Raw genomic sequence first — 57,671 nt, 5'->3', positions numbered from 1 at the left:
CGGAGGGAGAGGGGACTGACGGTGGTGCTTGGTAGAGCTACGCCGACGTGCGATATCGAGTCGAACTCAGATTCTGAAAGACCCACAAACCGGTTCCCTCTCCTCGGGGAGAGGGCTGGGGTGAGGGGTGAATCCAACACCGAACAAAAGCCGACCGCATGCTCCTCACCACTCAACAGGATGAGCGTTAGCTCGGCTGCGGCTTTTGATCTGTAGGGCGACGTCGGAAGGCTGAGTGGAGGGATTGATCCGGGCGTGGGAGCGCAGCGACCGTTTGGCGCAGCCAAATACAGCGAGAGGAGGTGCAGCGAAGCAAACCGTAGGCGCTGCGCCTGGATCGATCCCGCAGCGAAGGAACCCCGAGCCCCAGCGAGCGGGCCGCACGTAGGAGCAAGCGTTTTTTGCTTACTTTTTTTGGCGTTTGAAAAAAAGTGAGTCGCCGTAAGGGCGAAACCGTAATAAGCCATCACCGCAGCAACGGATATTCACCCAAAAACCCCAAACGACAAATAACAAAAAGGCGCCCGAAGGCGCCCTCTTGATCCAAGGCCGTCAGGCCATTTCTGCGGTAGTCTCGAAGTCAAACGTCAACTCACCATCCTTGATGTCGATGTGCACCACACCGCCATGCTCGGCCAGCTCGCCAAACAGAATCTCCTCCGCCAACGGACGCTTGATCTTGTCCTGAATCAGACGCGCCATCGGACGCGCGCCCATCGCCGAGTCATAACCACCCGCCGCCAGCCAACTACGCGCGGCATCAGTAACCTCAAGCAGCACACGCTTGTCTTCCAGCTGCGCCTGGAGCTCGGTAAGGAACTTGTCCACCACACTTTTGATAACCTCATGACTGAGGCGACCAAACTGGATAATGGTGTCCAGACGGTTACGGAACTCCGGCGTGAAGCTCTTCTTGATCACTTCCATCGCATCAGACGAGTGGTCCTGATGGGTGAAACCGATCGAAGCCCGCGCGGCCGTTTCGGCACCGGCGTTGGTAGTCATGATCACGATAACATTGCGGAAGTCCGCTTTGCGCCCGTTGTTGTCGGTCAGCGTACCGTGGTCCATCACCTGCAACAGCAGGTTGAAGACTTCCGGATGCGCCTTCTCGATTTCATCGAGCAGCAATACGCAGTGCGGCTGCTTGGTGATCGCCTCTGTCAACAGACCGCCCTGGTCGAAACCGACATATCCAGGAGGCGCACCGATCAGACGCGATACGGTGTGACGCTCCATGTACTCGGACATGTCGAATCGCACCAGCTCGATCCCCAACGCCTTGGCCAGTTGCCGCGCAGCCTCGGTTTTACCAACACCGGTCGGGCCTGCGAACAGGAACGAACCGACTGGCTTGTCAGGCGACTTGAGGCCGGCACGCGACAGCTTGATCGCAGTCGACAGCGAATCGATCGCTGCGTCCTGACCAAACACCGTCAGCTTCAGGTCACGCTCAAGGTTACGCAGCAGTTCCTTGTCGGAACTGGTGACGTGCTTAGGCGGAATCCGTGCGATTTTCGCGACGATGTCTTCAACCTGCGGCACCTCAATGCGCTTTACACGTTTTTCGACCGGTTGCAGACGCTGGTAGGCACCCGCCTCGTCGATCACGTCGATGGCCTTGTCCGGCATGTGCCGGTCATTGATGTAGCGCGATGCCAGTTCGGCAGCGGCGCGCAACGACTCATCGCTGTATTCGATGTTGTGGTGCTGCTCGAAACGCCCTTTCAGGCCGCGCAGGATGCCGATGGTGTCTTCCACCGACGGCTCGACGACATCGACCTTCTGGAAGCGACGTGCCAAGGCACGATCCTTCTCGAAGATGCCGCGGAATTCCTGGAACGTGGTCGAACCGATGCAGCGAATGTCGCCAGACGACAGCAGCGGCTTGAGCAGATTCGAAGCGTCCATCACGCCACCGGACGCAGCGCCGGCACCAATGATGGTGTGGATTTCGTCGATGAACAGGATCGCCTGCGGACGTTTTTTCAGTTCATTGAGCAGCGCCTTGAAGCGCTTCTCGAAATCACCGCGATACTTGGTGCCCGCGAGCAGAGCACCGAGGTCGAGGGAGTAAACAACGCTGTTGGCCAGCAGATCCGGCACTTGGTTGTCGACAATGCGCTTGGCCAGACCTTCGGCAATTGCGGTTTTACCCACGCCTGCTTCACCGACCAGCAGCGGATTGTTTTTGCGCCGACGCGCGAGAATCTGCGCGACACGCTCGACTTCCGATTCGCGGCCGACCAGCGGGTCGATGCGACCCTGGCGCGCGAGTTCGTTGAGGTTGCTGGCATAAGCATCCAGAGGATTGCCTGAAGAAGAAGACTCACCGCCCTCGTCGTCCTGCATATCTTGTTCACCTTCAGAGTGATCGCCATGCCCCGGCACTTTGGAAATGCCGTGAGCGATGTAGTTGACGACATCGATGCGCGCCACGCTCTGCTGTTTCAGCAGGAACACGGCCTGACTCTCTTGCTCACTGAAGATGGCAACCAGCACGTTGGCGCCGGTTACTTCGCGTTTGCCCGAGCTCTGTACGTGGAAAACAGCACGTTGCAGTACACGCTGGAAGCCCAGGGTTGGCTGGGTTTCGCGATCTTCGTCATGAACGGGGATCAATGGCGTGGTGGAGTCGATGAACTCCTGCAGGTCGTGCTTGAGTTTGTCGAGGTTTGCGCCGCAGGCACGCAAAACGGTGGCGGCAGCCTCATTGTCCAATAGGGCCAGCAAAAGGTGTTCGACGGTCATGAATTCATGACGTTTCGAACGAGCCTCCTTGAAGGCAAGATTGAGGGTGACTTCGAGCTCGCGGTTTAACATAGCTTCACCTCATACCCAAGTGGTCGGCGATTAACCGTCCTTCTCGATTTCACAGAGTAGCGGATGCTGGCTTTCCCTGGCGTACTGGTTGACCTGCATGGCCTTTGTCTCGGCGATGTCGCGGGTAAACACTCCACATACTGCCCGTCCTTCTGTGTGGACGGCCAGCATGACCTTGGTCGCCAGCTCGCGATTCAGGTTAAAAAACACCTCGAGCACTTCGACGACGAAATCCATCGGTGTGTAGTCATCATTAAACAAAACCACCTTGTACATCGGCGGCGCCTGTAACGCAGGCTTTGCTTCCTGAACAGCAACGCCTGCCGAATCGTCGTCGTGCTCCTGTGGAAGATCCTTTTGGAGAAGCGGGCGATCCTGATTGAATGTTAGTCGAATCTGGCTGATTGCATGCATGGAAAGAAAGGTTCGTCAGTTGTGCAAATACAGTGGTGGGGGCGGTTGTCCACGTTTTCAACTCCGACTGCCCGGTCACCTTGACTATCGGGAAAACGGTGTTACAACCAATAGAGCCCACAGTGGGTAAAAAAGATCCGCGGAGTCAATCCTTTTAACGGATTAGATTGCGGATGAATTGGATGATACTCCAGCGATGGAGTCTGTTGCAGAGGGATTTGAGCATGGCTGTCGGCAAGGTGAAATGGTTCAACAATGCCAAGGGTTTTGGATTCATTATCGAGAACGGCCAGACAGAAGACCTGTTTGCCCACTACTCGGCTATCCAGATGGAAGGCTATAAAACCCTGAAGGCAGGCCAAGAGGTGTACTTCGAACTCCTTCAAGGCCCCAAAGGCCTGCACGCAATCGCGATTCAGGACAAAAACACAGTGGATGAAGCTGTGGGCGCAGCAGGAGCCGCTGCCGCCGCAACCAGTGGCATCAACCACGTTGCAGTCGTGAGCTGAGCAACCTCGTCCAAGACACCCGGCCATAAAAAAACCGCCTGACTCAATTCATCGAGTCAGGCGGTTTTTATGTGCCCGCGTTTTACATATGCGAAATCAACGCATCCCCGAAGCCCGAAGACGAAACCAGCTTGGCCCCCTCCATCAGACGTTCGAAGTCATAAGTCACCGTCTTGGCCGAAATAGCGCCGTTGGTGCCCTTGATGATCAGATCCGCCGCTTCGGTCCAGCCCATGTGCCGCAGCATCATCTCGGCCGAGAGAATCAGCGAGCCAGGGTTGACCTGATCCTTGCCGGCATACTTCGGCGCAGTACCGTGGGTCGCTTCGAACATCGCCACGGTGTCGGACAGGTTCGCACCCGGCGCGATACCGATACCGCCCACTTCCGCCGCCAGGGCATCGGAGAGGTAGTCGCCGTTCAGGTTCAGGGTCGCAATCACATCGTATTCGGCCGGGCGCAGGAGGATCTGCTGGAGCATGGCGTCGGCGATGGCATCTTTGACCACTACGTTCTTGCCGGTTTTCGGGTTTTTGAACTGCATCCACGGACCGCCATCGAGCAGGGTCGCGCCGAATTCTTCAGCGGCCACTTCGTAGGCCCACTCTTTGAAGGCACCTTCGGTGAACTTCATGATGTTGCCTTTGTGCACGATGGTCAGCGAATCGCGGTCGTTATCGACCACATATTGCAGAGCCTTGCGCGCCAGACGCTTGGTGCCTTCCAGCGAAACCGGCTTGACGCCAATGCCGCAGTTTTCATCGAAACGGATCTTGGTGACGCCCATTTCTTCTTTAAGGAATTTGATGACCTTGGTGGCTTCCGGCGAACCGGCCTTCCACTCAATGCCGGCATAGATGTCTTCGGAGTTCTCACGGAAGATGGTCATGTCGACGTCGCCAGGCTTTTTCACCGGGCTTGGCACGCCTTCAAACCAGCGCACCGGGCGCAGGCAGACATACAGGTCGAGTTGCTGACGCAGGGCCACGTTCAGCGAACGGATGCCGCCACCGACCGGCGTGGTCAGCGGGCCTTTGATGGAAACCACGTAATCCTTGACTGCATCGAGGGTTTCCTGAGGCAGCCAGGTGTCCTGATCGTAAACCTGAGTGGCTTTTTCCCCGGCGTAGACTTCCATCCAGGAAATCTTGCGCTTACCGCCGTATGCCTTTTGAACTGCAGCATCGACAACCTTGATCATCACCGGACTGATGTCGACACCAATGCCGTCACCTTCGATGAAGGGGATGATCGGGTTATCAGGAACATTGAGAGAATGGTCTGCATTGACGGAGATTTTGTCGCCGACGGCTGGAACCTGAATCTTCTTGTAACCCATGCTGAACTCCATTGTTTGGATTGAACATCTGGCTTGGTTCGAGCGTAACCCAGTTAAATCAACACGCAAACCCTCTGTTCGTGGCGCGGCCACATCTCGTTTCGTACAAGCCTGAAAGCAAAGGGAAAAGCGCCAAACTCAAGCATTCGCGACGACTCTACGCCCCACCCCGCCCTGCGACCTTTAGACCAATGGACGAGAATCGTTGCATATGAACCATCGGCAGATTGCCAGCTACCTATGTATAATGCCGCCCGCTGACCACAGGGTCACGACGGCTGGCCTCTCTAGCACGAGACTTTCCGCCTGATTGGTCGGGTTGTTACCGCAGTCCGACTGCTTGACGCTCTACTGATGCACCCAACATCACCGCGAAGAATCTCGACATTCGGTTCATGGATGACTTTGAACGAACGCGCTTACCCGGCGCCCCTCGAGTTTCTGCGCACGCTTTAGCAAAGAAGAGAGAGTTAATCCGAATATGCCCACCCGCTCGAAGATCATCTATACCTTCACCGACGAAGCCCCAGCCCTCGCCACCTATTCCCTGCTGCCGATCATCGAGGCTTACACCGCCTCGGCCGATATCGCCGTGGAAACCCGCGATATCTCTCTTGCAGCGCGCATTCTGGCCAGCTTCCCCGAGCAACTGGGCGACAAAGCCGTAGCCGACCACCTCGCCGAACTGGGCGACCTGGCCGTTACGCCTGAAGCCAACATCATCAAGCTGCCGAACATCAGCGCTTCGGTGCCACAGCTGCAAGCCGCGATCAAAGAGCTGCAAGCTCAGGGTTACAACCTGCCGGACTACCCGGAAACCGTGACCAGCGACGCCGACAAAGACGCCAAGGCGCGTTACGACAAGGTCAAGGGCAGCGCCGTGAACCCGGTTCTGCGTGAAGGCAACTCTGACCGTCGCGCACCGCTGTCGGTTAAAAACTACGCGCGCAAGCACCCGCACAAAATGGGCGCCTGGGCCAAAGACTCCAAGTCCCACGTCGCTCACATGAGCACCGGCGATTTCTACGGCAGCGAAAAAGCTGCTCTGATCGACGCCGCTGACGCCGTGAAGATCGAGCTGATTGCCAAGGACGGTACCGCTACCGTTCTGAAAGAAAAAACCACCGTTCAGGCCGGCGAGATCCTCGACTGCGCCGTGATGAGCAAAAACGCCCTGCGCGCGTTCATCGCTGCTGAAATCGAAAGCGCCAAGGCCCAGGGCGTGCTGCTCTCGGTTCACCTGAAAGCGACCATGATGAAGGTCTCCGACCCGATCATGTTCGGCCAGATCGTTGCCGAGTTCTATAAAGACGCGCTGACCAAGCACGCTGACGTGCTGGCCGAGATCGGCTTCAACCTGAACAACGGCATCGGCGATCTGTACGCGCGCATCAAGGCCCTGCCGGCCGAGCAGCAAGCGCAGATCGAAGCCGACATGGCCGCCGTCTACGCCGCTCGTCCATCGCTGGCGATGGTCAACTCCGACAAAGGCATCACCAACCTGCACGTGCCGAGCGACGTGATCGTCGACGCCTCGATGCCAGCGATGATCCGTGACTCCGGCAAAATGTGGGGCACCGACGGTCAGCTGCACGACACCAAGGCAGTGATCCCGGATCGTTGCTACGCGACCATCTACCAGGCCGTGATCGAAGATTGCAAAGCCAATGGCGCTTTCGATCCGACCACCATGGGCAGCGTGCCAAACGTTGGTCTGATGGCGAAGAAAGCCGAAGAGTACGGCTCGCACGACAAGACTTTCCAGATCAAGGCTGACGGCGTGGTTCGCGTCACCGACAGCAAGGGCAACCTGCTGATGGAACAGGCTGTTGAAGCCGGCGACATCTTCCGCATGTGCCAGACCAAAGACGCGCCGATCCAGGACTGGGTCAAACTGGCCGTCAACCGCGCTCGCGCGAGCAACACTCCGGCGATCTTCTGGCTCGACCCGATGCGCGCTCACGATGGCGTAGTGATCGAGAAGGTTCAGGCTTACCTGAAGGATCACGACACCACCGGTCTGGACATCCAGATCATGGCGCCGGTCGACGCCATGAAGTACACCCTGCAGCGCACCCGCGAAGGCAAGGACACCATTTCGGTGACTGGCAACGTACTGCGCGACTACCTGACCGACCTGTTCCCGATCATGGAACTGGGCACCAGCGCCAAGATGCTGTCGATCGTGCCGCTGATGAACGGCGGTGGCCTGTTCGAAACCGGCGCCGGCGGTTCGGCTCCGAAGCACGTGCAGCAACTGGTTGAAGAGAACTTCCTGCGCTGGGATTCGCTGGGCGAGTTCCTCGCACTGGCAGCCTCCCTTGAGCATCTGGGCGTGAACTACAACAACCCGAAAGCGCTGGTGCTGTCGAAGACTCTGGATCAGGCCACTGGCCAGTTCCTCGACAACAACAAGTCGCCATCGCGCAAAGTCGGCAACATCGACAACCGCGGCAGCCACTTCTACCTGGCGATGTACTGGGCTCAGGCCCTGGCCACCCAGACTGAAGACGCGGCACTGCAAGCGCAGTTCGCGACGCTGGCAAAAACCCTGACCGAGAACGAAGCAACCATCGTTGCCGAGCTCAACGCCGTTCAGGGCAAGCCAGTCGACATCGGCGGTTACTACCACGCCAATGCCGAGCTGATCAGCAAGGCCATGCGCCCAAGCGCAACCCTCAACGCGGCGATTGCTGCGCTGGTTTAAGGTTGTAGCGCTGTAAACGAACCCCGGCCCTGTGCCGGGGTTTGTGTTTCTGAATACAACACAAATCCCCTGTAGGAGTGAGCCTGCTCGCGATAGCGGTATACCATTCAACATTAATGGCGGCTGATGCACCGCTATCGCGAGCAGGCTCACTCCTACATTGGATTGCATTTCAACCCCAGACTTGAGGAAGGTTTTATGGAATGGCTCCCCCACATCACCGTCGCCACCATCGTCGAGGACAACGGTCGTTTCCTGATGGTCGAGGAACACAAGGCCGGGCGTAACGTGCTCAACCAGCCCGCCGGCCATCTCGACCCGGACGAAACCCTGGTCGAAGCCGCCGTGCGCGAAACCCTCGAAGAAACCGGCTGGGACGTCGAACCCACCGGCGTCATCGGCATTTACCTGTACACCGCACCAAGCAACGGCGTGACCTATCAGCGCGTGTGTTTCAGCGCCAAAGCCGTCAAACACCACCCGGATTACCAACTCGACGATGGCATCGTCGGCGCCAAGTGGCTGACCCGTGACGAATTAATGACTCAACGCGACAACTGGCGCAGCGAGCTGATCATCCGTTGCATCGACGATTATCTGGCCGGTCATCACTTCAGCCTCGAACTGATCCGCCCTTCTCTTTAGCCTTGAGGCCGCGAGCCTGCTAGAATCGCGTCCTTTTTCAAGACACTCATTGAATCCCTATGCGTGATCCAGCCCCTTCTGACACATCCAAGAAGCGCGTCATTGTCGGCATGTCCGGCGGCGTGGACTCTTCCGTTTCCGCTCTCCTGCTGATCGAGCAGGGTTATGAAGTGGAAGGCCTGTTCATGAAGAACTGGGAAGAAGACGACGGAACGGAATACTGCACCGCCATGGACGATCTGGCGGATGCCCAGGCTGTCTGCGACAAGATTGGCATCAAGCTGCACACCGCCAACTTCGCCGCCGAGTACTGGGACAACGTGTTCGAGCACTTCCTCGCCGAATACAAGGCCGGTCGTACACCGAACCCGGACATCCTGTGTAACCGCGAGATCAAGTTCAAGGCGTTCCTTGATTACGCCATGATGCTCGGCGCCGACCTGATCGCCACCGGCCACTATGTGCGCCGCCGTGACATCGATGGTCGCACCGAACTGCTCAAGGGCCTCGATCCGAACAAGGATCAGAGCTACTTCCTGCACGCCGTTGGCGGCGAACAGATCGCCAAGACCCTGTTCCCGGTCGGCGAACTGGAAAAGCCGGAAGTGCGCGCAATTGCCGAGAAATACGAGCTGGCCACCGCGAAGAAGAAGGATTCCACCGGGATCTGCTTCATCGGCGAGCGTCGCTTCAGCGATTTCCTCAAGCAATACCTGCCGGCGCAACCGGGCGAGATCAAGACCACTGAAGGCGAAGTGATCGGCCGTCACCATGGTTTGATGTACCACACCATCGGTCAGCGCCAGGGCCTCGGTATCGGCGGTTTGAAAGACGCCGGCGACGAGCCTTGGTACGTGCTGCGCAAGGATCTCGACACCAACGAGCTGATTGTCGGCCAGGGCAACAACCATCCGTGGCTGTTCTCCAGCGCCCTGCTCGCCTCGGAAATCTATTGGGTCAACCCGATCGACCTGAGCCAGCCGCTGCGCCTGACCGCGAAAGTGCGTTATCGCCAGAGCGACCAGGCCTGCACCCTGGAAAAAACCGCCAGCGGCTATCGCGCGGTGTTCGACGAACCGCAACGCGCGGTGACGCCGGGACAGTCCGTGGTGTTCTATGACGGTGAAATCTGCCTCGGTGGCGGCGTGATCGAAGTGGCCGAGCCGTGGAGCGGCCAGGCATGAGCCCGACTCAGGAACAACTGACGGCGCTCGGCGGGGTGTTTCTCGCCGCTGTGCTGGTCGACCGGATCGCCAAGACCGGGCAGACCAGCGAGGCCGGCCTGAGCTGCATGCTCGGCAGCCTGTTGGTGCGCGATCCGAAAGACACGCTGGACGTGTACGGCGGCGACGACATCAATTTGCGCGAAGGTTACCGTGCACTGATCGGCGCCCTCGAGCGCGACCCGAGCACTTTGCAGCGCGAGCCGTTGCGTTATGCCCTGTCGATGCTGGGTCTGGAGCGTCAACTGGCCAAGCGCAACGATATGCTCGACACCATCGGCAAGCGTTTGCCGCAGATCCAGTCGCAGGTCGAACATTTCGGCCCGGCTCACGAAAACGTGGTGGCTGCCTGCGGTGCGCTGTATCAGGACACCCTGAGTACCCTGCGCCAACGTATTCAGGTGCATGGCGACATGCGCAATCTACAGCAGCCGAGCAACGCCTCGAAGATCCGCGCCCTGCTCCTCGCCGGTATCCGCTCGGCACGCCTTTGGCGGCAGCTCGGCGGCCATCGCTGGCAACTGGTGATCAGCCGGCGCAAGCTGCTCAAAGAGCTGTATCCGTTGATGCGCAGCGAGTAAAACGCCGCGCAATAAAAGCTTTGTAGTCTGTAACGCGTAATACGCCGGTCAGTTGGCAACGGACCGGCGGATTTTTTCATGTATGATACGCGCCCCATTTCGTTGCCCGACTGTCCGAGAACACCCCATGCAGCTTTCTTCGCTCACTGCGGTTTCCCCTGTTGACGGCCGCTACGCCGGCAAAACCCAGGCCCTGCGCCCGATTTTCAGCGAGTACGGTCTGATCCGTGCCCGTGTTCTGGTTGAAGTACGCTGGCTCCAGCGTCTGGCCGCCCACGCTGGTATCCCTGAAGTGCCAGCCTTCTCCGCCGAGGCCAACGCCGTTCTCAATGAACTGGCTGAAAACTTCTCGCTGGAGCACGCCGAGCGCGTCAAAGAGATCGAGCGCACCACCAACCACGACGTCAAAGCGATCGAATACCTGCTCAAAGAGCAGGCGGCCAAGCTGCCGGAGCTGGCCAAGGTCAGCGAGTTCATCCACTTTGCCTGCACCAGCGAAGACATCAACAACCTGTCCCACGCCCTGATGCTGCGCGAAGGCCGTGACGACGTGATGCTGCCGCTGATGCGTCAGACCGCCAACGCCATCCGCGAACTGGCCATCCGTTTCGCTGACGTGCCGATGCTGTCGCGCACCCACGGTCAACCGGCCTCCCCGACCACTCTGGGTAAAGAGCTGGCGAACGTGGTTTACCGTCTCGAGCGCCAGATCGCTCAAGTCGCTGCCGTGCCGCTGCTGGGCAAGATCAACGGCGCCGTCGGCAACTACAACGCGCACCTGTCGGCCTACCCGCAGATCGACTGGGAAGCCAACGCCCGCGCCTTCATCGAAGACGAGCTGGGCCTGGGTTTCAACCCGTACACCACGCAGATCGAACCGCACGACTACATCGCCGAGCTGTTCGACGCGATCGCACGCTTCAACACCATTCTGATCGACTTCGACCGCGACATCTGGGGCTACATCTCCCTGGGTTATTTCAAGCAGCGCACCATCGCTGGCGAAATCGGTTCGTCGACCATGCCGCACAAGGTCAACCCGATCGACTTCGAAAACTCCGAAGGCAACCTGGGCATCGCCAACGCATTGTTCCAGCACTTGGCGAGCAAACTGCCGATCTCCCGCTGGCAGCGCGACCTGACCGACTCCACCGTACTGCGCAACCTCGGTGTCGGCTTCGCCCACAGCGTGATCGCCTACGAAGCCAGCCTCAAAGGCATCAGCAAACTGGAGCTCAACGAGCAGAAGATTGCCGCTGACCTCGACGCTTGCTGGGAAGTGCTGGCTGAGCCGATCCAGACCGTGATGCGCCGCTACAACATCGAAAACCCGTACGAGAAGCTGAAAGAACTGACCCGCGGCAAGGGCATCAGCCCTGAAGCGCTGCAGACTTTCATCGATGGTCTGGACATGCCTGCGCAAGCGAAAGCCGAGCTCAAGCAACTGACCCCGGCCAACTACATCGGCAACGCTGTAGCGCAAGCCAAACGCATCTGATCGACCGCTTGATCCGTTTGAGACGCCCGGCCGCGCCGGGCGTTTTTATTCCCGTCTGAAAAGTGCTTTTTTTCAATAGGTTACATATGAATTCCGATATTCCTCTTCAACTTCTGGGCGGCCTCACTGCACGCGAATTCCTGCGCGACTACTGGCAGAAAAAGCCACTACTGATCCGTCAGGCAATTCCTGACTTCGAAAGCCCGATCGACGCCGACGAACTGGCCGGCCTGGCCCTGGAAGAAGAAGTCGAATCGCGCCTGGTGATCGAGCACGGCGAGCGCCCATGGGAACTGCGTCGCGGCCCGTTCGCTGAAGACGAATTCAGCAAATTGCCGGAAAAAGAGTGGACCCTGCTGGTTCAGGCCGTCGACCAGTTCGTCCCGGAAGTCAGCGAGCTGCTGGAAAACTTCCGCTTCCTGCCGAGCTGGCGCGTCGACGACGTGATGATCAGCTTCGCCGCTCCGGGTGGCAGCGTCGGTCCGCACTTCGATAACTACGACGTGTTCCTGCTGCAAGGCCACGGTAAGCGCAACTGGAAAATCGGCCAGATGTGCGATTCCGAGAGCCCGCTGCTGCAACACGCGGATCTGCGCATCCTCGCTGAATTCCACGAGACCGAAGAGTGGGTGCTGGAACCGGGCGACATGCTCTACCTGCCGCCACGTCTGGCTCACTGCGGTGTCGCGGTCGACAACTGCATGACCTACTCGGTCGGTTTCCGCGCACCAAGCGCCTCTGAAGTGCTGACTCACTTCACCGACTTCCTCAGCCAGTTCCTGACTGACGAAGAGCGCTACACCGATGCCGACGCACAGCCAGCAGCCGATCCGCATCAGATTCAACACGATGCACTGGATCGCCTGAAAGCGCTGCTCGCCGAACACATGAGCGACGAGCGCCTGCTGCTGACCTGGTTCGGCCAGTACATGACCGAGCCGCGCTACCCGGAACTGGTGGCCGGCCCGGAAGAAATCGAAGAAGAAGACTTCCTCGCCGCCCTGCAGGATGGCGCCATTCTGATCCGCAACCCGAGCGCGCGTCTGGCCTGGTCGGAAGTCGATGACGACCTGCTGCTGTTCGCCAGCGGCCAGAGCCGTTACCTGCCGGGCAAACTGCGCGAACTGCTGAAGCTGATCTGCGCCGCTGACGCCCTGCACACCGACAACCTCGGTGAGTGGCTGAACGACGAAGACGCTTGCGGCCTGCTGTGCCAACTGGTCAAGCAAGGGAGCCTGGGGTTCGCCGATGAATAAGATTCGCGTACGTGTCGCAGACTGGCAAAAGGACATCGCCGAGATCCGGCGCATTCGTGAAACGGTGTTCATCGCCGAACAATCGGTGCCACCCGAGCTGGAATGGGACGCGGATGACGCGACCGCCGTGCATTTTCTGGCGTTTGAAGGCGACTTTCCGATTGGTACTGCGCGGCTGTTGCCTGATGGGCACATCGGCCGGGTTTCGGTGCTGAAAGACTGGCGCGGGATGAAGGTCGGTGATGCGTTGATGCAAGCGGTCATTGCTGAAGCTGAAGAACGTGGGTTGAAGCAGCAAATGCTCAGCGCACAGGTGCAGGCCACGGCGTTCTATGAGCGTTTGGGCTTCAGCCTGGTCAGCGAGGAATTCCTCGAAGCCGGGATTCCGCATGTCGACATGGTTCGCCATTCGGCCTGAGACCGCGGTGCGACCTTCGCGAGCAGGCTCGCTCCCACAGGGGATCTCCAGCGGACACGATATATGTGTCAGACAGAGATTTAATGTGGGAGCGAGCCTGCTCGCGAAGAGGCCCTCGAGAACACCACAAAACGCCCCGACATCAACCGATGCCGGGGCGTTTTGCTGTCTACGATTCAACTTGCCCCACCCCGGGCCGACAAACTGGCAATATCAAGCCTTTCGAAAGCGGAGATAACGGACATGTCCCTACGCACCCTGCTCACCACCCTGCTGCTCGGTTGCAGTTTTTCGGTGATGGCAGCCACAGAAATCGTGCCTCTCAATTACCGCACCAGCGCCGACATGCTGCCGATGGCGCAAGACTTCCTCGGCAAGGACGGTCAGGTCAGCGCCTATGGCAACCAGCTGATCATCAAGGCCGAGCCGGACAAGATTCAGGAACTCAAAGCCCTGATCACGCAATTGGACACCGCACCCAAGCGCCTGCTGATCACCGTCGACACTAACGAAAACAATGGCCGTGGCGACGAAGGCTATTCGGTCAACGGCGCGCAGCCAAACCAGACCCGCATCATCAGCCGCAGCACCGCCAGCCGTGAAGGCGGCGTCCAGCAAGTGCAGGCCACCGATGGCATGCCGGCGCTGATTCAGGTCGGTCAAAGTGTGCCGATCACCAGCAGCCAGACCAACTCCTATGGCGATTACAGCAGCCAGACCCAATACCGCAACGTCACCCAGGGTTTCTACGTTACCGCCAGCGTCACCGGCGACATCGTTCACCTGGCGATCAGCACCAACCGTGACCGCATGAGCCAGGAACGTCCCGATGTAGTGAACGTGCAAAGCACCGACACAACTGTCAGCGGGCGCCTCGGTGAGTGGATCACCCTCGCCGGCGTCAATCGCCAGACTCAGGCCGACAAACAGGGCCTGACCCGCAACTACTCGACTCAAGGCCGGGATGACATGACCTTGCGGGTCAAAGTCGACGCCTTGGACTAAAGCACCAAAAACTGACTGATTAGTCGTATTAGACGAAAGATGTAGTGCTTGAAAAAAAGCACTACAAAACGTTTGACGGGGTAAAAAAGCGAAGGCATGATGGCCTCGCTCCCGCTAATCAGAGGCCCTGGCAAGGGCCTTCGAAGCGATGTTCGCACCTACCCCGCGAACCGCTTCGTGTCTGTACCGCCCACAAGGTGTGTTTGACGAGGTTGCCGACTGGAACGAAGTTGTCCCGAGGGACGGAAGCGTATTTAGGTAACCCGGCATCACACTGTAGACCGTATAAAGGCCCACGACGCCCGCATGCGCCCGCAGTCCGCCACTACCTGCTCACTTCCCCTCGAGCCCATCGTTCATCCCGTCGCCTACCCCGCCGAATCCGCCTTGACCACCTAAGCTTCTGGTCAGCGAGCGCAGGAATTTTCCACCGCAGAACAACTTTTCATAAAAGACGCGACGAGGTTTATCTCCATGGCACTGACACGCGAACAGCAAATTGCAGCCCTCGAAAAAGACTGGGCTGAAAACCCGCGCTGGAAAGGCGTGACACGCACTTACTCCGCTGCTGACGTCGTCCGTCTGCGTGGCTCGGTTCAACCTGAGCACACCTTTGCAAAAATGGGCGCCGACAAGCTGTGGAACCTGGTCACCCAGGGTGCCAAGCCGTCCTTCCGTCCTGAGAAAGATTTCGTCAACTGCATGGGCGCCCTGACCGGCGGCCAGGCTGTTCAGCAGGTTAAAGCCGGTATCCAGGCGATCTACCTGTCGGGCTGGCAAGTGGCTGCGGACAACAACTCCGCAGAATCCATGTACCCGGACCAGTCGCTGTACCCGGTGGACTCGGTGCCAACCGTGGTCAAGCGCATCAACAACTCGTTCCGTCGTGCTGACCAGATCCAGTGGAAAGCCGGCAAGAACCCGGGCGACGATGGCTACATCGACTACTTCGCGCCGATCGTGGCTGACGCTGAAGCCGGTTTCGGCGGCGTTCTGAACGCCTACGAGCTGATGAAGAGCATGATCGAAGCAGGCGCCGCTGGCGTTCACTTCGAAGACCAACTGGCTTCCGTGAAAAAATGCGGTCACATGGGCGGCAAAGTACTGGTTCCTACTCAGGAAGCCGTACAGAAGCTGACCGCTGCGCGTCTGGCGGCTGACGTTGCCGGTACTCCGACCATCATTCTGGCCCGTACCGACGCCAACGCTGCTGACCTGCTGACCTCCGATTGCGACCCGTACGACCAGCCGTTCGTGACTGGCGAGCGCACTCAGGAAGGTTTCTACAAGGTCCGTGCCGGCCTCGATCAAGCGATCGCCCGTGGCCTGGCTTACGCTCCATACGCCGACCTGATCTGGTGCGAAACCGCCAAACCGGATCTGGACGAGGCTCGTCGTTTCGCTGAAGCGATCAAAAAGGAATACCCGGACCAACTGCTGTCGTACAACTGCTCGCCTTCCTTCAACTGGAAGAAAAACCTCGACGACGCGACCATCGCCAAGTTCCAGCGCGAACTGTCCGCCATGGGTTACAAGCACCAGTTCATCACCCTGGCCGGCATTCACAACATGTGGCACAGCATGTTCAACCTGGCGCACGACTACGCCCGCAACGACATGACTGCCTACGTGAAGCTGCAAGAGCAGGAATTCGCCGACGCTGCCAAGGGTTACACCTTCGTGGCTCACCAGCAGGAAGTGGGCACCGGCTACTTCGACGACATGACCACCGTGATTCAAGGTGGCTCGTCTTCGGTCACCGCACTGACCGGTTCGACTGAAGAAGAACAGTTCCACTGATTCGGCTTCGCTGAGCAAACGGCCTCTGCGGATCGTACAGAAAGCTAACTGCAGAGCCGCAAAACTGACGCCCCGACTGGTTCGGGGCGTTTTTTTTTGCCCCGATTCAATGAACACCACAAATCCCTGTAGGAGTGAGCCTGCTCGCGATAGCGGTGGGTCAGATTGCGCAGCGGTGACTGAACCACCGCTATCGCGAGCAGGCTCACTCCTACAGGGATCGGTGTCGTTCGGAGAAAACATTGATCCAGCGCGGTACATCCGTCAGAAAAATCCGCTAAAACGGGCGCCGTCGCTACTTGCAGTAACGTGCAAGTAAGACAACTTCCCAACTGACCTCCCGTTAAACAGTTACAAAACCACTCCAAACGATATCAATTATCATTTAGCCGCAACTATGTTCGTTACATTCCCTACAAAACATTATTTGCATAAACCCGCCTAATGCCCGCTACGCATGGGCTGCAGGGCATTGGAGATGCGCTATGTCCTTATTCCAATAAATAATTTCGCTATAGGAATTTTACTTGCAGGGTGTTTAGCCATAAAATCAGCGCGATTGATTGCTGCGACATATCGTCACTGCCTATTTCTTTATCAAGCTCAGAGACCTTTGCTCTCTGTTAAGGATTACCAGCATGCCCGAAGCGACAGGACTCATGGCCCACAACTGGGGCTTTGCCATTTTCCTTCTGGGTGTCGTCGGCCTGTGTGCCTTCATGCTTGGCGTCTCCAGCCTCCTCGGGTCAAAAGCCTGGGGTCGCAGCAAAAACGAACCGTTCGAGTCCGGCATGCTACCCACCGGTGGCGCCCGCTTGCGGCTCTCAGCCAAATTCTATCTGGTCGCGATGCTCTTCGTGATCTTCGATATCGAAGCCCTCTTTCTCTTTGCATGGTCTGTGTCCGTCCGCGAAAGCGGCTGGACCGGATTCGTCGAAGCTCTCGTTTTCATAGCAATTCTGTTGGCAGGTCTTGTCTACCTGTTCCGAGTGGGCGCCCTTGACTGGGCTCCGGAAGCTCGTCGCAAGCGGCAGGCGAAGCTGAAACAATGAGGCTTTGGCAATGCAATACAATCTCACCAGGATCGACCCCGATGCTCCTAACGAGCAATATCCGATTGGCGAACGGGAAACCGTTTCCGATCCGTTAGAAGATCAAGTCCACAAAAACATTTTCATGGGCAAGCTGGAAGACGTGCTGAGTGGCGCGGTCAACTGGGGACGTAAGAACTCCCTGTGGCCGTACAACTTCGGCCTGTCGTGCTGCTACGTGGAAATGACCACCGCCTTCACGGCGCCCCACGACATCGCGCGCTTTGGCGCCGAAGTGATCCGGGCATCGCCGCGTCAGGCCGACTTCATGGTTATCGCCGGCACCTGCTTCATCAAGATGGCGCCGATCATCCAACGTCTCTACGAGCAGATGCTCGAGCCGAAGTGGGTGATCTCCATGGGTTCGTGCGCTAACTCCGGTGGCATGTACGACATCTACTCTGTGGTTCAAGGGGTGGACAAGTTCCTGCCCGTGGACGTCTACGTACCTGGCTGCCCTCCTCGTCCGGAAGCATTTCTGCAAGGCTTGATGCTGCTGCAGGAATCGATCGGCAAGGAGCGTCGTCCGCTTTCCTGGGTCGTTGGCGATCAAGGCGTTTATCGCGCCGACATGCCTTCGCAGAAAGAAGAGCGCCGCGAACAGCGAATCGCAGTCACCAACCTGCGCAGCCCTGACGAAGTCTGATCCAGATCTGTTCTGACAAAGAAACGAGAAGCTGGCTTCATTCTTTACGTTGACCGAAAGCGAAAAAATAACCATGACTACAGGCAGTGCTCTGTACATCCCGCCTTATAAGGCAGACGACCAGGATGTGGTCGTTGAATTGAACAACCGTTTTGGCCCGGAGGCGTTCACCGCCCAGCCGACCCGCACCGGCATGCCGGTGCTGTGGGTGGCGCGTGCCAAACTCGTCGAAGTCCTGACTTTCCTGCGCAACCTGCCCAAGCCGTACGTCATGCTCTATGACCTGCACGGTGTGGACGAGCGTCTGCGCACCAAGCGTCAAGGGCTGCCGAGCGACGCCGAGTTCACCGTGTTCTATCACCTCATGTCGCTGGAGCGTAATAGTGACGTGATGATCAAGGTCGCCTTGTCCGAGAGCGACCTCAGCTTGCCGACCGTCACCAGCATCTGGCCGAACGCCAACTGGTACGAGCGTGAAGTCTGGGACATGTTCGGTATCGACTTCAAAGGTCACCCGCACCTGTCGCGCATCATGATGCCGCCGACCTGGGAAGGTCACCCGCTGCGCAAGGACTTCCCGGCGCGCGCCACCGAATTCGATCCGTACAGCCTCAACCTCGCCAAGCAACAGCTTGAGGAAGAAGCCGCGCGCTTCCGTCCGGAAGACTGGGGCATGAAGCGTTCCGGCCCGAACGAGGACTACATGTTCCTCAACCTCGGCCCGAACCACCCTTCGGCGCACGGTGCGTTCCGCATCATTCTGCAACTGGACGGTGAAGAGATCGTCGACTGCGTGCCGGACATCGGTTACCACCACCGTGGTGCCGAGAAGATGGCCGAGCGTCAGTCGTGGCACAGTTTCATCCCGTACACCGACCGTATCGATTACCTCGGCGGCGTGATGAACAACCTGCCGTACGTACTCTCGGTCGAGAAGCTGGCCGGCATCAAGGTGCCTGAGAAGGTCGACGTCATCCGCATCATGATGGCCGAGTTCTTCCGGATCACCAGCCACCTGCTGTTCCTCGGGACTTACATCCAGGACGTCGGCGCCATGACCCCGGTGTTCTTCACCTTCACCGACCGCCAGAAGGCGTACACGGTGATTGAAGCCATTACCGGTTTCCGTCTGCACCCGGCCTGGTACCGCATCGGTGGTGTTGCCCACGACCTGCCGCGCGGCTGGGAAAAACTGGTGAAAGACTTCGTTGAATGGCTGCCAAAACGCCTCGACGAATACACCAAGGCTGCCCTGCAGAACAGCATCCTCAAGGGCCGTACCATCGGCGTCGCCCAGTACAACACCAAAGAAGCCCTGGAATGGGGCGTCACCGGTGCTGGCCTGCGTTCGACCGGTTGCGATTTCGACCTGCGTAAAGCGCGTCCGTACTCCGGCTACGAGAACTTCGAGTTCGAAGTGCCGCTGGCGGCCAACGGCGATGCCTACGACCGCTGCATGGTTCGCGTCGAAGAGATGCGCCAGAGCATCAAGATCATCGACCAGTGCATGCGCAACATGCCGGAAGGCCCGTACAAGGCGGACCACCCGCTGACCACGCCGCCGCCGAAAGAACGCACGCTGCAGCACATCGAAACCTTGATCACGCACTTCCTGCAAGTTTCGTGGGGCCCGGTGATGCCGGCCAACGAATCCTTCCAGATGATCGAAGCGACCAAGGGCATCAACAGTTATTACCTGACGAGCGACGGCGGCACCATGAGCTACCGTACCCGGATCCGCACTCCAAGCTTCCCGCATCTGCAACAGATCCCTTCGGTGATCAAAGGCAGCATGGTCGCGGACATGATTGCGTACCTGGGTAGTATCGATTTCGTTATGGCCGACGTGGACCGCTAAGCATGAACAGCACGCTTATCCAGACAGACCGTTTCACCCTCAGTGAAACCGAGCGCTCGGCCATCGAGCACGAGCTGCATCACTACTACGAAGACCCGCGCGCGGCGTCGATCGAAGCCCTGAAGATCGTTCAGAAGGAACGCGGCTGGGTGCCGGATGGCGCCTTGTACGCGATCGGCGAGATCCTCGGCATCCCGGCCAGCGACGTTGAAGGTGTGGCGACGTTCTATAGCCAGATTTTCCGTCAGCCGGTTGGCCGTCACATCATTCGCGTCTGCGACAGCATGGTCTGCTACATCGGCGGCCACGAGTCGGTGGTCAGCGAAATCCAGAACAATCTGGGCATCGGCCTGGGTCAGACCACCACCGACGGTCGTTTCACCCTGCTGCCTGTCTGCTGCCTCGGCAACTGCGACAAGGCACCGGCGCTGATGATCGACGACGACACCTTTGGTGATGTGCAGCCTGCTGGCGTCGCCAAACTGCTCGAGGGCTACGTATGACCCTGACATCTTTCGGTCCTGCCAACCGCATTCAGCGTTCGGCCGAGACTCACCCGCTGACCTGGCGTCTGCGCGATGACGGCGAGGCCGTGTGGCTCGACGAGTACCAGGCCAAGAACGGTTACGCCGCTGCGCGCAAAGCCTTCGCCGACATGGATCAGGACGCTATCGTCCAGACCGTGAAAGACGCAGGCTTGAAAGGTCGCGGCGGTGCAGGCTTCCCCACTGGCGTGAAGTGGGGCCTGATGCCCAAAGACGAATCCATCAACATCCGCTACCTGCTGTGCAACGCGGATGAAATGGAGCCGAACACCTGGAAAGACCGCATGCTGATGGAGCAACTGCCCCATCTGCTGATCGAAGGCATGCTGATCAGTGCTCGCGCACTGAAAACCTACCGTGGCTACATCTTCCTGCGTGGCGAATACACCACCGCCGCCAAGCACCTCAACCGTGCCGTGGAAGAAGCCAAGGCTGCGGGCCTGCTGGGCAAGAACATTCTGGGCAGCGGCTTCGATTTCGAGCTGTTCGTCCACACCGGCGCCGGGCGTTACATCTGCGGTGAAGAAACCGCACTGATCAACTCCCTCGAAGGCCGCCGCGCCAACCCGCGCTCCAAGCCGCCCTTCCCTGCCGCCGTCGGCGTGTGGGGCAAGCCGACTTGCGTGAACAACGTGGAAACCCTGTGCAACGTGCCGGCGATCATTGCCGACGGCGTTGACTGGTACAAATCGTTGGCGCGTGAAGGCAGCGAAGACATGGGCACCAAGCTCATGGGCTTCTCCGGCAAAGTCAAAAACCCCGGCCTGTGGGAATTGCCATTCGGCGTCACCGGTCGCGAATTGTTCGAAGACTACGCCGGCGGCATGCGCGACGGCTTCAAGCTCAAGGCCTGGCAGCCAGGTGGCGCCGGTACCGGTTTCCTCCTGCCTGAACACCTCGACGCCCAAATGTACGCCGGCGGCATCGCCAAAGTGGGCACCCGTATGGGTACCGGCCTGGCCATGGCGGTGGACGACAGCGTCAACATGGTCTCGCTGCTGCGCAACATGGAGCAGTTCTTCGCTCGCGAGTCGTGCGGTTTCTGCACCCCGTGCCGTGATGGTTTGCCATGGAGCGTCAAGCTGCTGATGGCCATCGAACAAGGCCGCGGTCAGCCAGGCGACATCGAGACCCTGCTGGGTCTGGTCAACTTCCTCGGCCCGGGCAAGACCTTCTGTGCTCACGCACCGGGTGCCGTGGAACCGTTGGGCAGTGCCATCAAATACTTCCGTCCAGAGTTCGAAGCCGGTATCGCGCCAGTCAGCGCCGCCGTCCCGCCTCTGGCAAGGCCGATCGTAATCGGCGCGTAAACGCTTAAAAAGGCGAAGGGTCCGTGCCCTTCGCCTTTCGTCCGATGACGCCTTTCGGGGCTGACTGGATTCGGACGGATAACAAGATTCCATTAGCCACGCCCGCTGACACCGGGCCAACGAAGACCTTTGAACCATGGCCACTATCCACGTAGACGGCAAAGCGCTCGAAGTCGACGGGGCAGACAACCTGTTACAGGCATGTCTGTCGCTGGGCCTCGACATCCCTTATTTCTGCTGGCACCCCGCGCTTGGTAGCGTCGGGGCTTGCCGCCAGTGCGCGGTCAAGCAGTACACCGACGAGAACGACACCCGTGGTCGCATCGTCATGTCCTGCATGACCCCTGCCACCGACAACACCTGGATCTCCATCGAAGATGAAGAATCCAAGGCGTTCCGCGCCAGTGTTGTTGAATGGCTGATGACCAACCACCCGCACGACTGCCCTGTGTGCGAAGAAGGCGGTCATTGCCACCTGCAAGACATGACCGTGATGACCGGCCACAACGAGCGCCGTTATCGCTTCACCAAACGCACCCACCAGAACCAGCAACTGGGCCCGTTCATTTCCCACGAAATGAACCGCTGCATCGCTTGCTATCGCTGCGTGCGTTTCTACAAGGATTACGCTGGCGGCACCGACCTCGGTGTGTTCGGCGCCCACGACAACGTGTACTTCGGTCGCGTTGAAGACGGCACCCTCGAAAGCGAGTTCTCCGGCAACCTCACCGAGGTCTGCCCGACCGGTGTGTTCACCGACAAGACTCACTCCGAGCGCTACAACCGTAAGTGGGACATGCAGTTCGCGCCGAGCATCTGCCATGGCTGCTCGAGCGGTTGCAACATCTCCCCGGGCGAGCGTTACGGCGAGCTGCGTCGCATCGAAAACCGTTTCAACGGTTCGGTGAACCAGTACTTCCTCTGCGACCGTGGCCGTTTCGGTTATGGCTACGTCAACCGCACCGACCGTCCACGTCAGCCGCTGCTGGCCGACGGCACCAAGCTCGGTCTGGATGCTGCACTGGATAAAGCCGCTGACCTGCTGCGCGGTCGCAACATCGTCGGTATCGGTTCGCCGCGTGCCAGCCTCGAAAGCAACTACGCGTTGCGTGAACTGGTTGGCGCCGAGCACTTCTACTCGGGCATCGAAGCCTCCGAACTGGAACGCATCCGTCTGGTCCTGCAAGTGCTGAAAGACAGCCCGCTGCCAGTGCCGAACATGCGCGACATCGAAGATCACGACGCGATTTTCGTGCTCGGTGAAGACCTGACCCAGACCGCCGCCCGTGTGGCGCTGTCCCTGCGTCAATCGGTCAAAGGCAAAGCTGAAGACATGGCCGAAGCCATGCGCGTTCAGCCTTGGCTCGACGCCGCGGTGAAGAACATCGGTCAGCACGCGCTGAACCCGCTGTTCATCGCCAGCCTGGCGGAAACCAAGCTCGACGACATCGCTGAAGAATGCGTACACGCCGCTCCTGACGATCTGGCACGCATCGGTTTCGCCGTGGCTCACGCGCTGGACGCCAGCGCCCCGGCCGTTGAAGGTCTGGACGCCGAAGCACTGCAACTGGCTCAGCGCATCGCTGACGCCCTGCTCGCTGCAAAACGTCCGCTGATCATTGCCGGTACTTCGCTGGGCTCCAAAGCCTTGATCGAAGCCGCGGCGAACATCGCCAAGGCGCTGAAGCTGCGCGAGAAGAACGGTTCGATCAGCCTGATCGTGCCGGAAGCCAACAGCCTCGGTCTGGCCATGCTCGGTGGCGAGTCGGTGGATGCGGCGCTGCAAGCCGTCATCGACGGTAAGGCTGACGCGATCGTTGTGCTGGAAAACGATCTGTACACCCGCACCGCCAAAGACAAGGTCGATGCCGCGCTGAACGCTGCGCAAGTAGTGATCGTTGCTGACCATCAGAAGACGGCTACCAGCGACCGCGCGCATCTGGTTCTGCCAGCCGCAAGCTTCGCTGAAGGCGACGGTACGCTGGTCAGCCAGGAAGGTCGCGCCCAGCGCTTCTTCCAGGTTTTCGACCCGCAATACATGGACGCGAGCATCCTGGTTCACGAAGGCTGGCGCTGGCTGCACGCCCTGCGCGCGACCCTGCTGAACCAGCCGATCGACTGGACGCAACTCGACCACGTCACCGCTGCCGTTGCTTCGAGCACCGAGCAACTGGCGCGTATCGTCGACGCTGCACCATCGGCGGCGTTCCGCATCAAGGGTCTGAAACTGGCGCGTGAGCCGCTGCGTTATTCCGGTCGCACTGCGATGCGCGCCGACATCAGCGTTCACGAACCACGCACCCCGCAAGACAAAGACACCGCGTTCGCCTTCTCCATGGAAGGTTACTCGGGCTCTGCCGAACCGCGTCAGCAAGTACCATTTGCATGGTCGCCGGGCTGGAACTCGCCACAAGCGTGGAACAAGTTCCAGGACGAAGTCGGCGGTCACATCCGCGCTGGCGACCCGGGCACCCGCCTGATCGAAAGCACCGGCGATTCGCTGAATTGGTTCGCTGCCGCACCGCGTGCATTCAATCCGGCGCCGGGCACCTGGCAAGCCGTGCCGTTCTTCCACCTGTTCGGCAGCGAAGAAAACTCTTCGAAAGCCGCACCGGTTCAAGAGCGCATTCCGGCTCCATACGTTGCTCTGGCCAAGTCCGAAGCGGATCGTCTGGGCGTCAACGACGGTGCGCTGCTGAGCCTGAACGTGGCCGGTCAGACCCTGCGTCTGCCGCTGCGCATCAATGAAGAACTGGGCGCCGGTCTAGTGGCATTGCCTGCGGGCATCGCCGGCATTCCACCGGCATTCGCCGGCGTATCCGTCGACGGTCTGCAGGAGGCAGCGCAATGACCTGGTTCACCCCTGAAGTGATCGATGTGATCCTCTCGGTCGTCAAAGCCATCGTGATTCTGCTGGCCGTAGTGGTTGCGGGCGCGTTGCTCAGCTTTGTCGAACGTCGCCTGCTGGGCTGGTGGCAGGACCGTTACGGTCCGAACCGCGTTGGCCCGTTCGGCATGTTCCAGATCGCCGCCGACATGCTGAAGATGTTCTTCAAGGAAGACTGGACCCCGCCGTTTGCCGACAAAGTGATCTTCACTTTGGCACCGGTGGTGGCGATGTCCGCCCTGCTGATCGCGTTTGCGATCATCCCGATCACCCCGACCTGGGGCGTCGCGGATCTGAACATCGGCCTGCTGTTCTTCTTCGCCATGGCCGGTCTGTCGGTCTACGCGGTGCTGTTCGCCGGCTGGTCGAGTAACAACAAGTTCGCCCTGCTCGGCAGCTTGCGTGCGTCGGCGCAGACCGTGTCCTACGAAGTGTTCATGGGCCTGGCCCTGATGGGCATCGTGGTTCAGGTCGGCTCGTTCAACATGCGCGACATCGTCGAGTACCAGGCGCAGAACCTGTGGTTCATCATTCCGCAGTTCTTCGGCTTCTGTACTTTCTTCATCGCTGGCGTCGCCGTGACTCACCGTCACCCGTTCGACCAGCCGGAAGCGGAACAGGAACTGGCCGACGGTTACCACATTGAATACGCTGGTATGAAATGGGGCATGTTCTTCGTCGGTGAATACATCGGCATCATCCTGATCTCGGCGCTGCTGGTCACCCTGTTCTTCGGTGGCTGGCACGGTCCGTTCGGCATCTTGCCGCAACTGGCCTTCGTCTGGTTCGCACTGAAGACCGCGTTCTTCATCATGCTGTTCATCCTGCTGCGCGCTTCCATTCCGCGTCCGCGTTATGACCAGGTGATGGATTTCAGCTGGAAATTCTGCCTGCCACTGACCCTGATCAATTTGCTGGTGACCGCTGCGGTCGTGTTGTGGAACACGCCTGCAGTCGCGGTTCAGTGAGGATTTGACCCATGTTCAAATATATTGGCGACATCGTTAAGGGTACTGGTACCCAGTTGCGCAGCCTGGTCATGGTCTTCGGCCATGGCTTTCGCAAGCGCGACACCCTGCAATACCCGGAAGAAGCGGTCTACCTGCCACCACGCTACCGTGGTCGCATCGTCCTGACCCGCGACCCCGATGGCGAAGAGCGTTGCGTTGCCTGCAACCTGTGCGCCGTGGCTTGTCCGGTGGGTTGCATCTCGCTGCAGAAAGCTGAAACCGAAGACGGTCGCTGGTACCCGGACTTCTTCCGTATCAACTTCTCGCGCTGCATTTTCTGCGGTCTCTGCGAGGAAGCCTGTCCGACCACCGCGATCCAGCTGACCCCGGATTTCGAAATGGCCGAGTTCAAACGTCAGGACCTGGTGTACGAGAAAGAAGATCTGTTGATCTCCGGCCCCGGCAAAAACCCTGATTACAACTTCTATCGTGTTGCAGGTATGGCAATCGCTGGCAAGCCGAAAGGCTCCGCGCAGAACGAAGCCGAACCGATCAACGTGAAGAGCTTGCTGCCTTAAGGAAGAACGATGGAATTCGCTTTCTATTTCGCATCGGGTATCGCTGTTGTGTCCACGCTTCGCGTAGTCACCAACACCAATCCTGTGCACGCCCTGCTCTACCTGATCATCTCGTTGATCGCCGTGGCCATGACCTTCTTCGCACTCGGCGCACCGTTCGCCGGCGTGCTGGAAGTGATCGCCTACGCCGGCGCCATCATGGTGCTCTTCGTGTTCGTGGTGATGATGCTCAACCTCGGCCCGGCCTCGGTTCAGCAAGAACGCGTCTGGCTCAAGCCCGGCATCTGGGCCGGTCCGGTGATTCTCGCCGCGCTGCTGCTGGCCGAACTGCTGTATGTGCTGTTCGCTCACCAGAGCGGTCAGGCCATCGGCCACACCACCGTAGACGCGAAAGCCGTGGGCATCAGCCTGTTCGGCCCGTACCTGCTGGTGGTCGAACTCGCCTCGATGCTGCTGCTTGCTGCAGCCGTCACGGCGTTCCATTTGGGCCGTAACGAGGCGAAGGAGTAAGACATGCCTGCTATCCCTCTCGAACATGGATTGGCCGTTGCCGGCATCCTGTTCTGCCTTGGTCTGGTCGGCCTGATGGTCCGCCGCAACATTTTGTTCGTGTTGATGAGTCTGGAAGTGATGATGAACGCCTCTGCACTGGCGTTCATTGTTGCTGGCGCCCGTTGGGGCCAGCCGGATGGACAGATCATGTTCATCCTGGTGATCAGCCTTGCAGCCGCCGAGGCCAGTATTGGTCTGGCGATCCTGCTGCAACTGTATCGCCGCTTCCACACGCTCGATATCGACGCTGCCAGTGAGATGCGCGGATGAATCTTATCTTTCTGACTTTCGTATTCCCCCTGATCGGTTTCCTGCTGCTGTCGTTCTCCCGTGGACGCTGGTCGGAAAACCTCTCGGCGCTGATCGGCGTGGGTTCCATTGGCTTGTCGGCGATTGTCGCCGCCTACGTCATCTGGCAATTCAACGTCGCACCCCCCGAAGGCGGTCACTACACCCTGGTACTGTGGAAGTGGATGGCGGTCGAAGGCTTCAAGCCTGACTTCGCCCTCTACGTCGACGGCCTGTCGATCACCATGCTCGGCGTGGTTGTCGGTGTGGGTTTCCTGATCCACCTGTTCGCGTCCTGGTACATGCGCGGCGAAGCGGGCTACTCGCGCTTCTTCTCGTACACCAACCTGTTTATCGCCAGCATGCTGTTCCTGGTGCTCGGCGATAACCTGTTGTTCCTGTACTTCGGCTGGGAAGGCGTGGGCCTGTGCTCGTACCTGTTGATCGGTTTCTACTACAGCAACCGCAACAACGGTAACGCCGCACTCAAGGCCTTCATCGTGACCCGGATCGGCGACGTGTTCATGGCCATCGGCCTGTTCATCCTGTTCCAGCAAGTCGGCACGCTGAACATCCAGGAACTGCTGGTGCTGGCACCGCAGAAATTCCAGGTCGGCGACTTCTGGATCACCCTGGCGACCTTGATGCTGCTGGGTGGCGCGGTCGGTAAATCGGCACAACTGCCGCTGCAAACCTGGCTCGCGGACGCGATGGCTGGTCCGACCCCGGTGTCGGCACTGATCCACGCCGCGACCATGGTGACTGCCGGTGTCTACCTGATCGCCCGTACCCACGGTCTGTTCACCCTGGCACCGGAAATCCTCCACCTGGTCGGCATCGTTGGTGGTGTGACGCTGGTACTGGCCGGTTTCGCCGCGCTGGTCCAAACCGACATCAAACGTATCCTCGCCTACTCGACCATGAGCCAGATCGGCTACATGTTCCTGGCGTTGGGCGTTGGTGCATGGGATGGCGCGATTTTCCACCTGATGACCCACGCCTTCTTCAAGGCCTTGCTGTTCCTTGCTTCCGGTGCGGTGATCGTTGCCTGCCACCACGAGCAGAACATCTTCAAGATGGGCGGTCTGTGGAAGAAACTGCCGCTGGCCTACGCCAGCTTCATCGTTGGTGGTGCCGCCCTCGCTGCTCTGCCACTGGTCACCGCAGGCTTCTACTCCAAGGACGAAATCCTTTGGGAAGCGTTCGCCAGCGGCAACCACGGTCTGCTCTACGCAGGTCTGGTCGGCGCGTTCATGACGTCGCTGTACACCTTCCGCCTGATCTTCATCACGTTCCACGGTGAAGCCAAGACCGAAGCCCACGCCGGTCACGGCATCTCGCACTGGCTGCCACTGTCGGTGCTGATCGTACTGTCGACTTTCGTCGGTGCGATGATCGTGCCGCCGCTGCACGGCGTTCTGCCAGAAAGCGTTGGTCATGCCGGTGGCGAAGCCAAGCACAGCCTGGAAATCGCTTCGGGCGCCATTGCCCTGGCCGGTATCCTGCTGGCAGCGCTGCTGTTCCTCGGCAAGCGTCGCTTCGTCACGGCAGTCGCCAACAGCGGCATCGGCCGTTTCCTTTCGGCCTGGTGGTTCGCCGCCTGGGGCTTCGACTGGATCTACGACAAACTGTTCGTCAAGCCTTACCTGGCGATCAGCCACGTACTGCGCAAAGACCCGCTCGACCAGACCATCGGTCTGATCCCGCGTATGGCCAAGGGTGGTCACACTGCCCTGAGCCGCACCGAGACCGGTCAACTGCGTTGGTACGCTGCTTCGATGGCTGCTGGTGCCGTGCTGGTGATTGGCGCCATCGTGCTGGTAGCGGTCTGATATGAACCTTGCGAATTTGCGAAAGGAAACGAGCCCGTCATGATTCTGCCTTGGCTAATCCTGATCCCCTTCATCGGCGGCCTGCTGTGCTGGATGGGTGAGCGCTTCGGCGCTACCCTCCCGCGCTGGATTGCGCTGTTGACCATGACCCTGGAACTCGCCCTCGGCCTCTGGCTGTGGGCCCACGGTGACTATTCATTTGCCCCGGCGCCTGGCGCCGATCCGACCTGGGCGCTTGAGTTCAAGCATGTCTGGATCCAGCGCTTCGGCATCAACGTGCACCTGGCCCTCGACGGCCTGTCGCTGTTGATGATCCTGCTGACCGGCCTGCTGGGTATCCTCTCGGTACTCTGCTCGTGGAAAGAGATTCAACGTCACGTTGGCTTCTTCCACCTGAACCTGATGTGGATCCTGGGCGGCGTTGTCGGCGTGTTCCTCGCCCTCGACCTGTTCATGTTCTTCTTCTTCTGGGAAATGATGCTGGTGCCGATGTACTTCCTCATCGCGCTCTGGGGTCACAGTTCTTCGGACGGCAAGAAAACCCGGATCTACGCAGCGACCAAGTTCTTCATCTTCACTCAGGCTTCCGGCCTGATCATGCTGGTGGCGATCCTCGGTCTGGTGCTGGTCAACTTCAACAACACTGGCGTGATTACTTTCAACTACGCCGACCTGTTGAAAACCAAGATGTCGATGACCACCGAGTACATCCTGATGCTCGGCTTCTTCATCGCCTTCGCGGTCAAGCTGCCGGTCGTACCGTTCCACTCGTGGTTGCCTGATGCCCACGCCCAGGCGCCGACTGCCGGTTCCGTCGACCTCGCCGGTATCTTGCTGAAAACCGCTGCCTACGGTCTGCTGCGTTTCGCTCTGCCGCTGTTCCCGAACGCTTCGGCCGAGTTTGCGCCGATCGCCATGACCCTCGGTCTGATCGGGATCTTCTACGGTGCGTTCCTCGCTTTCGCACAAACCGACATCAAGCGTCTGATCGCCTTCTCGTCCGTTTCCCACATGGGTTTCGTGTTGATCGGCATCTACTCCGGCAGCCAACTGGCCCTGCAAGGTGCAGTGATCCAGATGTTGGCGCACGGTGTCTCGGCAGCCGCACTGTTTATCCTCAGCGGTCAGTTGTACGAGCGTCTGCACACGCGTGACATGCGTGAGATGGGCGGTCTGTGGTCGCGTATCGCTTACCTGCCGGCGATCAGCCTGTTCTTTGCAGCCGCGTCCTTGGGTCTGCCGGGTACCGGTAACTTTGTCGGTGAGTTCCTGATCCTGATCGGCTCCTTCGCAAGCTGGCCGTGGATCACTGCGATTGCCACCTCCGGTCTGGTGTTCGGTTCGGTCTACTCGCTGATCATGATCCACCGTGCCTACTTCGGTCCGTCGAAATCGGATTCGATCCTGCACGGCATGGACGCTCGCGAACTGATCATGGTGCTGGGCCTTGCGGTGCTGCTGGTTTACCTCGGCGTCTACCCGCAACCGTTCCTCGACACGTCTGCCGCCACGATGCATGGCGTGCAGCAGTGGCTCGGCACCGCCTTCACTCAACTCGCTTCGGCCCGGTAAGAGCGCTATGGAATTCACGATTCAACACTTTATTGCGCTTGCGCCACTGTTGATCACCAGCCTCACCATTATCGTGGTGATGCTGGCAATCGCCTGGCGCCGCAACCACTCGCAGACCTTCCTGATCTCGGTCGCCGGTCTGAACCTGGCCTTGCTGTCGATCCTCCCAGCCCTGAAAGTCGCGCCTCTGGCCGTGACCCCATTGCTGCAAATCGACACCTTCGCTTGCCTGTACATGGCGCTGATCCTGGTCGCCACACTCGCCTGCGTCACCCTCGCCCACGCCTATCTGGGCGATGGCGGTTCGGGTTACCCAGGCAACCGTGAAGAACTGTACCTGCTGATCCTGATGGCCGCCGCCGGTGGTCTGGTTCTGGTCAGCGCGCAGCACCTGGCCGGTTTGTTCATCGGTCTGGAACTGCTCTCGGTACCGGTTTACGGTCTGGTGGCTTACGCCTTCTTCAACAAGCGTTCGCTGGAAGCCGGCATCAAGTACATGGTGCTGTCGGCCGCCGGTTCCGCGTTCCTGTTGTTCGGTATGGCGCTGCTGTACGCCGACTCGGGTTCGCTGAGCTTCGTTGGTATCGGTCAGGCTCTGGCTGCGACTGGCCTGCCTAGCTCGCTGGCACAACTGGGCCTGGGCATGATGCTGATCGGTCTGGCGTTCAAGCTGTCGCTGGTACCGTTCCACCTGTGGACGCCGGACGTTTACGAAGGTGCTCCGGCACCGGTGGCGGCGTTCCTTGCGACCGCTTCCAAGGTTGCGGTGTTTGCGGTGATGGTGCGTCTGTTCCAGATCTCCCCTGCCGCGAGCAGTGGTGTACTGAGCGACGTGCTGACCGTAATCGCGATCGCCTCGATCCTGTTCGGTAACCTGTTGGCCCTGACCCAAAGCAACCTCAAGCGTCTGCTCGGTTACTCGTCCATCGCGCACTTCGGCTACCTGCTAATCGCCCTGGTGGCGAGCAAGGGTCTGGCGGTGGAAGCCATCGGCGTGTACCTGGTCACCTACGTGATCACGAGCCTCGGCGCCTTCGGCGTGATTACCCTGATGTCCTCGCCGTACAACGGCCGTGACGCGGACGCCCTGTACGAATACCGCGGCCTGTTCTGGCGCCGTCCGTACCTGACCGCCGTGCTGACCGTGATGATGCTGTCGCTGGCAGGTATCCCGCTGACCGCTGGCTTCATCGGCAAGTTCTACATCATCGCTACCGGTGTCGAATCGCACCAATGGTGGCTGGTCGGTTCCTTGGTACTGGGCAGCGCCATCGGCGTCTTCTACTACCTGCGCGTGATGGTCACCCTGTACCTGATCGAGCCAAACCTGCGTCGCCACGACGCCCAGCTGCACTGGGAACAGAAGGCAGGCGGCGTGATGCTGCTGGCCATCGCCCTGGTCGCGTTCTTCCTGGGTGTGTACCCGCAGCCATTGCTGACTCTGGTTCAGCAGGCGGGTCTGGCGGGCTGATAGCTTGGCTGGCTAGAAATGAAAACGGCACCTTCGGGTGCCGTTTTTGTTTTTGTGGGATCTTTTACCAATGCTATGCCCTTCCTACTGAAATCCCCGAAATCTCGCGCCCTACTGTTGGGTTCCTCCTACAGCCAGAATTTGGCTTTTTGCTTATCTTGTTCGACGTAAAAGACATCGATCCAAATCGAGTCCGTCTTCAGGAACGAGAAAATAAAACTCCAGCGGAAATCAGAAATGAACAACACAAATGGCCAATCAAAACCTGAGGACGCGACCAGACCGACACCTCCCCATAAACCTTCTGCTCCGGTTGTACGTCGCGTCGTGAACGAGAAAGTCATTAACCGTAAAGAAATAGCGCTGGATCGCAAGTAACGTAGAAGCACAAAAGTCTACTAGCTACGCAAAACGGCACCTTCGAGTGCCAGTTTCGTTTTGTAGAGTTACCGTCAAAAGATCACAGCCTTTAGGAGATGCCGAAGACTGAGGTCTTTTGATCTCAACGCCCTCCCCTTTTTAGGAATTTGCCTGCAAACCCCTGAGCAATGGCTGACATTCCGTAGAAGACATTTTTCGTTAAATTCGGGGATCATATATCAAGTGGAGATCCACGAACCATGAAGCGGGATATTTATTCAGAATTGATGAATGGCCTTGATGCGTTAGCCGAAGAACGCCAAGGCAAAATCACCTTGAAGAAGAACCGGGTAACACGGATCGGCGCCATGAAAGGCAAACTCATACTTCCCGCCGAAATTGATGCATCTGTATCACATGGCTTGCTGGATACCTTCGAAAGATAAAAGCCACATCCGCTCACATGCGATCTATCAGAATCATCCGGATTACTGTGGGAGCGAGCCTGCTCCGGGCGGCGTTCCGACGAAGGCGTCGGCACATCAACCCTCTTCAGAGCCTGGCACTCCGCTTTCGTCGGAACGCCGCCCGGAGCAAGCTCGCTCCCACAGGTTTGCGTGGCGCTCACTCAATCCATACAACCACATGACGAAATTGTAATTCCCTCATCACCTTGGCGTTATCCGCAGCTTGCAACGATGTCACCCGGCGACCATGCCGGCGGGCCCTGCCCCGTCGAACAATACGTTCCCGTCCTGCCGAACCCAAGGAGTGTTTGATGGTTAACCCTACAAAAATATCGATGGCTGCTTTAGCGGTGGTGGTCGGCGCCGGGCCGTCCACGGTGTTTGCTGAAGACAAGCCTGAAGGCTTTGTCGAAGGCAGCAGCCTGACAGTGCTCAACCGCAACTTCTACTTCAATCGTGATCATCGCAACGGCCAGTCCAACCCGACCGGCAACGGTTATTCCGAAGCCTGGGCGCACGCGGTGATAAGCAGGTTCGAATCCGGTTTTACTCAAGGCACCGTCGGCGTCGGGGTTGATGCGTTTGCGATGATCGGGCTGAAGCTCGACACCGGTGACGGCCGTAATGGCGGGCGCAGTTCGTTTGATGTGTTGCCGGTCAACAGTGACGGCGAGGCGCGGGACGAATACACCAAGGTGGGCGGTGCCGCGAAAATCCGGGCGTTCGATACGGTGATCAAGGTCGGTGATGTGTTCCCGGTCAACCCGATGGTCGCGGCCGGTGACTCGCGCTTGCTGCCGGAAAGTTTTCGCGGGGTGACGGCGAGCAACACCAGCATCGAAGGTCTGTCGGTGCAGGGCGGTCGATTGCATGCGATGAGCCAACCGGTGTCCAGCGACATGCGCGAGAACTTCGCCACGTTCTACGCAGGTCCAGTCAATTCGCCGTGGATCGCTTATGGCGGTGGCGATTATGCGCTGAACAAGAATCTCAGTTTCAGCCTGTACTCCAGTCGGCTCAAGGATGCCTGGAACCAGTACTACGCTGGTACCGCATGGACGTATCCGCTGTCGGACGACCTATCACTGTTCGGTGGCCTGAACTATTACAAAGCCGTCGACGAGGGAAAACAACTGCTCGGCGAATTCGACAACAACATCTGGAGCGGCCGCGTTGGCGTCAAGCTTGGTGCCCACTCCGTCGCCCTCTCCCGCCAGCGCAACAACGGTAATGACGACTTCGATTACCTGCGCCAGTCCGACTCGATATTCCTCGACAACTCGATCCAGTACAGCGACTTCAACTCGCCGAAAGAACGTTCGTGGATGGTGCGGTATGACCTCGACATGACGACCTATGGCGTGCCCGGTCTGTCATTCATGACCCGTTACGCACGCGGCACCGACGCCGATTATTCGAACGCCAACGCCGTGTACATACGCCGCGATGCCGAGGGTAATCCGCTGACCGATCAGAAACGTTGGGAGCGCGATATCGAAGTCAAATACGTGGTGCAAAGCGGTTCGATGAAAGACCTGTCGCTGCGCTTGCGCCAGGCCACAACTCGCGCCACGGCGTTCGAGTCGGATCTGGATGAAGTGCGGGTGATTGTCGAGTATCCGCTGGCGATTCTCTGATTGCGCGGTTGATGCAAATTCACCTTTAGAAGCTCCTTGCTCCTTTGGTAAGAGGTGAATCTTTTGGCGTCCTTCGGGCGCTTTTTTGCGCTGCGGTCGCGACATAATCAACCCGCTATCGAGACAACCTAGCGGGTAGCTGAAAGCCAAGCTTTAGCGTAAAGGCAGCATCAGGGTTATAGGGGAAATGTCGGGGCACGGAATGAATCCCGCGTACTTGATATAAAAGCTCGACAGCCGATCATTCAAGGGATGAACAATTATTGCGCTGGATCCGATCGACTGAGACGCGTTGAGGGCTCTTTCAATCGCATCTTGCAGTAAATCGACAGCGAAACCTTGGCCCTGAGCTTCGCGCGTTACCCCCATACGCCCCAATAGAGTTACCGGATGGACACTGGGCGAATTGCGTTGACTGCTTTTCGGCATGACGCTGGCACGGGCGACTGATCCGCTGGAGAGCGTGTAATAGGCCATCACATTCGACGTGCCTTTGAGGCAACTGACGTACACAACAGCCTGCTTGGTGGATTGGGCTTTTCGCGCCTTCCTCTGCAGGTAATGGTCAATGGTCACCTCACCAGAATCGAAAGCATTGAGCTCGTGTAGGTCGTTGAGCTTCTCGGGGGCGGTCAACTCCAACGTTTTGGACGTGCGAGCAGTTGGTGCAGGCATTCGTTACCTCGAGCCGGATTGGCTTCAATAGCCTGTTCGAATGCGTCAAATGCGCTGTCGTCGAGAAGGAACAGTCGTTTATCCAGAATCACCTCTTCAGCTTTTTGGCAGGCAGCTTCCAGGATAAAACTTGTGCGATCACGACCAGACATGGCGGCTGCCAAATCGATCAGATTACGTTTCTTTTCGTCCGCTCTCATGTTGATTGGAACGGGTTTGGATTTTTCAACGCTTTCAGTTGTGGACATTTGTTCTGTTTCCCATCTGGGTAGGTGATGTTGGAACTGGAGCCTCCTTATGGCGTTAGCACATCAGCTTTTGTTTACTTTTCATTTTCTGACTCCTTGAGTGGCCCGGAGAGGTTTAGGCCATGCTCTTAACGTGAGATCTAACGTTTGAGGTGCGAAGCCATGTGAGCAGCTTCGGAGTCGATTCTATACCGACCGTGTAGCTAATGCATATACGCGTATAGCTTTAAGATACACGGTCATTTTATTTAGTCTGGCGAGAAAGAGATCCTCGCCAAAGGACCTTTGCCTACGTCCTGACCTCCACGTTATCCAGCGCTTTGTTCACCGCCAGTTCGCCGAGCATGACGACCTGTGCAATACCGAGTAGCGTCTTGCGATGGGTGCCGTTCAGCAGTGCGGCGAAGTCGCCGAGCATCACCGTGGCCGAAGCCAGGGATTCGCTGGCGTTGGCCAGTAATGATTCGGTATCGGCTTTGGGATTGACCAGGAACATCTGGTTGGGGATGTACGGTGCGGACATGATGGCGACTGAGGGTTTGAGGTAGAAATCGAGGGCGCGGTCGGCGGCTTCGTGAAGTTTTTTAGTTTCGACGGAGGCGTAGGGGGATGTTGAGTTGGCGTCCGGGATGACGTCTGTTTCGGGGGGATTCGGGGTTGGCTTTTTCATAATGTTTTACTCAGCTTGAAGGTGGAGCTGGCCCTTTCGGTTCCACGCGAAAGGGTGGCAGCTGTACGCAGGTTGGAACCCGGGCAACTGAGCAAACCCGACAGACTCGAAGTCTCCCGCGCACAGCCGCCATAACGGAGTGCACACATGAAAGTGCGCAAGCATACGTCATGAACAGTGCGTTTTGCTTCAGTTGAGCCGCGGGGTTCCAATCCCGATCGCTGAATTGGCAGCGACCCACACAGGCTAGAGAGCGGACGTCCGACGGACAACCTGAAAACATTGTGGGAAGGTTCCGCACTTCCCACACAACACTTAAACATCACGAATTGAAATACAGAACGTGTAGGAGCTGCCGAAGGCTGCGATCTTTTGATTTTCAAGATCAAGATCAAAAGATCGCAGCCTTCGGCAGCTCCTACAGGGGACCGCGATTAGACGTTACAGATTCAGCTCCCGCCGTTTCGACACACGCCCATCACGTTGTACTTGATGGTGTTGAGCTGCCCCTTGGAATCCTCATAAGTCATGGCCGTTGGCACCACTTTGCACGCAGGCTGCGGCTTCACCACGCTCACCACTTTGACCACGTCCAGCTCCATTCCGTATTCGTAATCCTTCACCGCTGGCGGCGCTTTGCCCTGGTTGGCGGCGTACTGTTCCATGGCTTTGGCGTTGGCGCTGAGCGCACGTTCGAAAGTGCGGTCACCGCCACCTTCAGCCAGCACATTCACCGACATCGCCATGACAGCGGCGAAAGCGATCAACTTGAGTAATTTCATATTCATATCCATTTCCTTCCCGTCCGGGCGTAAAAAAAGCCCGGCATCGATGCGCGATAACGGGCTTGTTCAGGTGCAGCAGGCTTACAGATCGCGGGTTTTGTCGTCTTTCTTGTCAGTGACGACAACCGGGTTGCCGGCGGCTTTTTCCTTGGCGACGAACAGCTCCATGGAACGGTCGTTGTTGTTCATCATCCGTTCGAAAGTACGGTCACCGCCGCCTTCGGCCAGGGCCACGGAAGAGATCGCCAACGCCACAACAAAAGCACCCATCTGTACGATTTTCATCTTTGATTCCTCGTTTAAGTAACTGACGGGATCAAGGTAACAATCCGAACCTATCGTCACGGTGGCGGGGAAATTACATATCCGTTATCTCCCGGACACACTTCTGAAGTCGAACACAAAACCTGTAGGAGTGAGCCTGCTCGCGATAGCGGTGGGTCAGTCAATGTAGATCTGACTGATAGACCGCTATCGCGAGCAGGCTCACTCCTACAGAGGGGATTACCTATTTGGTTGGAACGGCGTCCTCATCCCGGCGATGGGCGAGTTGGTAGAGCGCCGGCAAGATCAGCAGCGTGAGGATCGTGGAGGACAGGATTCCGCCGATCACCACGGTTGCCAGTGGGCGTTGCACTTCAGCGCCGGTGCCGGTAGCCAGAGCCATCGGAATAAAGCCCAGCGACGCCACCAACGCCGTCATCAACACCGGCCGCAAACGCGTCAGAGCGCCTTCGTTGATCGCATCGGACAGCGACCGCCCCTCCTCACGCAAATTACGAATAAACGCAATCATCACCAAGCCGTTCAACACCGCCACCCCGGACAACGCGATAAACCCGACACCCGCCGAAATCGACAGCGGAATATCGCGCAGCCACAGCGCCATGACCCCACCGGTCAAGGCAAACGGAATCCCGGTAAACACCAGCAAGCCGTCCTTCAGGTTGTTGAACATCATGAACAACAACCCGAACACCAGCAGCAACGCCACCGGCACGACAATCTGCAAGCGCTTGGCCGCCGATTGCAGTTGCTCGAACTGCCCGCCCCAACTGGTCCAGTAACCGGCCGGCACTTGCACATCACGCTCGATCACCTCACCGGCCTCGCTGACAAATGAACCGATATCACGCCCACGCACGTTGGCGCTGACGATCACCAGACGCTTGCCGTTCTCGCGGCTGACCTGATTCGGCCCGAGCACCAGATCCAGACTGGCGACTTCTTGCAGCGCAATGAAACCGATCTGATTCGCCGAACCATTCACCGCAGGCACCGGAATCAGCAACGCCGACAGCCCATCGATGTCCTTGCGCATGGCATCGGACAAACGCACCACCATGTCGAAACGCCGGTCGCCCTCATACAACGTTCCGGCCTGCCGCCCGCCCACCGCGACCGCGATGGTGTCCTGCACATCACCGACGTTCAGCCCGTAACGCGCAGCCTTGTCGCGATCAATGTTGATGGTCAGTACCGGCAATCCGGTGGTTTGTTCGACCTTCACTTCCGAGGCGCCGTTAACCTTCTGCATCGCGGCGGCAATCTTCGCCGCTGTGGCATTGAGCACATCCATGTCATCGCCAAACACCTTCACTGCCACATCGCTACGCACACCAGAGATCAATTCGTTGAAGCGCAACTGGATCGGCTGCGAAAGTTCATAGTTGCTGCCCGGCAGCGTCGCGGCGGCCGCTTGCAGTTCCGCCATCAAGGTTTCACGGGACTTGCCCGGGTCCGGCCACTGCTCTTTCGGCTTGAGCATCACGTAGCTGTCGGAGATGTTCGGCGGCATCGGATCCGAGGCGATTTCGGCGGTGCCAGTGCGGGCAAACACGCGCTCGACTTCCGGCACTTTCGCCAAAATCAAGGTCTCCAACCTCTGCTGCATATCCACCGATTGCGTCAGGCTGGTGCCCGGTACACGCAACGCTTGCAGGGCAAAATCGCCCTCACTGAGGCTCGGCACAAATTCGCTGCCCATACGACTGGTGAGCACACCGCTGAGCACGATCACGCCCAACGCCACACCCACAGCGATTGCGCGATGGGACATCACCCACGCGAGCGCCGGCGCATAAACACGACGGGCGCCACGCATCACTGCGCCCTCTTCTTCCTTGACCTTGCCGGTCACGAACAGCGCAATCGCCGCCGGCACGAAGGTCACGGAAAGCAACATCGCGCCAAGCAAAGCGATGACCACAGTGAACGCCATCGGGTGGAACATTTTCCCTTCTACGCCGCTCAGGGCGAAGATCGGTAGGTACACGACCATGATGATCAACTGGCCGAAAATCAGCGGTCGTCGCGCCTCTTTCGCTGCGGCAAAGACTTCCTTGAAACGCTCGGCACGGGTCAACAATCGTCCGTGATGCTGCTGCGCATGGGCCAGTCGACGCAGGGTGTTTTCAACGATCACCACTGCGCCGTCGACGATGATGCCGAAGTCCAGCGCGCCGAGGCTCATCAGGTTGGCACTGACCTTGTTGCTGAACATCCCGGTGAAGGTGAACAGCATCGACAGCGGAATCACCATCGCGGTAATCAGCGCCGCGCGGATATTGCCGAGGAACAGGAACAGAATCGCGATGACCAGAATCGCGCCTTCGATCAGGTTCTTTTTCACCGTGGCAATGGCTTTGTCGACCAGGTGCGTACGGTCGTAAACCGGCACGGCGATCACCCCGACAGGCAGGGATTTATTGATCTGTTCAAGCTTGCTCGCGACTGCTTGCGACACCGTACGGCTGTTCTCGCCGATCAACATGAACACGGTGCCGAGCACCACTTCCCGCCCGTTTTCCGTGGCCGCGCCGCTGCGCAATTCACGGCCGATTTCCACTGTCGCGACGTTCTTCACGCGGATCGGCGTGCCGTCGACATTGGCCATGACGATGTTGGCGATGTCCTCGGTGCTCGCCACTTGCCCCGGCGCGCGGATCAGCAATTGTTCGCCGCTGCGCTCGATGTAGCCGGCGCCGACGTTGGCGTTGTTGCGCTCCAGCGCGGTGACCAGATCGGTGAGCGTCAGCTTGTACGCGGCCAGGCGTTTCGGGTCCGGCGCGATCTGATATTCCTTGGCGAAACCACCGATGGTGTTGATCTCGGCGACGCCGGGCACGTTGCGCAATTGCGGCTTGATGATCCAGTCCTGAATCACCCGCAGATCAGTCGGCGTGTACGGCGTGCCGTCGTCCTTCAGCGCGCCCTCCTTCGCCTCGACTGTCCACAAAAAGATCTCACCGAGACCGGTGGAAATCGGCCCCATCAACGCTTCCGCGCCTTCGGGCAATTGCTCCTTGGCGATCTGCAAACGTTCGTTGACCAATTGGCGGGCGAAGAACAGGTCAGTGCCGTCCTTGAAGATCACCGTGACCTGCGACAGCCCCGAGCGCGACAGCGAACGGGTCTGCTCCAGTGCCGGCAAACCGGCCATCGCGGTTTCAATCGGGAAAGTGATGCGTTGCTCGGTTTCCAGCGGCGAGAACCCGGCGGCGCCGGTGTTGATCTGCACCTGGACGTTGGTGATGTCGGGCACGGCGTCGATCGGCAGCTTTTGATAACTGGCAATGCCGAGGCCGGCCATAAGCAGAACGGCGAGCAGCACGATGATGCGTTGCTCGATGGCAAACTGGATCAGGCGTTCGAACATGAGGACCTTCCAGAATTAATGACTGTGCTCGGCTGAGGCTTTGCCCAGCTCCGACTTGAGGACGAAGCTGCCGGCGCTGGCGACTTGCGCGCCCGGTTCCAGCCCTTGAGTGATTTCCACATGGCCGGCGGCGCGGCTGCCCAGTTCAACCGCGCGCGCTTCGAAGCCATCGTCGGTACGCACGAACACCGTAGGTTTGTCCTCGACGGTCTGGATCGCGGTTTCCGGTACGGCAACCTTCGCTTCGCGACTGTCGGTCGCCACCAGCGCAGTGACGAACAGACCGGGGCGCCATGAACCTTGTGGGTTTTCCAGGGTGACGCGTACGGTTGCCGTGCGGGTCTGTTCGCCGAGCAAACTGCCAACGTAAGCCACGCTACCGGTGACTTCCGCGTTCAATTCCGGGGCGCTGACGGTGACCGCTTTGCCCACTTGCACCTTGTTCAGATCCTTCGGTGACACGCCGAACGTCACCCACACTCGCGACAGATCCGAGAGGGTGAACGCCGCTGTGCTTTCATCGACCACCTCGCCCGGCGTCAGGTGTTTTTCCACCACCACGCCGTCGAACGGTGCGCGCAACTCGTAGCGATTGCCGCCAGTGGCGACCACGCTGCCGCTGAGCACGCTGATCTTTTGCCGCGCATTGCTCACGGCGATTTCCGCCTCTTGCAACGCCTGGCGCGCCTGGAGGAAATCCTGCTCGGCGGAGATCTTGTCCTGCCAGAGTTTTTTCTCGCGTTCATAAGTGGTGCGCGCCAACGTCAAGCGACGCTGCGCGGCGGCCTGCTCGCTGCGTTGATCGGAGATCTGCTGACTGGCGATCACCGCCAGTAACTGGCCCTTCTTCACCGTTTGCCCGAGGTTGACCGCCACCGCCTCGACCACACCTGGCACGCGCGGTACGACGTGGGCGGTGCGGTCTTCGTCGAAGCGCACTTCGCCGGGGAACGGCAGGCCGAGGCTGAGGTTCTGCGCCTTTGCTTCGGCGAGTTGAATACCGGCAGCGGTGATCTGTTCGGCGCTCAATTCAATGTGTCCTTCTTCGCCATGTTCGCCTTCGGCAGCGGCGCCTTCTTCGGCGTGATCGGCGTGTTCAGCAGCCTCATCGGCGTGGGCGTCGATGCTTGAGTTGGCTGACCACTGCGAGCCTATGCCAATCCCCAACGCCAACGTCGCCACCGCGACAACCATCAGTTTTTTGTCCATGGAAACTCCTCTGCGCCATGCCATCGCGCAGTTGTCTGAAAAATGAAATTCAACGGCTGACGTTGAGGTCGCCAAAGATCCGTTCGATGCGTACGCGGGCGTCGGTGGCCTCGCTGACGGCCTGGATGTACTGGCTACGGGCGCTGATCAACGTGCGTTGCGCATCGAGTACATCGAGGAAGCCGAACTTGCCCATTTCGAAACCGCGGGTTGCGCTGTCGACCGCACTTTGCGCGGCGGGCAGGATGGTCTGGTTGAACGCGGTGACTTCGCCGTTGGCGGTCTGCCATTGCTCGAGACTGGTCTGGATTTCCGTGCGCAATCGCAGCTCGGTGGCGTTGCGCAGATCCCGCGCCTGATCAGTTCGGCGCGCTGCGGCGAGCACGTTGCCCTGATTGCGGTTGAACAGTGGAATCGGCATCGACAGGCCGACCACGTTGACCCGCTCGCGCTCGCGGTTTCGCTGTACTGACTGCCGATGCTCACGGTGAGGTCGGGGATGCGCTGGGACTTTTCCAGGCCCAATGACGCTTCGCGCTGATCGATCTGCAACTTGGCCAGACGCAGTTCGGCAGTCTCGTTCAGACGCTCGAGCAATCGTGTCGGTGGAGGAACGGCCGGCATGCTTTGCGTGGGTGCCTGCACCTTGGTCGACGTCGGCAACGGCGCGCCCATGACTTGCACCAATTGTTGGTATGCGGTGGCCTGGTCGCGTTCGGCGCGGCTCAGTTCCAGGCGCACTTCCGAGAGCTGCACTTGCGCCCGCGTGCCTTCGACCGGCGACGATTTACCCGCCTCGATCCGTCCTTGCGCCACGCGTACACCGTGCTCGGCCAGTTGCAGCGACTGTCGTGACAGCTGCAGACGTTGCTGCGCGGTTTGCGCGCTGTTGAACGCCTGAATGACATCGGCACGCAATGCATTGCGTTTGCGCTCCAGTTCGATGCCGGCAGCATCCTGCGCGCGACTGGCGACGTCGATCCGTGCGCCGCGTTTGCCGCCCAGTTCGATTGGCTGACTGAGCATTACCGTGGTCGTGCGCGACTCGCGGCGAGTGTCTTCGGCTTCCCACGACACTTCGGGGTTGGGGATCAGGCCGGCCTGTTGGCGGTCACCTTCGGCGATGCCGATTTCCCATTGCGCAGCGGCCAGTTCCGGGTTGCCGGCAAAGGCACTTTGCAGGGCTTGATCGAGGGTCAGGGGCGAGGCACTGGCCAGGCTCGCACTGGCCAACAAGAGCATGCCGCTGACGGCTTTTTGCAGGCGTGATCGCGCCGTCCGTTCAATTAAACCGGGCAATGGAAGACTTCCTTTATTGAAGAATCTTTGATGCCGCCACGGTAGGGTTTTGAACTTATCGACAAGGTGACTGAAACATTACAAATCCGTTATCCACGGTTTGCAGAAGTTGTTTTGCTCTAGGATGCGAAGTGCAAAGGGCATTGCCGTAATACACCGAAACAAATACACCGTAGTTATCCGCTGAACAGCACTTGCCGGAATCAAAGCCACGCAGATTTTGGCTTTTCTGCTGCGACAGACTGTCGCGAGTGGCCGATTTAAAGCCTTCACGCGTTGACTCTGTAGCCACTTCAGCCTTTACCGTGCACGCCTGCGCAGTGAGAAATCCCTGTAGGACATTACTTGCAAGACAGACAACGCCATCCGGAAGCCCCTACAAAAACAATAACTTTCCCGGCCACCTTAATTAAATATCCATTAAATAAAAGTGGTGATAGATCATGCGAATCCTTGTCGTCGAGGACGAGCTTAAAGCTGCCGAATACTTGCATCAGGGTTTGACCGAAAGTGGTTATGTCGTTGACCACGCCGCCACTGGCGCCGATGGTTTGCATCTGGCGCAACAGCAGGCCTATGACCTGATCATTCTCGACGTGAACCTGCCGGAACTCGACGGCTGGGGTGTGCTGGAACAGTTGCGTCGCACCCATTCGACGCGGGTGATGATGCTCACCGCGCGCGGGCGTCTGGCCGACAAGATTCGTGGCCTTGATCTGGGCGCCGATGATTATCTGGTCAAGCCGTTCGAGTTTCCCGAACTGCTGGCGCGGGTGCGCACATTGATGCGCCGTAGCGAAAACATCCCGGTGCCGCAGGTGTTGAAAGTGGCCGATCTGGAACTCGATCCGGGCCGCCATCGCGCGTTTCGCGGGCAACAGCGAATCGACCTGACCACCAAGGAATTCGCCCTGCTGCACCTGCTGATGCGCCAGTCCGGCGAAGTGCTGACGCGCACACAAATTATCTCGCTGGTGTGGGACATGAATTTCGATTGCGACACCAACGTGGTCGAAGTGTCGATCCGCCGTTTGCGGGCGAAGATCGACGACCCGTTCGACAGCAAACTGATTCACACCCTGCGCGGTGTCGGCTATGTGCTGGAGGCGCGGGAATGAAGCCCTCCAGCCTGTCGATGCGCCTCGGTTTGACGGTGAGTATTCTCGGCGCGCTGCTGGTGGTGTTTCTGGCGATCCTCGCCTATTTCGCTCTGACCCATGAACTGAACGCGCTATCTCGGGACAGCCTGGAAAAGAAGATGGCGCAGGTGGAGCACAGCCTGTCGCTGTACATCGATGCCAATGAAATCAGTGGCAAGCCGCATATTCTGCTCGATCAGGTGATGGGGCATGACAACCTGACGCTGACGATTTATGACCGCTTGAACCTGCGCTCGCCGCTGCTCAAATCCGGCAGTGGCTTGAGCGATCCACGGGTGGAATTGAAAGCGGTGCGGGCGACCACTGAGCAGCTGACTTACTCCGACAGCATCGATGCTGAAGGGGCGAAATTCCTCACGGTTTCCAAGCTGATTCGCCTGAAGGACGGCTCGAGTGTGCCGGTGCTGCTGTCGATGGACAACGCCCACGATCAGGCTTTGCTCAGCGCCTACCTGCGCTCGACGCTGATTGCCTTGCCGTTGCTGCTGGTATTCATCGGCCTGACGGCCTGGGGCGCGGTGCAGCGTGGGTTGGCGCCGCTGCGCGAGTTTCGCAAAGTGGCGGCGATGGTCTCGACCCAGGATCTGGAGCATCGGCTGTCGGTGGTGAACATGCCGCAGGAATTGAGCGAACTGGCGCAAGGCATCAACTTCATGCTGCATCGGCTGGATGCCGGGGTGCAGCAGTTGTCGCAGTTTTCCGATGATCTGGCGCATGAACTGCGCACACCGATCAACAATCTGATGGGCAAGGCGCAGGTCACGCTGTCGCGCGAGCGCTCGGTGGAGGAATACAAGGATGTGCTGGTGTCGTGCACCGAAGAACTGGAGCGCGTGGCGCGGATTGTCTCGGACATGTTGTTTCTCGCGCAGGTGAGTCATCCGTCAGCGCTGGCGCCGTTTGAAGCGGTGGCGCTGGAGGTTGAAGTGGCGAAGGTCGCGGAGATGTTTTCGTTGTCGGCGCAGGACAAGGATATTCATTTGAATGTGCTTGGCAGTGCCTCGGTGCTGGGCGACCGGTTGATGATTCAGCGGGCGATTTCGAATTTGCTGTCCAACGCACTGCGCCACTGCCCGAACGGGAAAACCGTGACGCTGCTGATTGAACAGAGTGCGACGCAGGCTTCCCTGCTGGTCAGTAACCCCGGCGCCGGGATTGAAGCGCAGCATTTGCCACATCTGTTCGACCGCTTCTACCGCGTCGACAGCAGCCGCTCACGCTCACAGGGCAGCACGGGGTTGGGGCTGGCGATCGTGCGCTCGATCATGAGCCTGCATCAGGGTGTGGCGGAGGTTAAGAGCTTGCCGGGGGCGATGACCGTGTTCCGGCTTGGGTTTCCTGCGGTGCCGCCAATGGCCCCTTCGCTTGCAGGCAAGCTCCCACAGTGATTTTCGGGGTACTCAGGTTTTGTGAACAACACTGAAACCTGTAGGCCTTCGCCTGCTCGCGATCGCGTTGGGTCCTGCAACATCTGCACTGCCTGATACTCAGCCTTCGCGAGCAGGCTCGCTCCCACAGAGACAGTAGTCATTCACAAAATATGTGGACGCCGCCAAAACCTGTGGGAGCTTGCCTGCAAGCGATGGCGGCGGGTCAGTCACATGTTTGTTATTTGACAAACCGCCATCGCGAGCAGGCTCGCTCCCACAGGGGCAGTAGTCATCCACAAAATGTGTGGACACCGCCAAAACCTGTGGGAGCTTGCCTGCAAGCGATGGCGGCCGGTCAGTCGGTATCTTTTTCGTCTGACACACCGCTATCGCGAGCAGGCTCACTCCTACAGGTTTGTGTGTCGTTCACAGATGCGGTGTACGCCGCAAACCTCTGTGGGAGCGAGCCTGCTCGCGAATACGGTAGATCAGGCAGCAAAAAAAAACGGCACCTTCCGGTGCCGTTCGCGTTTCACATTTCAGCTTTTACTTACGCGCATCCGCCCAGGATTTCAGCAGTTCGTTATAGCTCACGGTCTCGCCTTTCGGCTTCTCGTTCGCCAGTTTCGGCTTCGGTGCGCCCGGCTGATCAAACCAGTATTGCGCGTCGCGCTCCGGATTCATCTTCGGTGCACAAACAGCTTGGGCCTTGGAGCGTTCCAGACGCGTCATGATCGCGTCCTGGTCCTTGGCCAAACCATCGAGCGCCTGTTGCGGGGTCTTCTCGCCGCTGGCCGCTTCGGCGATGTGGCTCCACCACAGTTGCGCCAGACGCGGGTAGTCCGGCACATTGGTCCCGGTCGGGGTCCATTGCACGCGGGCCGGGCTGCGGTAGAACTCGACCAGACCACCGAGCTTCGGCGCCAGGTCGGTCATCGCTTGCGAGTTGATGTCCGACTCGCGAATCGGCGTCAGGCCGACGATGGTTTTCTTCAGCGACACGGTTTTCGAGGTGACGAACTGCGCGTACAGCCACGCTGCCAGCTTCTGCTTCTCAGGCGTGGATTTCATGAACGTCCACGAACCCACGTCCTGATAACCGAGCTTCATGCCCTCCTCCCAATACGGCCCGCGTGGCGATGGCGCCATGCGCCATTTCGGCGTGCCGTCGGCGTTGACCACTGGCAGGCCCGGTTTGGTCATGTCGGCGGTGAACGCGGTGTACCAGAAGATCTGCTGCGCAATGTTGCCCTGCGACGGCACCGGGCCGGACTCGGAGAAGGTCATGCCCGCCGCTTCCGGTGGCGCGTACTTCTTCAGCCAGTCGACATATTTGGTGGTGGCGAACACCGCCGCCGGGCCGTTGGTATCGCCGCCGCGAGTCACGCTGGAACCCACCGGGTGGCAGTCCTCGACACGAATCCCCCACTCGTCCACCGGCAAACCGTTGGGCAGTCCCTTGTCGCCGCCACCGGCCATGGAGAACCAGGCATCGGTGAAGCGCCAGCCCAGCGACGGGTCTTTCTTGCCGTAGTCCATGTGCCCGTAAACGCGTTTGCCGTCGATTTCCTTGACGTCTTCGCTGAAGAATTTGGCGATGTCTTCATAGGCTGACCAGTTCACCGGCACGCCCAATTCGTAGCCGTACTTTTCCTTGAACTTGGCTTTCAGATCCGCACGTTCGAACCAGTCAGCGCGGAACCAGTACAGGTTGGCGAATTGCTGGTCGGGCAGTTGATAGATCTTGCCGTCCGGCGCGGTGGTGAACGAGATGCCGATGAAGTCCTTGATGTCGAGGGTTGGCGAGGTGAAGTTCTTGCCTTCGTTGGCCATCAGGTCGGTGATCGATTCGGTCTTGCCGTAGCGAAAGTGCGTACCGATCAGGTCCGAGTCGTTGACCCAGCCGTCATAGATATTCTTGTCGGACTGCATCACCGTCTGCATTTTCTCGACCACGTCGCCTTCTTGCAGCAGGTCGTGGGTGAGCTTGATCCCGGTGATTTCGCTGAACGCCTTGGCGAGCACTTTCGACTCGTATTCGTGGGTGGTCAGGGTCTCGGAAACGACCTTGATGTCCATGCCGCGAAACGGCTCGGCCGCCTTGATGAACCACTTCAATTCTTCGAGTTGCTGATCGGCCGTCAGGGTCGACGGTTTGAATTCACTGCCGATCCATTTTTTCGCCGCGTCCTCGTAGGCATCGGCCCACGCGGCGGCGCTCAAACCGCTGAGTGCCAGCATGGCTGCCAATGAAATGCTATGTCGCAGCTTATTGTTTTTGTCGAACATAGAGACCTCCTGTTTAAGTTGTGGAGCCGCGTTGCCGAACGACTCGACTAGCCCCAACGCATCACAGCCAACAGCCACACCAGGGACAACGCGGACGCCACCCAGATGCTCCAGTCGGTGGCGCCGATCACCAGCAAATGCAGGTAGGCGCTGCCGAGAAGACCGATAAACAAACGATCACCACGGGTGGTGGCAATCGGCAGAAAACCTCGCCGCAGGATGCTCGGCGAACGCAATTCCCAAGTAGTCATGCCGACCAGAATCAGGCCGATGACGATGAAGAATGCTGCGGTAGGCGTGGTCCAGCTCATCCATTCCATCATCAGCTCCTCAGACCCGACCAAGGGCAAAGCCCTTGGCCACGTGGTTGCGAACAAACCAGATCACCAGCATGCCCGGCAGAATGGTCAACACCCCCGCCGCTGCCAACACGCCCCAGTCGATACCCGAAGCGGAAACCGTGCGCGTCATGACGGCGGCGATTGGCTTGGCGTTTACCGAGGTCAGCGTACGCGCGAGGAGCAGTTCGACCCAGGAAAACATGAAGCAGAAAAACGCCGTGACACCGATGCCCGAGCCAATCAACGGGATGAAAATCTTCACGAAGAACTTGGGGAAACTGTAGCCGTCGATGTAGGCGGTTTCGTCGATTTCCTTGGGCACCCCAGACATGAAACCTTCGAGAATCCACACCGCTAATGGCACGTTGAACAGGCAGTGCGCCAAGGCCACGGCGATGTGCGTATCGAACAGGCCAATCGACGAATACAGCTGGAAGAACGGCAGCAAGAACACCGCCGGTGGCGCCATGCGGTTGGTCAGCAGCCAGAAGAACAGGTGCTTGTCGCCGAGAAAGCGATAGCGCGAAAACGCATACGCCGCTGGCAGCGCCACGCTCAGCGAGATCACCGTGTTCAAACTCACGTAATACAGCGAGTTCAGATAACCGGTGTACCAGCTCGGATCGGTGAAGATCACCTTGTAGTTCGCCAGCGTGAAGTCCTGTGGGAAAAGTGTCAGGCCGCCGAGGATTTCGGTGTTGCTCTTGAACGACATGTTCAGCAGCCAGTAGATCGGCACCAGCAGGAACAGGATGTACACCAGCAGTGGAATAACTTTTTTCATAGGGGTAAGCCGTTTGCTCATGGCCGGGCCTCAGCGGTTGGCGTCGGAGTGCGTCATGGCGGTGTAGAACAGCCAGGACACCAACAGGATGATCAGGAAGTACACCAGCGAAAACGCCGCTGCCGGACCGAGGTCGAATTGCCCTACGGCCATCTGCGTCAACGTCTGACTCAAGAAGGTCGTGGCGTTACCCGGCCCGCCGCCGGTGAGCACGAACGGCTCGGTGTAGATCATGAAACTGTCCATGAAGCGCAGCATCACCGCGATCAGCAGCACGCTCTTCAGCTTGGGCAACTGAATGTGCCTGAACACCGCCCAGGCCGAGGCGCGGTCGATGCGCGCAGCCTGGTAATACACGTCGGGAATCGCGCGCAAACCGGAGAAGCACAGCAGCGCCACCAATGAAGTCCAGTGCCAGACGTCCATCACCAGCACCGTCACCCAGGCGTCCATGGTGTTGGCCGCATAGTTGTAACTGATGCCCATGGCGTTGAGGCTGGAACCAAGCAGACCAATGTCGGCACGGCCGAAGATCTGCCAAATGGTGCCGACTACGTTCCATGGGATCAGCAACGGAATCGCCAGGATGATCAGCACCACCGACGACCAGCGACCCTTGGTCGGCATGGTCAGCGCGACGGCAATACCCAAAGGAATTTCGATCAGCAACACGCAGGCCGAGTAGATGAACTGACGCAGCAACGAGTCATGCAGACGTGGATCGAGCAGCACTTGCTTGTACCAGTCGGCGCCGACGAAGTAGCGGCTGGACTGGTCGAAGATGTCCTGCACCGAGTAGTTGACCACGGTCATCATCGGGATCACCGCACTGAACGCCACCAGCAGGAACACCGGCAACACCAGCCACCAGGCCTTGTTGTTCTGCACCTTGTTCATGGCTGCACCTCGTCGTCGGCTTCGAGCAGAAACTCATCGGCATAGACCATCAGCCACTGCGCCGGGAAACTGATGTACGCGGTGCCCTGTGGCACCGGTTTGTCTTCGGCCAGACGTACTTTCAACGGGGCGCCGTCGAGGTCGAGGGTCATGATCTTGTAGGTGCCGAGGTCTTCGACGTGTACGACCCTGGCCTGCATCGCGTCATCAAACGGCTCGTCCCAGACATGAATAAACTCCGGACGGATGCCGACCTTCAGATTTTTCCATTGACCGTGTTCGATATGTCGCTGCATGGCGTCGGACAACGGCAGGTGCGTCGAGGCGAAACCAACACCGCCGGGCTGTGGCTGCACATCGATCAGGTTCATCCCGGGGCTGCCGATGAAATAGCCGACAAAGGTATGGCTCGGCCGCTCGAACAATTCCCGTGGCGTGCCGAACTGGACGATCTGGCCGCCGTACATCACCGCGATCTTGTCGGCGAAGGTCGAGGCCTCGAGTTGATCGTGGGTGACGTAGACCATGGTGATGTTGAACTGCTCGTGAATCTGTTTGAGCTTGCGTCGCAGCTTCCACTTCAGGTGCGGATCGATCACCGTCAGCGGCTCGTCGAACAGGATTGCGGAAACGTCGTCGCGCACCAGACCACGGCCCATCGAGACTTTCTGTTTTTCGTCGGCGGTGAGGTTGCGTGCCTTCTTGCTCAGGAGGTTTTGCAGGTCGAGAACTTCGGCAATTTCCTGCACCTTGCTGTGTACTTTCGCCTCGGCCATACCCTGATTGCGCAGGGGGAAAGCCAGGTTATCGAACACAGTCATGGTGTCGTAGACCACCGGGAACTGGAAAACCTGGGCGATGTTGCGCTTCTCCGGCGTCAGGTCGTTGACCGCTTTGCCGTCGAACAACACATGGCCCTGCGAAGGGCTGAGCAAACCGGAAATGATGTTGAGCAAGGTCGACTTGCCGCAACCCGACGGCCCGAGCAAGGCGTAGGCGCCGCCCTGCTCCCAGACGTGATCCATCTCGCGAATCGCGTAATCCTCGGCGCCGCTCGGGGTTTTGCTGTAGCTGTGGGCGAGGTGCTGCAAACGGATTTCGGCCATCAGGCAACCCTCGCGACACGCCGGCCCGGTGCTTGCACCAGACGGCCCTGCGCATCGAAAACGAACAGTTTGTGGGTCGGGATGTAAATGCGGATCGGCGCATCGACGTCGTATTCGTGAACGCCGGGCAGGTGCAGCACCAGCAGGAAATGCTCGTTGCGCACGTGCAGGAAGGTTTCCGAACCGCTGATCTCGGCGACTTCGACGGTCACTGCCAATTCCAGATCGTCATCGTTGCTCGGGACCAGCGAGATATGGCTGGGGCGCACGCCAAAACGAAACTCGCCCTCGCCCACCGGGCGCAGATCGACGTTTAACGGAAAGTGCACGAAGTTGGCGAAACTGACTTCGTTACCGGCAATGCGCCCGGGCATCAGGTTGATCGGCGGCTCGGAGAACAGTTCGGCGGCGAGCACGGTTTGCGGCTGGTGATAGACCGAAGTCGACGGGCCGCTCTGGATCACCCGGCCTTCGTGAAGAATGGTCGTGGTGCCGCCGAGTGCCAGCGCTTCGTTGGGCTCGGTGGTGGCGTAAATGGCGATGGTGTGGCGCGCCTTGAACAGCTCGCGCATTTCCTGGCGCAGCTCTTCGCGCAGTTTGTAATCGAGGTTGACCAGCGGCTCATCGAAGAGGATCAGCTCAGCATCCTTGACCAGTGCGCGGGCCATGGCCGTGCGTTGCTGTTGGCCACCAGAGAGTTCCAGCGGATAGCGCTGCAGAAACTTCTCGATGCGCAGCATCTTCGCGGTTTCCTGCACTTTGCTGTGGATGATCTCTTTCGAGACACCGGCCTGACGCAAGGGCGAGGCGATGTTCTCGAACACGGTCATGGTCGGGTAGTTGATGAACTGCTGATAGACCATCGACACGTTGCGCAGACGCACCGGGCGTTGGGTGACGTCGACGCCGTTCATCAGGATGCGGCCGCTGTCAGGTTTGTCCAGACCAGCCATTAAACGCATGAGGCTGGTTTTGCCGGACAGCGTACGGCCGAGCAAAACGTTGAACGAACCGGGTTCGAATTTCAGGCACGCATCGTCGATCCAGGTCTGGCCCTCGACGGTACGGCTGACGTGCTCCAGGGTGAGTGACATGGCTCGGCCTTTTTATTATTGGAGTCAAGCGACCTGTGCACGGGAGCGAGTTTCGTGCCAGAAATGGCAAGTGGTTGATTTGGCGTGAAAATCGTTGAAAGCGTGGGGAACAGGCGTTCATTGCTGAACACATTTGAACAACCGGACGATTGACAATGAACAATAGTGAACAACACTCTATAAGCGCTTTTTCACCGATCTTGAAGGCGATAGAGATCCCCTGTGGGAGCGAGCCTGCTCGCGAAAGCGGTGTGTCAGTCGATGCAATTGTGTCTGATAGACCGCTTTCGCGAGCAGGCTCGCTCCCACATGGGGATCTGTGTTTTGTTCACGATTCGGGTTCATAACAACAATAAAAATCGCTGCATCAGAGGCTGACTGCCATGGCCGCACCTGCCCCGCCGCTGTCCCACGACGCGATCGTCCAGACGTCCTGGCAACGTTGCCGCGCGTTCGGTCTCGACCACCAAAGCACGCCAGCCTTCGATCAACTGCCTGCCGCTGGCATTGCGCAGCTGCTCGACAGCCATCATTCGCTGGTGCAGACCACGCACCAGGAAGTCCTGCCCTACTACGAAAACATCCTGAGCAATTCCAACTGTCTGATCATGCTCGCCGACAATCAGGGCCAGGTGCTGACCTCGTGGGGCACGCAACGTTTTATCGAACCGAATCTGGCGCGGGGCTTTCAGGCTGGTGCGAGTTGGGTGGAGCGGACCAGCGGCACCAACGCGATCGGCACGGCGCTGGCGTGTGAACAAGCGGTGCACATCGAACACGATGAACACTTTTTGAAAGCCAACCGTTTCATGACCGGTTCCGCCGCGCCGATTTTCGACGCCGAGCGCAAGGTCATTGCCGTGCTTGATGTGTCCAGCGACAGCTATCTGCCGCCCTCGCACACTTTGGGCATGGTCAAGATGATGAGCCAGACCGTGGAGAACCGGCTGATCCTCAACCTATTTCATGGCCAGCATTTTCAACTGACCTTCAACACCGGGTTGAACAACCTCGACAGTCAGTGGGCCGGGTTGTTGATCTTTGATGAGAGCGGACAAGTGCTGTCGGCCAATCGCCGCGCCGACAATCTGCTCGGCGTGCGTTTGTCGCGGGTCAGTGTCGAGAGCCTGTTCAAGGTGTCGCTGCTGGAGTTGATCAATCAGCCGGACGGGTTGCCGTTTGCCTTGCAGACTTCCGGGCGTAACCGTTTTCAGTGTTTGTTGAAGCGGCCGAAACAGGCGTCGGTTCAACCGCGCGTTTTTGCTGCTGAGGCCAAAACTGCCGCGTCCACCGCCATCAGTCTCAACACCCTGCACTTCGGCGACGCTCGCGTGGAAAAAGCCGTGCGGCAGGCTGAGCGTTTGCTGGAGAAAGACATTCCGCTGCTGATCCATGGCGAAACCGGGGTCGGCAAGGAAGTCTTCGTCAAAGCCCTGCACCAGGCCAGCTCGCGTAGCAAACAGGCGTTCATTGCCGTTAACTGCGCAGCGATCCCCGCCGAACTGGTCGAGTCCGAGTTATTCGGCTACGAGAAAGGCGCGTTCACCGGCGCCAATCAGAAAGGCAGCATCGGGCTGATTCGCAAGGCGGATAAAGGCACGCTGTTCCTTGATGAAATTGGCGATATGCCGTTGCCGACGCAGGCGCGGTTGTTGCGGGTGTTGCAGGAGCGCTGCGTGCAACCGGTGGGCAGCAGCGAGTTGTTTGCGGTGGATTTGCGGATTATCTCGGCGACCAACCGATCTTTACGCGAACAAGTGCAGTTGGGACGGTTTAGGGAGGATTTGTATTACCGCATTGGTGGGCTGACGCTGGAGCTACCGCCGCTGCGGGAGCGCAATGATAAGGAGGCGCTGTTTAAACGACTGTGGGAGCAGCATCGTGAGCCGACGCAATGGGCGGGGTTGAGCCAGGAAGTGCTGGAGCTGTTCAGTCGTCATCCGTGGCCGGGGAATTTGCGTCAGGTCAGTAGCGTGATGCAGGTGGCGTTGGCGATGGCTGAGGAACAGCCGGTGAGGCTGGAGCATTTGCCGGATGATTTTTTTGTTGATCTGGAGATGGAGCCAGTGGAGAGCGCGGCGCCGTTGGCGGTTGATTTGAATGATGTGGAGGCGTTGAACCGGGAGTTGAAGGCTTCCGGGGGGAATATTTCGCATTTGGCGCGACGACTTGGAGTTAGCCGCAACACCCTTTACAAGCGGTTGCGTCAGATTGAAGGTTGAGTGAATCCCGTTCCCCTCACCCCAGCCCTCTCCCCCAGGAGAGGGAGCCGACCGAGCTGTCTGTCGGGTTACACCGACCTGAAAAAACCAGTCGATTATGGATTCAAAGCAGCACGTTCAGGTCGGTGTATCTCGTGAACATCCCCATTCAGTCCCCTCTCCTGGAGGGAGAGGGAGCCGACCGAGGTGTCTGGTGCTGGACATCGACCTGAAACATCGTGGCGATTATGGATTCAAAGCAGCACGTTCAGGTCGGTGTATCTCCTGAACATCCCCCAATCAGTCCCCTCTCCTGGGGGAGAGGGCTAGGGTGAGGGCGAAAATTCCGGCTCAACATGCGCAACCGAAGCCGCCTCCAATGTGCGCAGCCCCACCAGTACAACAACCACCATCATTATCCCAGCGCCAATGGCCACACCAAACCCCGCTCGCGCGCCCCACGCATCAATCACCAACCCCGCCAGCATGCCGCCCAGCGCAACGCCAATGCTGATACCGGTGGTCATCCACGTCAGCCCTTCAGTAATCCTCGACGGCGGGATGATGATTGTCCCCAGCTTCATGACCACGACCATCGTTGGCGCAAACGAAATCCCGGCAATAAACAGCGTCGCTGACAGAACATAAACGTCAGCTGCAAAAATCGGCAACACGCCGGTGAACGCCGTGACCAATATCCCGATCAGAAACTGTTTTTCGATCGCCAGCGAAACCCTCATCGCACCGAATGTCAGTCCCGCGACCAGTGAGCCAAACGCATAGGCGGCGAGGATGAAAGTCGCCGACGCTGGCCAGCCTTGCGCATTGGCGAAAGCCACGACGGCGACATCGATTGCTCCGCCAATGACCCCCATCGCCAACAACGCGAGGACAATGGTGCGCACGCCGGGGATCAGCAAGGTCGAGCCACTATGGCTGGCGTGGCCGACGACAACCTTGGGTTCAGTCTGGCGCTGCAGGAGAAATGCCGTGACCCCGACAGCCAACAGCCCGACCGCAACAAGGGGCCCGGCTTCGGCGAAAAAACTCACGCTCAAACCGATCGCCAGTGGCGGGCCGACGATGTAGGCCATTTCGGTGAGGACCGTGTCCAGCGAGAACGCCGTGTGCAGTTGCGGCTTGCCCCGGAACAACTGCGTCCATCGTGCGCGGATCATCGACGGCATGCTCGGCATCGTCCCCGCCAGTGCGGCCAGAACAAATAGCAGTGGGGCAGGTGCGCGCATGTAAACCGCAAGGATCAGGGCCAGCAACATGGCAATGCTGAACGCCGTGACGACGGGCAGCACGCGGCTCTGGCCATGTTGATCGACCAGTCTCGAGATGTACGGGCCGAGCAGTGCATTGGCCAAGGTGAACGTCCCGGCGACGGTGCCGGCCAGCCAGTAAACCCCGGTTTGCTGCACCAGCATGGTGATGATGCCGATGCCGATCATTGCCTGTGGCAAGCGGGCGATAGAACTCGCGAGCACTAGCCCGGTGGCGCCGGGGGTGGTTAGCAGCTCGCGATAGTGATTGGCCATGATGTTTCCCTTACATGATCGTCACCGCTCAGCATCCGGCTGAACGCGTTGCCGACATCAAGACCTACGCGAACTTCAAAAGCAACCCTCACCCCAGCCCTCTCCCAGAGGGAGAGGGAGCCGATCGTGGTGTCTGGTGTTGTACATCGACCTGAAAGACCGAGTCGATTATGGATTTAGTACGGAGCATTGAGGTCGGTGGATCTCCTTGAGACCATTCCCCTCACCCCAGCCCTCTCCCGGAGGGAGAGGGAGCTGACCGAGGTGTCTGGCGTTGTGCATCGACCTGAAAGACCGAGTCGATTATGGATTTAGTACGGAGCGTTGAGGTCGGTGGATCTCTTTGACACCGCCCCCCTCACCCCAGCCCTCTCCCAGAAGGAGAGGGAGCTGACCGAGGTGTCTGGCGTTGTACATCGTCCTGAAAAAAACAGTCGATTATGGATTCGAAGCAGGTACAAGTCGGTGGATCTCTTTGACGCCATTCCCCTCACCCCAGCCCTCTCCCGGAGGGAGAGGGCTGGGGTGAGGTGTCTGGCGTTGTGCATCGACCTGAAAGACTGTGTCGATTATGGATTCGGAGAAAAACTTTCAAGTCGGCGTATCTTTTGAGCATCCCCCATTCAGTCCCCTCTCCCTCTGGGAGAGGGCTAGGGTGAGGGGCTTTTCCAGCGTCCAAACAAAAACCCGCACAAGGCGGGTTTTGTTTTGAAGCCAAACACAGCTATCAGTCAGCCAGACGCCAGGTAGTCCCACCCTTACCGTCTTCCAACACAACGCCCATCGCCGTCAGCTGATCACGAATACGGTCCGACTCAGCCCAATCCTTACCCGCACGTGCCGCCAGACGCGCGGCAATCAGCGCATCAACCTCAGCCGCATCGACACGCCCTTCAGCGCCCGCCTGCAGGAAGTCATCCGCCTCCAGCTGCAACACACCCAGCACGCTAGCCAACTCTTTCAGACGTGCCGCCAGACCTGCCGCTGCATCGAGATCGCTCTCGCGCAGACGGTTGATCTCACGCACCATCTCGAACAGCACCGCGCAAGCTTCCGGCGTGCCGAAGTCGTCGTTCATCACCGTGGTGAAACGCTCGACGAAGGCTTCGCCGCCAGCCGGTGCGACGTTCGGCAGGCCTTTCAACGCGTGGTAGAAACGCTCCAGCGCGCCTTTGGCGTCCTTGAGGTTGTCTTCCGAGTAGTTGATCGCGCTGCGGTAGTGGCTCGACACCAACAGGTAGCGCACGACTTCCGGGTGGTACTTTTCCAGCACGTCGCGGATGGTGAAGAAGTTGTTCAAGGACTTGGACATCTTCTCGCCATTGATACGAATCATGCCGCAATGCATCCACGCGTTGGCGTAGGTCTTGCCGGTGGCCGCTTCGCTCTGGGCGATTTCGTTTTCGTGGTGCGGGAACTCGAGGTCGCTGCCGCCGCCATGAATGTCGAAGGTTTCGCCGAGGCAGCAGGTGGACATCACCGAGCACTCGATGTGCCAGCCCGGACGCCCGGCGCCCCATGGCGATTCCCAGCTCGGCTCGCCCGGTTTGGCGGCTTTCCACAGCACGAAGTCCAGCGGGTCCTGTTTCGACTCGTCGACTTCGATGCGCGCGCCGATGCGCAGGTCTTCGATTTTCTTGCGCGACAGTTTGCCGTAGCCCATGAACTTGGCGACGCGGTAGTACACGTCACCGTTGCCCGGGGCGTAGGCGTAACCCTTGTCGATCAAGGTCTGGATCATCGCGTGCATGCCCGGAATGTGATCCGTGGCGCGCGGTTCCATGTCCGGCTTCTTGATGTTCAGGCGCGCTTCGTCTTCATGCATCGCGGCGATCATGCGCTCGGTCAACGCTTCGAACGATTCACCGTTCTCGTTGGCGCGGTTGATGATCTTGTCGTCGATGTCGGTGATGTTGCGCACGTAGGTCAGGTCGTAACCGCTGAACCGCAACCAGCGGGTCACCAGGTCGAACGCGACCATGCTGCGGCCGTGGCCAAGGTGGCAGTAGTCGTACACGGTCATCCCGCAGACGTACATGCGCACCTTGTTGCCATCCAGCGGCTTGAAGACTTCTTTGC

The 57,671-nt window shown here is 58.9% G+C and carries 45 protein-coding genes and 2 pseudogenes (1 of these 47 cut by a window edge); 28 read left to right on the top strand and 19 right to left on the bottom strand.

Annotated features, from left to right (window positions below):
- Positions 1-552: 552 nt before the first annotated feature.
- Both clpA and clpS read right to left on the bottom strand, forming a co-directional pair.
- Positions 553-2,823, bottom strand: coding sequence for an ATP-dependent Clp protease ATP-binding subunit ClpA (clpA, locus tag KBP52_RS29470; protein WP_016987404.1), 2,271 nt, complete (start codon positions 2,821-2,823; stop codon positions 553-555).
- A 30-nt stretch (positions 2,824-2,853) separates the two neighbouring features.
- Entirely contained in the window at positions 2,854-3,237 is a 384-nt protein-coding gene (clpS, locus tag KBP52_RS29465) for an ATP-dependent Clp protease adapter ClpS (RefSeq protein WP_011334948.1), read from the bottom strand.
- Between the two features lie 224 nt (positions 3,238-3,461).
- Here clpS and cspD point away from each other — a divergent pair, with 224 nt between their 5' ends.
- The gene (gene cspD, locus KBP52_RS30710) at positions 3,462-3,746 is read left to right on the top strand and encodes a cold shock domain-containing protein CspD (protein WP_212621552.1); all 285 of its coding nucleotides are present in this window, start codon (positions 3,462-3,464) and stop codon (positions 3,744-3,746) included.
- A gap of 82 nt (positions 3,747-3,828) precedes the next feature.
- On the opposite strand, the gene icd is transcribed toward cspD, so the two are convergent.
- Positions 3,829-5,085, bottom strand: a complete 1,257-nt coding sequence (icd, locus tag KBP52_RS29455; protein ID WP_150597244.1) for an NADP-dependent isocitrate dehydrogenase — start codon at positions 5,083-5,085, stop codon at positions 3,829-3,831.
- Between the two features lie 481 nt (positions 5,086-5,566).
- On the opposite strand from icd, the gene KBP52_RS29450 reads away from it, so the two are divergent.
- From KBP52_RS29450 to KBP52_RS29335, 24 genes and pseudogenes are all read left to right on the top strand, one after another.
- Entirely contained in the window at positions 5,567-7,792 is a 2,226-nt protein-coding gene (locus KBP52_RS29450; protein ID WP_212621551.1) for an NADP-dependent isocitrate dehydrogenase, read from the top strand.
- 198 nt (positions 7,793-7,990) lie between these two features.
- Positions 7,991-8,437: an NUDIX hydrolase gene (locus KBP52_RS29445; protein WP_116030139.1), complete on the top strand. Its 447-nt coding sequence runs from the start codon at positions 7,991-7,993 to the stop codon at positions 8,435-8,437.
- Positions 8,438-8,496: 59 nt separating this feature from the next.
- Positions 8,497-9,621 (top strand): tRNA 2-thiouridine(34) synthase MnmA, encoded by a 1,125-nt coding sequence (mnmA, locus tag KBP52_RS29440; RefSeq protein ID WP_003223826.1) that lies wholly within the window; start codon positions 8,497-8,499, stop codon positions 9,619-9,621.
- Positions 9,618-10,241: a high frequency lysogenization protein HflD gene (gene hflD / locus KBP52_RS29435; RefSeq protein WP_025108999.1), complete on the top strand. Its 624-nt coding sequence runs from the start codon at positions 9,618-9,620 to the stop codon at positions 10,239-10,241. The genes mnmA and hflD overlap by 4 nt, the downstream gene beginning before the upstream one ends.
- A gap of 127 nt (positions 10,242-10,368) precedes the next feature.
- The gene (gene purB, locus KBP52_RS29430; RefSeq protein WP_016987412.1) at positions 10,369-11,739 is read left to right on the top strand and encodes an adenylosuccinate lyase; all 1,371 of its coding nucleotides are present in this window, start codon (positions 10,369-10,371) and stop codon (positions 11,737-11,739) included.
- Positions 11,740-11,825: 86 nt separating this feature from the next.
- Entirely contained in the window at positions 11,826-12,995 is a 1,170-nt protein-coding gene (locus KBP52_RS29425) for a cupin domain-containing protein (protein WP_007920198.1), read from the top strand.
- Positions 12,988-13,413, top strand: coding sequence for a GNAT family N-acetyltransferase (locus KBP52_RS29420; protein ID WP_034155132.1), 426 nt, complete (start codon positions 12,988-12,990; stop codon positions 13,411-13,413). The genes KBP52_RS29425 and KBP52_RS29420 overlap by 8 nt, the downstream gene beginning before the upstream one ends.
- A gap of 243 nt (positions 13,414-13,656) precedes the next feature.
- The gene (locus KBP52_RS29415) at positions 13,657-14,418 is read left to right on the top strand and encodes a secretin N-terminal domain-containing protein (protein ID WP_212621550.1); all 762 of its coding nucleotides are present in this window, start codon (positions 13,657-13,659) and stop codon (positions 14,416-14,418) included.
- A gap of 474 nt (positions 14,419-14,892) precedes the next feature.
- Positions 14,893-16,218, top strand: a complete 1,326-nt coding sequence (gene aceA, locus KBP52_RS29410) for an isocitrate lyase (protein ID WP_007920195.1) — start codon at positions 14,893-14,895, stop codon at positions 16,216-16,218.
- A 638-nt stretch (positions 16,219-16,856) separates the two neighbouring features.
- The gene (locus KBP52_RS29405) at positions 16,857-17,270 is read left to right on the top strand and encodes an NADH-quinone oxidoreductase subunit A (protein WP_003223812.1); all 414 of its coding nucleotides are present in this window, start codon (positions 16,857-16,859) and stop codon (positions 17,268-17,270) included.
- 10 nt (positions 17,271-17,280) lie between these two features.
- Entirely contained in the window at positions 17,281-17,955 is a 675-nt protein-coding gene (locus tag KBP52_RS29400) for an NADH-quinone oxidoreductase subunit B (RefSeq protein WP_007920192.1), read from the top strand.
- Between the two features lie 73 nt (positions 17,956-18,028).
- Positions 18,029-19,813 (top strand): NADH-quinone oxidoreductase subunit C/D, encoded by a 1,785-nt coding sequence (gene nuoC, locus KBP52_RS29395; protein WP_016987416.1) that lies wholly within the window; start codon positions 18,029-18,031, stop codon positions 19,811-19,813.
- Between the two features lie 2 nt (positions 19,814-19,815).
- Positions 19,816-20,316: an NADH-quinone oxidoreductase subunit NuoE gene (gene nuoE, locus KBP52_RS29390; protein ID WP_212621549.1), complete on the top strand. Its 501-nt coding sequence runs from the start codon at positions 19,816-19,818 to the stop codon at positions 20,314-20,316.
- Positions 20,313-21,668: an NADH-quinone oxidoreductase subunit NuoF gene (nuoF, locus tag KBP52_RS29385; protein WP_007920184.1), complete on the top strand. Its 1,356-nt coding sequence runs from the start codon at positions 20,313-20,315 to the stop codon at positions 21,666-21,668. Before nuoE ends, nuoF begins: the two co-directional genes overlap by 4 nt.
- Before the next feature lie 136 nt (positions 21,669-21,804).
- Positions 21,805-24,519: an NADH-quinone oxidoreductase subunit NuoG gene (gene nuoG / locus KBP52_RS29380; protein WP_102899360.1), complete on the top strand. Its 2,715-nt coding sequence runs from the start codon at positions 21,805-21,807 to the stop codon at positions 24,517-24,519.
- Positions 24,516-25,523 (top strand): NADH-quinone oxidoreductase subunit NuoH, encoded by a 1,008-nt coding sequence (gene nuoH, locus KBP52_RS29375; RefSeq protein ID WP_007920179.1) that lies wholly within the window; start codon positions 24,516-24,518, stop codon positions 25,521-25,523. Before nuoG ends, nuoH begins: the two co-directional genes overlap by 4 nt.
- Before the next feature lie 11 nt (positions 25,524-25,534).
- Complete coding sequence (nuoI, locus tag KBP52_RS29370) at positions 25,535-26,083, top strand: NADH-quinone oxidoreductase subunit NuoI (protein WP_007920177.1); 549 nt, start codon at positions 25,535-25,537, stop codon at positions 26,081-26,083.
- A 9-nt stretch (positions 26,084-26,092) separates the two neighbouring features.
- Positions 26,093-26,593: an NADH-quinone oxidoreductase subunit J gene (nuoJ, locus tag KBP52_RS29365; protein WP_007920176.1), complete on the top strand. Its 501-nt coding sequence runs from the start codon at positions 26,093-26,095 to the stop codon at positions 26,591-26,593.
- 3 nt (positions 26,594-26,596) lie between these two features.
- Entirely contained in the window at positions 26,597-26,905 is a 309-nt protein-coding gene (gene nuoK, locus KBP52_RS29360) for an NADH-quinone oxidoreductase subunit NuoK (RefSeq protein ID WP_003223790.1), read from the top strand.
- The gene (gene nuoL, locus KBP52_RS29355; RefSeq protein ID WP_034155128.1) at positions 26,902-28,755 is read left to right on the top strand and encodes an NADH-quinone oxidoreductase subunit L; all 1,854 of its coding nucleotides are present in this window, start codon (positions 26,902-26,904) and stop codon (positions 28,753-28,755) included. Before nuoK ends, nuoL begins: the two co-directional genes overlap by 4 nt.
- A 39-nt stretch (positions 28,756-28,794) precedes the next feature.
- Positions 28,795-30,327, top strand: a complete 1,533-nt coding sequence (gene nuoM / locus KBP52_RS29350; RefSeq protein ID WP_016986254.1) for an NADH-quinone oxidoreductase subunit M — start codon at positions 28,795-28,797, stop codon at positions 30,325-30,327.
- 7 nt (positions 30,328-30,334) lie between these two features.
- Positions 30,335-31,798 carry an NADH-quinone oxidoreductase subunit NuoN gene (nuoN, locus tag KBP52_RS29345; protein WP_007920173.1) on the top strand — a complete coding sequence of 488 codons (1,464 nt, stop codon included), beginning with the start codon at positions 30,335-30,337 and terminating at the stop codon, positions 31,796-31,798.
- Between the two features lie 620 nt (positions 31,799-32,418).
- Positions 32,419-32,511 (top strand): annotated as a pseudogene (locus KBP52_RS30625) (transcriptional regulator); the annotation flags it as partial.
- A gap of 425 nt (positions 32,512-32,936) precedes the next feature.
- Positions 32,937-34,262 carry an OprD family porin gene (locus KBP52_RS29335; RefSeq protein ID WP_212621547.1) on the top strand — a complete coding sequence of 442 codons (1,326 nt, stop codon included), beginning with the start codon at positions 32,937-32,939 and terminating at the stop codon, positions 34,260-34,262.
- Between the two features lie 153 nt (positions 34,263-34,415).
- On the opposite strand, the gene KBP52_RS29330 is transcribed toward KBP52_RS29335, so the two are convergent.
- The 8 genes and pseudogenes from KBP52_RS29330 to KBP52_RS29295 form a co-directional block, all read right to left on the bottom strand.
- The gene (locus KBP52_RS29330) at positions 34,416-34,937 is read right to left on the bottom strand and encodes a hypothetical protein (protein ID WP_160058629.1); all 522 of its coding nucleotides are present in this window, start codon (positions 34,935-34,937) and stop codon (positions 34,416-34,418) included.
- Complete coding sequence (locus KBP52_RS29325; protein ID WP_041073246.1) at positions 34,895-35,185, bottom strand: DUF1778 domain-containing protein; 291 nt, start codon at positions 35,183-35,185, stop codon at positions 34,895-34,897. The genes KBP52_RS29330 and KBP52_RS29325 overlap by 43 nt, the downstream gene beginning before the upstream one ends.
- Positions 35,186-35,474: 289 nt before the next feature.
- Positions 35,475-35,855, bottom strand: coding sequence for a DUF6124 family protein (locus tag KBP52_RS29320; RefSeq protein ID WP_212621546.1), 381 nt, complete (start codon positions 35,853-35,855; stop codon positions 35,475-35,477).
- A gap of 449 nt (positions 35,856-36,304) precedes the next feature.
- On the bottom strand, positions 36,305-36,637 hold the full coding sequence (locus KBP52_RS29315) for a DUF2790 domain-containing protein (RefSeq protein WP_212623176.1): 333 nt from the start codon (positions 36,635-36,637) through the stop codon (positions 36,305-36,307).
- A gap of 84 nt (positions 36,638-36,721) precedes the next feature.
- Entirely contained in the window at positions 36,722-36,925 is a 204-nt protein-coding gene (locus tag KBP52_RS29310; RefSeq protein ID WP_212621545.1) for a co-regulatory protein PtrA N-terminal domain-containing protein, read from the bottom strand.
- 223 nt (positions 36,926-37,148) lie between these two features.
- Complete coding sequence (locus KBP52_RS29305) at positions 37,149-40,298, bottom strand: CusA/CzcA family heavy metal efflux RND transporter (protein ID WP_212621544.1); 3,150 nt, start codon at positions 40,296-40,298, stop codon at positions 37,149-37,151.
- Positions 40,299-40,313: 15 nt separating this feature from the next.
- The gene (locus tag KBP52_RS29300) at positions 40,314-41,507 is read right to left on the bottom strand and encodes an efflux RND transporter periplasmic adaptor subunit (protein ID WP_212621543.1); all 1,194 of its coding nucleotides are present in this window, start codon (positions 41,505-41,507) and stop codon (positions 40,314-40,316) included.
- A 49-nt stretch (positions 41,508-41,556) separates the two neighbouring features.
- Positions 41,557-42,806 (bottom strand): annotated as a pseudogene (locus tag KBP52_RS29295) (TolC family protein).
- Positions 42,807-43,249: 443 nt separating this feature from the next.
- Between KBP52_RS29295 and KBP52_RS29290 the strand changes: the two are divergent.
- Together KBP52_RS29290 and KBP52_RS29285 are read left to right on the top strand one after the other, a co-directional pair.
- A complete protein-coding gene (locus tag KBP52_RS29290) occupies positions 43,250-43,924 on the top strand; it encodes a heavy metal response regulator transcription factor (RefSeq protein WP_095048087.1) in 675 nt (224 codons plus the stop codon).
- Positions 43,921-45,354: a heavy metal sensor histidine kinase gene (locus tag KBP52_RS29285; protein ID WP_212621542.1), complete on the top strand. Its 1,434-nt coding sequence runs from the start codon at positions 43,921-43,923 to the stop codon at positions 45,352-45,354. The genes KBP52_RS29290 and KBP52_RS29285 overlap by 4 nt, the downstream gene beginning before the upstream one ends.
- A 528-nt stretch (positions 45,355-45,882) precedes the next feature.
- On the opposite strand, the gene KBP52_RS29280 is transcribed toward KBP52_RS29285, so the two are convergent.
- The 6 genes from KBP52_RS29280 to KBP52_RS29255 are packed head-to-tail and all read right to left on the bottom strand — an operon-like array spanning position 45,883 to position 51,847.
- Positions 45,883-47,625, bottom strand: a complete 1,743-nt coding sequence (locus tag KBP52_RS29280) for an ABC transporter substrate-binding protein (protein WP_212621541.1) — start codon at positions 47,623-47,625, stop codon at positions 45,883-45,885.
- A 47-nt stretch (positions 47,626-47,672) separates the two neighbouring features.
- Positions 47,673-47,945, bottom strand: a complete 273-nt coding sequence (locus tag KBP52_RS29275) for a DUF2160 domain-containing protein (RefSeq protein ID WP_007912485.1) — start codon at positions 47,943-47,945, stop codon at positions 47,673-47,675.
- A gap of 10 nt (positions 47,946-47,955) precedes the next feature.
- The gene (locus KBP52_RS29270) at positions 47,956-48,771 is read right to left on the bottom strand and encodes a carbohydrate ABC transporter permease (RefSeq protein WP_077573635.1); all 816 of its coding nucleotides are present in this window, start codon (positions 48,769-48,771) and stop codon (positions 47,956-47,958) included.
- Positions 48,772-48,780: 9 nt separating this feature from the next.
- Positions 48,781-49,647, bottom strand: coding sequence for a sugar ABC transporter permease (locus tag KBP52_RS29265; RefSeq protein ID WP_007912484.1), 867 nt, complete (start codon positions 49,645-49,647; stop codon positions 48,781-48,783).
- A complete protein-coding gene (locus KBP52_RS29260; protein WP_108225644.1) occupies positions 49,644-50,753 on the bottom strand; it encodes an ABC transporter ATP-binding protein in 1,110 nt (369 codons plus the stop codon). The genes KBP52_RS29265 and KBP52_RS29260 overlap by 4 nt, the downstream gene beginning before the upstream one ends.
- Positions 50,753-51,847 (bottom strand): ABC transporter ATP-binding protein, encoded by a 1,095-nt coding sequence (locus KBP52_RS29255; RefSeq protein WP_007912480.1) that lies wholly within the window; start codon positions 51,845-51,847, stop codon positions 50,753-50,755. The genes KBP52_RS29260 and KBP52_RS29255 overlap by 1 nt, the downstream gene beginning before the upstream one ends.
- A 383-nt stretch (positions 51,848-52,230) precedes the next feature.
- Here KBP52_RS29255 and KBP52_RS29250 point away from each other — a divergent pair, with 383 nt between their 5' ends.
- Complete coding sequence (locus KBP52_RS29250) at positions 52,231-54,069, top strand: sigma-54-dependent Fis family transcriptional regulator (protein ID WP_212621540.1); 1,839 nt, start codon at positions 52,231-52,233, stop codon at positions 54,067-54,069.
- A 305-nt stretch (positions 54,070-54,374) separates the two neighbouring features.
- Here the strand turns inward: KBP52_RS29250 and KBP52_RS29245 are convergent, their stop codons facing one another.
- Positions 54,375-55,592, bottom strand: a complete 1,218-nt coding sequence (locus KBP52_RS29245; protein ID WP_212621539.1) for an MFS transporter — start codon at positions 55,590-55,592, stop codon at positions 54,375-54,377.
- Between the two features lie 727 nt (positions 55,593-56,319).
- Positions 56,320-57,671, bottom strand: partial view of a cysteine--tRNA ligase gene (cysS, locus tag KBP52_RS29240; RefSeq protein ID WP_077573639.1) — the 3' portion only. The gene runs 31 nt beyond the window's last position; 1,352 of the gene's 1,383 nt are visible here — the last part of the coding sequence; its start codon lies beyond the right edge, outside the window — the gene reads right to left on this strand; its stop codon occupies positions 56,320-56,322.

It is taken from the genome of Pseudomonas sp. SCA2728.1_7 (genome assembly GCF_018138145.1).
Classification (GTDB): domain Bacteria; phylum Pseudomonadota; class Gammaproteobacteria; order Pseudomonadales; family Pseudomonadaceae; genus Aquipseudomonas; species Aquipseudomonas koreensis_A.
Note: the sequence above shows the minus strand (reverse complement) of the source record. Positions and strands in the feature narration are given on the sequence as shown.

Coding starts and splice junctions, on each gene's coding strand:
- clpA (WP_016987404.1), bottom strand. CDS start 2,823: ATGTTAAACCGCGAGCTCGAAGTCACCCTCAATCTTGCCTTCAAGGAG.
- clpS (WP_011334948.1), bottom strand. CDS start 3,237: ATGCATGCAATCAGCCAGATTCGACTAACATTCAATCAGGATCGCCCG.
- cspD (WP_212621552.1), top strand. CDS start 3,462: ATGGCTGTCGGCAAGGTGAAATGGTTCAACAATGCCAAGGGTTTTGGA.
- icd (WP_150597244.1), bottom strand. CDS start 5,085: ATGGGTTACAAGAAGATTCAGGTTCCAGCCGTCGGCGACAAAATCTCC.
- KBP52_RS29450 (WP_212621551.1), top strand. CDS start 5,567: ATGCCCACCCGCTCGAAGATCATCTATACCTTCACCGACGAAGCCCCA.
- KBP52_RS29445 (WP_116030139.1), top strand. CDS start 7,991: ATGGAATGGCTCCCCCACATCACCGTCGCCACCATCGTCGAGGACAAC.
- mnmA (WP_003223826.1), top strand. CDS start 8,497: ATGCGTGATCCAGCCCCTTCTGACACATCCAAGAAGCGCGTCATTGTC.
- hflD (WP_025108999.1), top strand. CDS start 9,618: ATGAGCCCGACTCAGGAACAACTGACGGCGCTCGGCGGGGTGTTTCTC.
- purB (WP_016987412.1), top strand. CDS start 10,369: ATGCAGCTTTCTTCGCTCACTGCGGTTTCCCCTGTTGACGGCCGCTAC.
- KBP52_RS29425 (WP_007920198.1), top strand. CDS start 11,826: ATGAATTCCGATATTCCTCTTCAACTTCTGGGCGGCCTCACTGCACGC.
- KBP52_RS29420 (WP_034155132.1), top strand. CDS start 12,988: ATGAATAAGATTCGCGTACGTGTCGCAGACTGGCAAAAGGACATCGCC.
- KBP52_RS29415 (WP_212621550.1), top strand. CDS start 13,657: ATGTCCCTACGCACCCTGCTCACCACCCTGCTGCTCGGTTGCAGTTTT.
- aceA (WP_007920195.1), top strand. CDS start 14,893: ATGGCACTGACACGCGAACAGCAAATTGCAGCCCTCGAAAAAGACTGG.
- KBP52_RS29405 (WP_003223812.1), top strand. CDS start 16,857: ATGCCCGAAGCGACAGGACTCATGGCCCACAACTGGGGCTTTGCCATT.
- KBP52_RS29400 (WP_007920192.1), top strand. CDS start 17,281: ATGCAATACAATCTCACCAGGATCGACCCCGATGCTCCTAACGAGCAA.
- nuoC (WP_016987416.1), top strand. CDS start 18,029: ATGACTACAGGCAGTGCTCTGTACATCCCGCCTTATAAGGCAGACGAC.
- nuoE (WP_212621549.1), top strand. CDS start 19,816: ATGAACAGCACGCTTATCCAGACAGACCGTTTCACCCTCAGTGAAACC.
- nuoF (WP_007920184.1), top strand. CDS start 20,313: ATGACCCTGACATCTTTCGGTCCTGCCAACCGCATTCAGCGTTCGGCC.
- nuoG (WP_102899360.1), top strand. CDS start 21,805: ATGGCCACTATCCACGTAGACGGCAAAGCGCTCGAAGTCGACGGGGCA.
- nuoH (WP_007920179.1), top strand. CDS start 24,516: ATGACCTGGTTCACCCCTGAAGTGATCGATGTGATCCTCTCGGTCGTC.
- nuoI (WP_007920177.1), top strand. CDS start 25,535: ATGTTCAAATATATTGGCGACATCGTTAAGGGTACTGGTACCCAGTTG.
- nuoJ (WP_007920176.1), top strand. CDS start 26,093: ATGGAATTCGCTTTCTATTTCGCATCGGGTATCGCTGTTGTGTCCACG.
- nuoK (WP_003223790.1), top strand. CDS start 26,597: ATGCCTGCTATCCCTCTCGAACATGGATTGGCCGTTGCCGGCATCCTG.
- nuoL (WP_034155128.1), top strand. CDS start 26,902: ATGAATCTTATCTTTCTGACTTTCGTATTCCCCCTGATCGGTTTCCTG.
- nuoM (WP_016986254.1), top strand. CDS start 28,795: ATGATTCTGCCTTGGCTAATCCTGATCCCCTTCATCGGCGGCCTGCTG.
- nuoN (WP_007920173.1), top strand. CDS start 30,335: ATGGAATTCACGATTCAACACTTTATTGCGCTTGCGCCACTGTTGATC.
- KBP52_RS29335 (WP_212621547.1), top strand. CDS start 32,937: ATGGTTAACCCTACAAAAATATCGATGGCTGCTTTAGCGGTGGTGGTC.
- KBP52_RS29330 (WP_160058629.1), bottom strand. CDS start 34,937: ATGCCTGCACCAACTGCTCGCACGTCCAAAACGTTGGAGTTGACCGCC.
- KBP52_RS29325 (WP_041073246.1), bottom strand. CDS start 35,185: ATGTCCACAACTGAAAGCGTTGAAAAATCCAAACCCGTTCCAATCAAC.
- KBP52_RS29320 (WP_212621546.1), bottom strand. CDS start 35,855: ATGAAAAAGCCAACCCCGAATCCCCCCGAAACAGACGTCATCCCGGAC.
- KBP52_RS29315 (WP_212623176.1), bottom strand. CDS start 36,637: ATGAAATTACTCAAGTTGATCGCTTTCGCCGCTGTCATGGCGATGTCG.
- KBP52_RS29310 (WP_212621545.1), bottom strand. CDS start 36,925: ATGAAAATCGTACAGATGGGTGCTTTTGTTGTGGCGTTGGCGATCTCT.
- KBP52_RS29305 (WP_212621544.1), bottom strand. CDS start 40,298: ATGTTCGAACGCCTGATCCAGTTTGCCATCGAGCAACGCATCATCGTG.
- KBP52_RS29300 (WP_212621543.1), bottom strand. CDS start 41,507: ATGGACAAAAAACTGATGGTTGTCGCGGTGGCGACGTTGGCGTTGGGG.
- KBP52_RS29290 (WP_095048087.1), top strand. CDS start 43,250: ATGCGAATCCTTGTCGTCGAGGACGAGCTTAAAGCTGCCGAATACTTG.
- KBP52_RS29285 (WP_212621542.1), top strand. CDS start 43,921: ATGAAGCCCTCCAGCCTGTCGATGCGCCTCGGTTTGACGGTGAGTATT.
- KBP52_RS29280 (WP_212621541.1), bottom strand. CDS start 47,625: ATGTTCGACAAAAACAATAAGCTGCGACATAGCATTTCATTGGCAGCC.
- KBP52_RS29275 (WP_007912485.1), bottom strand. CDS start 47,945: ATGGAATGGATGAGCTGGACCACGCCTACCGCAGCATTCTTCATCGTC.
- KBP52_RS29270 (WP_077573635.1), bottom strand. CDS start 48,771: ATGAGCAAACGGCTTACCCCTATGAAAAAAGTTATTCCACTGCTGGTG.
- KBP52_RS29265 (WP_007912484.1), bottom strand. CDS start 49,647: ATGAACAAGGTGCAGAACAACAAGGCCTGGTGGCTGGTGTTGCCGGTG.
- KBP52_RS29260 (WP_108225644.1), bottom strand. CDS start 50,753: ATGGCCGAAATCCGTTTGCAGCACCTCGCCCACAGCTACAGCAAAACC.
- KBP52_RS29255 (WP_007912480.1), bottom strand. CDS start 51,847: ATGTCACTCACCCTGGAGCACGTCAGCCGTACCGTCGAGGGCCAGACC.
- KBP52_RS29250 (WP_212621540.1), top strand. CDS start 52,231: ATGGCCGCACCTGCCCCGCCGCTGTCCCACGACGCGATCGTCCAGACG.
- KBP52_RS29245 (WP_212621539.1), bottom strand. CDS start 55,592: ATGGCCAATCACTATCGCGAGCTGCTAACCACCCCCGGCGCCACCGGG.